Below are 57671 nucleotides of genomic sequence, written 5' to 3'. Positions count from 1 at the left end.
TTGTCCGTCCTGTTGCCCGTCGCCCGTGTGACGTGCGGACAAGTGACAACGGTCGTTACTGCTTGCCGGTACTGCCGAAGCCGCCAGCGCCGCGATCGCTTTCCGGGAATTCGTCGACGATATTGAACTCCGCTTGCACGACGGGCACGATCACCAGTTGTGCCAGACGCTCGAACGGGTTCAGCACGAACGGTTCGTTGCCGCGATTCCACGTCGAGACCATCAACTGGCCCTGATAGTCCGAATCGATCAGGCCGACCAGATTGCCCAGCACGATGCCGTGTTTATGGCCGAGACCGGAGCGCGGCAGAATCAGGGCGGCGTAGCCCGGATCCGCCAGATGGACGGCCAGCCCCGTCGGCACAAGCACGGTCTGGCCCGGGGCGATGGTCATGGGTGCGTCAAGGCACGCACGCAAATCGAGGCCGGCGCTGCCTGGCGTGGCGTAGGCGGGCAACTGCGAGCGCAGGCGTTCGTCGAGGATCTTGACGTCGAGTTTCATGGCGTATGGCGGTGAGTTAAGGCGAGTGAGTCAAAAAATTTCGAGGCGCGGGCGGCGCACATCGTCAGGTCCGATCAGTCATCGGCACGCAGCGAAAACGCCTGCGCCAGCAGTTCGTGCGAACGTAGACGAGCGCGATAGCTGCCGGCGACCGTCAGCACGGTGATCTCGTCGGCCTCGAACTGCTCCTGCAATTCAAGCACACGCTCGGTCACGCGCTCCGGGGTGCCGATGATACTACGCGGCTTCTCCCGGGCGATCACGGACAGTTCCCGCTCCCGGTATTGCAGCTTGGCCTGCGCGCCCTGATCGAGGCTGGGGATCGGTTCGTTCATGCCGTACGCCATCTGCACGCGCCGCAAATCCACGCCCGCTTCCAGCGCCTGCGCTTGCGCATCCGTATCCGCGCAGATGATGAACAACGCGACCGAGCAGTAGGGCTTGTCGAGCTGGCCCGGCGTGAAGCGCTCGCGATAGGCTTGTGTCACGCGATGGCCGTAATGCGCGTTGATGAAGTGCGCGAAGCAGTAGCGCAGGCCGAGTTGTGCGGCGAGCAATCCGCCGAACTCGCTGGAGCCGAGTACCCACAACTCGGGGCGCGTTTCTACGGCCGGTTGCAAGAGCACGCCACGGTATGGGTGATCGTCGGCCAGCGTGTCGCCGAAGAGTCCCGCCAGTTCGGCGACTTGTTGCGGGAAGTGTTCGCCTGCGTCGTACGGACCCTTGGCGACGGCGCGTGCGGTGCGCATGTCGCCGCCCGGCGCGCGACCGACCCCGAGGTCGATGCGATTCGGAAACAGGGCTTCGAGCATCAGAAATTGCTCGGCCAGTTTGAACGGGCTGTAGTAGGGCAGCATCACGCCGCCCGAGCCCACGCGCAGACGCTTCGTCACGCTCGCCAGCCGGGCGATCATGACTTCCGGCGCGGGGTTGGCCACGCCGCGTAGTCCGTGGTGCTCTGCGCACCAGTAGCGCGTGTAGCCGAGATCGTCGGCGGCTTGCGCCAGTTCGACGGTGGCGGCGATAGCGTCGGCCACACTGTGGCCGTGAATGACCGGTGTCTGGTCGAGCACCGACAGTTTGAGACGTGCAGCGGGTTGCGTCATGAGTGGGTCGCTCCCGATCAGTGACCGCTGCCAGCGGACGAATCCGCCGGGGCGATACCAGGGCCTGCGTGCGGCAGGCGCGCAATCATCAGAATCGCGACGATGCCGCCAATGGCACCGCAAAGGAAGATCGAGGCGTAGCCGAAGAAGTTGGCAACGAGACCGGCCATCGGTCCGATCAAACCGAGCGCGAGATCGAAGAACGCCGAGTATGCGGCCAGCGCCGCGCCCCGGTTCTGCGGCGGCACCGAACGTAATGCCTCCACCCCGAGTGCCGGAAACACCAGCGAGAAGCCAATCCCGGTGAGCGCTGCGCCCGCGAGCGCCATATGCGGATTGACCGCGCCCCACAGCAGGAACTGACCGATGGCGCTGAAGACGAGCGAGCACATGGCGACGCGGCGCCCGCCGAAACGGTCGACTGTGTGCGAGAGCAGAATCCGCATCGCAATGAACGTGCCGCTGTAGAGCGTGAGTGCGAACGCTGCGCCCGACCAGCCGTGGCTCGCGTAAAACAGGGTGATGAAGGCGGCGATGACGGCGTAGCCGATGCTGCCGAGCGTCATCGCGAGACCCGGACGCCACACGAGCCCGACCACCTTGAAAAACGGCAGGCGGGTACCGCCGACCGGTGCTGCGGCGGGCAGATGCAGTGCAATGGCGAACGCCACGGCAGGCAGGCCGATGTTGACCAGCGACACGACGGTGAAGCCCGCCGCTTGCAGCAAATACGCACCAAATGGTGCCCCCACGGCGAGCGCGGTGTACATCGACACGCCTTGCCACGAAATCGCTTTGCTCGCGTGCGCGGCGCCGAGCAGGCCGATGCCCCACGACATGCCGCCCGTGAGCAGCAGGCTTTCGCCGAAGCCGAGCACGACGCGTCCCGCGAGCAGCACGCCCAGCGCCAGCGAAGGGGTCGGCATCATCGACGCGACGAGGTACAGCACACCGGCTGCCGCGCAGCCGCACAGGCCGGTCAGCACGGCGTTGCGCGGACCGCGCGTGTCGACGGTGCGTCCGGCATAGGAGCGCAGCAGGAGGGTGACGACCGACTGGATGCCGATCGTCACGCCGACCACGAACGAGCCGAAGCCCAGCGTTTCGTGGACGTACACCGGCAGCACGGGCAGCGGCATGCCGATGGTCATGAAACCGAAGAACATGATCGCGGCGAGCATGCTCAGTGTCCCGTAGACACTGACGTGTGGCCGCGCGGGGGTAGGAGGTTGTGTCATTTGATTGTTATCGTGTGCGATGGCCCGCAGGGCCGGGTACCGATCGCGGCGGGTCGTGGGGCGCGTAATGTCACTGCCGGTCGCCGCCGCGCCTGTCAGTCTGTCAGCGTCGCCGGACAACGACAATGACAGACGGACTGGCTGTAGGGGTATTAGGGCGGGCGGCACCGCCGCAGCGGGTGGCGGCGAGCGAGCGGATCGTCACGGCCGTCAGCGCATTCCGCCCATTCCGCCCATTCCACCCATTCCACCCATTGAGCCCCTCAGCCGGGCGTGCGCGACGGTAGCCGTGCGGCGATTTCGATGATCAGGCTGCGGGCGAGCGCCTGCTTGTCGGCGCGCGGCAAACGCTTCTGTCCCGCTTCGTCGAAGAGAATGACTTCGTTGTCGTCCTGCCCGAACGTGGCCGGGCCGAGATTGCCCACGAGCAACGGCACCTGTTTGCGCTGACGCTTTTGTGCACCGTGCTTTTCGAGATCGCCCGACTCGGCCGCGAAGCCTACGCAAAACGGCGGCTTCGGCAGTTGCGCCACGGCGGCGAGAATATCCGGGTTCTGCACGAATTCGAGCGTCGGGACGTCGGCGTCGCCCGTCTTCTTGATCTTGTCGTGCGCGACGTCGCGCACGCGCCAGTCGGCCACGGCGGCCACCGCGATGAAGATGTCGTTACGCGAGACGTCGGCCATCACGGCGTCGTACATCTGTTGCGCGGTCTGGACGTTGCTGCGCGTCACGCCGTAGGGCGTCGCCAGCGAAGTCGGTCCGGCGACCAGATGCACATCCGCACCGGCCTGTGCGGCCGCGCGTGCGAGAGCGAAACCCATCTTGCCGCTGGAGCGATTCGTGAGTCCGCGCACCGGATCGATCGGCTCGAAGGTCGGGCCCGCGGTGATGAGCACGCGACGTCCCGCCAGGCGTTTCGGCTGGAAGAAGCCAGCGAGTGCTTCGTACAGGTCTTCCGGTTCGAGCATGCGCCCGTCGCCGATTTCGCCGCAGGCCTGATCACCGCTGCCCGGGCCAAGAATCGCGATGCCATCGCCGCGCAGCGTCGCTGCGTTGCGTTGCGTGGCCGGATTGGCCCACATCTGACGGTTCATCGCAGGCGCGACCAGTAGCGGGCAATCGCGCGCCACACACAATGTCGAGAGCAGATCGTCGGCCATGCCGTGTGCGAGCTTGGCGAGGAAGTCGGTCGAGGCGGGGGCGATGAGAATGGCGTCGGCCTCACGCGAGAGGTCGATGTGCGCCATGTTGTTGTCGATGCGGTTGTCCCATTGACTGGTGAACACCGGGCGGCCCGAGAGCGCCTGCATCGTGAGCGGGGTGATGAATTGTGTGGCGGCCTCGGTCATCACGACCTGCACCGTGGCACCGGCCTTGATGAGCAGCCGCGTGAGTTCTGCCGACTTGTAGCAGGCGATGCCGCCCGTCAGGCCGAGCACGATGGTCTTGCCAGCCAGTTCACCACGTTCCATAGGAAATGCCTCCTCCAAAGTGCCGCGCGGCGCCTCCAGGGCGCCGCGACGGTGTTTGCTGCCGACCGGTCCGTCGCACCGGCTGCACGCCGTGGACGCATCGTGCCGCAGATCGCTGCGGCCCCGTTGTGCTGCGCTACTTGCCGCGCCGCACGCGTCGCAACTCGTCGATCACCAGCAGCACCGCACCAACGCAAATGGCCGAGTCGGCCACGTTGAACGCGGGCCAATGCCAGCCACCGACGTGAAAGTCCAGAAAGTCGATCACATGGCCGTAGACCACCCGATCGATCACATTGCCCAGCGCGCCACCGAGAATCAGCGACAGCGACAGGCAGAACATCTTCTGACCGTTATGACGCTTGAGCAACACCACGATGACCGTCGCCGCCACGATGCCGAGCAGCGTGAAGAACCAGCGTTGCCAGCCGCCGGCGGCCGCCAGGAAGTTGAACGCTGCGCCCTTGTTGTACACCAGCACGAGATTGAAGAACGAGGTCAGCGGGCGGAATTCGCCGTACTGGAACGTCTTCAGAATCGTGAGCTTGGTGACCTGATCGATCAGGATCGCGATGACCGCGATGCCCAGCCAGGGCGCCAGTCCGAGGGACGCACCGCTGCGGGCGCTGCTGCCACCACCACGCTTCGCGCCCGTGCGGGCGCCTGCTTTGCTTGCCATTATGCCGCGCTCCGGTGTTCGCCGCTGCCGAAGAGATTCGACACGCAACGTCCGCAAAGGGTGGGGTGAGCAGCGTCTGTGCCGACGTCTTCACGATAGTGCCAGCAGCGCTCGCACTTCTGATGCGTCGACGGCGTGACGACCACGCCTTCCTCGGCTTCCGATGCGACTTGCGAGACCTTCGCGGCCGACGTGATCAGCACGAAACGCAGGTCGTCGCCAAGGCTGGCCAGCACGTCGTATTTGCGACCCGCGACGCGTACGTCCACTTCGGCTTGCAGCGACGAGCCGATCTGCTCGGCGGCGCGCGCTTCTTCGAGCGCCTTGGTGACGTCGCCGCGCACCGTGCGCAGCAGATGCCACTTCTCGAGCAGACGCGAGCCTTCCGCGACTTCCGGATAGGCGTAGTACGTCTCGGTGAAGATCGTGTCGTTGCCCGGCTGGAACACCTGCCACGCTTCTTCCGCCGTGAACGACAGGAACGGCGCCATGAGCTTCAGCAGGCCGTGCGTGATGTGATACAGCGCGTTCTGCGCGGCGCGGCGTGCCGGGGCGTCCGGCGCGCTGGTGTACAGACGATCCTTGAGGATGTCGAGGTAGAAGCCGCCGAGGTCTTCGGAGCAGAACGTCTGGAGCTTGGATACGACCGGGTGGAACTCGTAACGGTCGTAGTGGCCGAGCACTTCGGTTTGCAGCGATTGCGCCAGCGCCACGGCGTAACGGTCGATTTCCAGCCATTGATCCGCCGGCATCGCGTGCTTCGCGTGGTCGTAGTCGGCCAGGTTCGAGAGCAGGAAGCGCAGCGTGTTACGGATGCGGCGATAGCCTTCCGTCACGCGCTTAAGGATCTCGTCCGAGATAGACAACTCGCCCGAGTAGTCGGTCGAGGCCACCCACAGTCGGATGATTTCAGCGCCAAGCTTGTCGGCAACTTCCTGCGGCACGATGGTGTTGCCGATCGACTTCGACATCTTGCGGCCCTGACCGTCGACGGTGAAGCCGTGCGTGAGCAGCGCCTTGTAGGGCGGACGGCCGTCGAGCATCGACGCGGTCAGCAGCGACGAATGGAACCAGCCGCGATGCTGGTCCGAGCCTTCGAGATACAGATCGGCCGGGAAGCCCAGCTCATGCGCATGCGAGCCACGCAGCACGTGCCAGTGCGTGGTGCCCGAGTCGAACCACACGTCGAGCGTGTCGCGGTTCTTCACGTAATCCTTGGCCTCGTCGCCGAGCAGCTCGACCGGGTCGAGCGTCTGCCAGGCTTCGATGCCTTCGGTTTCCACGCGCTTGGCCACGGCTTCGAGCAGTTCCGGGGTGCGCGGGTGCAGGGCACCGGTTTCCTTGTGCACGAAGAACGCCATCGGCACGCCCCATTGGCGCTGACGCGAGAGCGTCCAGTCCGGGCGGTGCGCGATCATGTTGTGCAGGCGTTGCTTACCCCACGACGGGAAGAACTCCGTCGCTTCGATACCGGCGAGCGCGATCTCGCGCAGCGTCTGGCCGTTGCCCGGTGCGCCGTCGACCGGCTTCACGTCCATGCCCGCAAACCACTGATTCGTCGCGCGATAGATGATCGGCGACTTGTGACGCCAGCAGTGCATGTAGCTGTGCGTGTACTTGAACGAATGGAACAGCGTGCCCGCGTCGCGCAGCGCGTCGACGATCTGCGGGTTGGCGTCCCAGATCGACTGACCGCCGAACAGCGGCAGGCTGTCCTGATAGCGGCCGTCGCCCAGCACCGGCATGCGGATGTCGGCGTCCACCATGCCGTGCGCCTTGCACGACACGAAGTCTTCCACACCGTAGGCCGGGGCCGAGTGGACGATACCGGTGCCGGTATCGGTCGTCACGTAGTCGCCGAGGTAGACCGGCGAGGTGCGGTCGTAACCGTTGTCGGCGGTGGCGAGCGGGTGACGGAAGCGGATCAGCGAGAGCGCCTCGCCCAGGGTGCGCGCGACGATCTCGCCGTGCAGGCCGTACGTCTTCAGGCATTCCTCGACGCGATCGGTCGCCAGGATCAGCAGGCCGCGTTCGGTCGAAACGAGGGCGTACTCGACTTCCGGATGAACGTTGAGCGCCTGGTTCGACGGGATGGTCCACGGGGTCGTCGTCCAGATGACGATGTAGCCCTCTTCGCGCGGCAGCTTCGGCAGACCGAAGGCCTTGGCGACCTTTTCCGGTTCGGCGAAGCCGAAGCCCACGTCGATGGCCAGATCGGTCTTGTCCTTGTACTCGACTTCCGCTTCGGCCAGCGCCGAGCCGCAGTCGAAGCACCAGTTCACCGGCTTCAGACCGCGATACACATAGCCGTTCTGCAGGATCTGCGCGAGCGCACGAAGCTCACCGGCTTCGTTCGCGAAGTTCATGGTCTTGTACGGATTGTCCCAGTCGCCGAGCACGCCCAGACGCTCGAAGTCCGCCTTCTGGCGCTCGATCTGCACCGCAGCGTAGGCGCGCGCCTTTTCCTGCACTTCGCGCACCGGCAGGTGCTTGCCGAACTGCTTTTCGATCTGGATTTCGATGGGCATGCCGTGGCAGTCCCAGCCCGGCACGTAGGCGGCGTCGAAGCCCGCAAGGCTGCGCGCCTTGACGATCATGTCCTTGAGGATCTTGTTGACCGCGTGGCCGATGTGGATGTCGCCGTTCGCATACGGCGGGCCGTCGTGCAGGATGAACTTCGGACGGCCTTTGCTGGCTGCGCGGATCTTGTCGTAGATCTTCTTTTCCTGCCATTGCTTGACCCACAGCGGCTCGCGCTTGGGCAGGTCGCCACGCATCGGGAACGGCGTGTCCAGCAGGTTGACGGGGTATTTGCTCGGGGCTTTCTTTTCGCTCATGGATGCAACGCTATCGAATTTTGGGTATCGGGTGTGGGGCGCGCGCGCCGGTGACGTTGCCGGAGCCTTGTCGACCTTGTGGGCCACGAAGGGCGGCGTCCGGGCAGGTGCCAGAGACGGCTGCGGGCCGCGCGCGAGGCGCTGGGCGCCGACGCACGCGGGCGAAGATCAACTAATTCGGTCGGTCGCCGTGGTGGCGAAGTCGCGTCGTGCGCTCGGGCCATTGGCGTCGAGCGCATGGGCGAAATAGGCACGGGCTTCGCGCGTGTCCTGCGCGATGGCCGCCTCGAGTTCGGCCAGTCCGTCGAATTTCGCTTCGTCACGCAGTTTCTGCAAAAATTCCACGCGCACCAGCTTGCCGTAGCAATCGCCCACGAAGTCGAGCAGATGCACTTCAAGCAGTACGCGACCGGAATCGTCCACGGTCGGGCGCAGGCCCAGGCTCGCCACGGCGGGTAGCGGTTTGTCCGCCAGACCGTGCACCTGAACGACGAAGATGCCCGAGAGGGCCGGGTGCTTGTGCGCGATGCGCAGATTGAGCGTCGGGAAGCCCAGCTTGCGGCCGAGCTTCATGCCGTGCACGACGTGACCGGTGATCGCATACGGACGGCCGAGCAGCGCGTGGGCGCGCTCGAAGTTGCCGTCGGCAAGCGCCGCACGCACTTCCGAGCTGGAAATGCGCACGCCGTCATGGGCGATGGTCGGCATCTGCTCGACGACGAAGTCGAAGCGGCGGCCAGCGTCGCGCAAATATTCGATGTCGCCTGCGCGCTTCGCGCCGAAGCGGAAATCGTCGCCCACGAGCAGCCAGCGCGTGTGCAGGCCGTCGACGATGATGTTGCGCACGAAGTCTTCGGGCGACTGTCCGGCGAAATGGGCGTTGAAGTGCTCCACCACGAGACGGTCGACGCCGTGCGAGCGCAGCGCTTCGAACTTGTCGCGCAAATTGGAGATGCGGGCAGGCGCCCGGTCGGGCGTGAAGTATTCGCGGGGATGCGGCTCGAACGTCATCACGCACACCGGCAAGCCGCGCGCAGCCGCCGCCGCGCGCACGCGCGCGAGCAGTGCCTGGTGGCCCAGATGCACGCCGTCGAAATTGCCGATCGTCAGCACGCAGGGCGCTTTGCTTTGCGCGTTGGGTAAACCCCGGAAGACTCGCACGATAAAAAGCGTCTACAGGACGTTGAATGATGAAATAGCCGCGCGGCGTGCTGGAAGGGGCTGGCGGCCTGTCGCGTCCGGGGACAACCGGTCGACACAGGGCGCGCTAGCCGACATTGCGGCGCCGCAGAACGTTGAATTATAAACGCTTCGAGGCCATCGCGGCGTGCATCGCGCTGTCTGGTGCGCCGCGCCAATGATAAAATCCGGCGATGAAGAACATTGTCATCCTGATTTCCGGACGAGGCAGCAACATGCAGGCCATCGTCCGGGCCTGTACCGCAGAAGGCTGGCCGGCCCGCGTGGCCGCCATCATCGCCAATCGCCCCGACGCCGAAGGCCTGGCATTTGCCCAGGAAAACGGTATCCCCACGGCCGTGGTCCCGAGCCGCGGCAAGACCCGCGAAGATTTCGACGCCGAACTGGCCGCCGAGATCGACCGCCACCAGCCCGATCTGGTCGTGCTCGCCGGGTTCATGCGTATTCTCACGCCGGCATTCACCGGCCGCTACGCCGGACGCCTCATCAACATCCATCCGTCGCTGTTGCCCGCGTTCCCGGGGCTGCAAACGCACGCCCGCGCGCTGGAAGCCGGCTGCAAGATCGTCGGCGCAACGGTACATTTCGTGACGGCCGAGCTGGACCACGGTCCGTACGTGCTGCAAACCGCCTTGCCCGTGCGCGACGGCGACACGCCCGAGACACTGGCAGAGCGCATTCTGCCCCTGGAGCACATCATTTACCCGCGCGCCGTGCGCTGGTTCGTGGAGGATCGTCTGGTCATCGCGGATGGCCGCGTGACCTTGACCCCGCGTGCCGACGGCACCCCCGATTCGCAAGATTCGCAATGGCTTTTTGGTGAGGACGCATGAGCACCCGCCCGACCCAGCGCCGCGATGGCGCCAAACAATCCGGTCACCGCTCCGGCGGTCGTTCCCCCGATAACCGTCAGTCGTCCAAGGGCGGCAATGGGGGTAATGGCGAGCGCCAGGAGCGCTACGTTCGTCCCGACAAGTACGACCGCACGCGCTACGAGCGCCGTCCCGACGCCCCGGTCGGTGGCACCGGCATGCGTGGCGAGCGTCTGCCTCCTGCGCTTTTCGAACACACGCAGCGCCTGCTGGGCAGCGTACTGACGTTCACCGGCCCGGCCGACACGCTGGTCAGCACGTACTTTCGCGCCAACGACAAGCTCGGCCACCGCGAGCGCGGTGTGCTGGCTGAGACGGTCTTCGCCATCCTGCGCCGCAAGCTCGAATTCGGTCAGCACGCCGTGAGCGGCACGGGCTCGCAGGAGCGCCGTCTGGCGCTGCTCGGTCTGGCCTTCACGCGCGGCATCGCGTCGGTCGAACTGGTCGCGACACCCGAAGAAGCGACGTGGCTTGAACACGTCGGTCAGATCGATCCGGCCAGCCTTGCGCCGCGAGTGCGTACTAACTTGCCGGCGTGGCTGTACGACCGTCTGGCCGCGCGTTTCGATGCCACCGAACTGGAAGCGCTTGCCGCAGCACTGAACCAGCCAGCCCCACTCGACTGCCGTGTGAACCTGATCAAGGCGACCCGCGACGAGGTATTGGCCGGGCTGCGCGAGAGCGGCTTCTCGGCCGAGCCGACGCCGATGGCACCCAACGGCATTCGTCTGGCGGGCAAGCCGGCGTTGCAGAAACACCCGCTGTTCATGTCCGGCGCAATCGAAGTGCAGGACGAAGGCAGTCAGCTGCTGTGCCAACTGGTCGCACCGCGCCGTGGCGAGATGATCGTCGACTTCTGCGCAGGGGCGGGCGGCAAGACGCTCGCCATCGGCGCGGCCATGCGCTCGACCGGGCGTCTGTATGCCTTCGACGTGTCGGAGAAGCGCCTGGCCAAGCTCAAGCCGCGTCTGGCGCGCAGCGGCCTGTCGAACGTCTATCCGGTGATGATCGATAGCGAGAACGACAGCAAGATCAAGCGTCTGGCGGGCAAGATCGACCGCGTGCTGGTCGACGCGCCATGCAGCGGGCTTGGCACGCTGCGTCGCAATCCGGATCTGAAATGGCGTCAGTCGCCGCAGTCGGTCGAAGAACTCACGCAAAAGCAGACGTCCATCCTCGCGAGCGCCGCGCGCCTCGTGAAGCCGGGCGGCCGCCTCGTGTATGCAACGTGCAGCGTGCTGACCGAAGAGAACGGTGCGATTGCCGAGGGGTTCCTCGCTGCGCATCCGGACTTCGTGCTGTTGCCCGCGAACGAATTGCTGGCGGCGCAGAAAATCGGACTCGACACGGGCAAGTATCTCGAATTGCTGCCGCACCGCCACGCGACCGACGGCTTTTTCGCCGCTGTGTTCGAGCGTCGTCCGGCGGCCAAAGCTTCAGTCGTGACGTCAGCTAATATCGACGAATAACAAGAAGAGATAGAAGGATATGGCGATGCAGGAAAGTCCGGCTTTCGCAAGGTTGGTGCGGGATGTCGTTCGCGACTTCGGCGATCCGCAGATCATCTGGCAGATCGTCGCGCTCGTGGGCGCGCTCGCCGTCGCCCTCGTGTTGCGTCGCTGGATGATCGGACGTCTCGACCGCCATTTCGAGCGCGTCGCACCTGCACGCCGCGCGGGCTCGTCGAGCCTGCGCCGCTCGTTCTTCCCGATGTTCGGCTGGATGTGCGTGGCGCTCACGCGCGTGGTGCTTCAGCAATACACGCACGTCTCGCTGCTGATGCTCGCGGAAGTCCCCCTGTTCGGCACCGCGCTGATCTATCTCGCGTTCTACTTCGCCCGCAGGCTGTTCGCCTCGTCGCCCCACGCCTCGGGGCTGCTCAAGGTGTTCGAGCGCGTATTCACCACGCTCGCCTGGTTCTCGATGCTCGCCTACGTGCTGGGCGTGCACGACGACATCCTCAAGTGGCTCGCCAGTGTGAAGTTCGCTGTCGGCTCAAGCCATCTGACGTTGCTCTCGATCCTGTCGGGCCTGCTCTGGATCGGCGTGACGCTGGTGCTGGCGATGTGGGTCGGCTCGCTGATCGAAGACCGGATCATGCGCACGACCACGCTCGACGGCAACCTGAAGGTGGTGCTCTCGCGTGTGGTCAAGGGGCTGCTGACGCTGATCGCCGTGCTCGCGACGCTGTCGTTCGTCGGCATCGACATCACCGTGCTGGGCGTGTTCGGCGGTGCGCTTGGCGTGGGGTTGGGATTCGGCTTGCAGAAGATCGCTTCGAACCTCGTGTCGGGCTTCATCATCCTGCTGGACCGGTCCGTGCGCATCGGCGATCTGATTACGGTGTCGACGTATCACGGCACCGTCTCGCAAATCAACACTCGGTACTCGGTCGTGCGCGGGCTGGACGGCGTCGAAGCGCTGGTGCCCAACGAGCAACTGGTGACGAACGTCGTCCAGAACCATTCGTTTACCGAGACCCGTGGCCGCGCCAAAGTGAACGTGCAGGTCGCCTATAGCGCTGACGTCGAGCTGGCGATGTCGCTCATGCTCAAGGCCGCCGAAGACATCCCCCGCGTGCTGACGGATCCGCCGCCCTCGGCGCTGTTGCTGAACTTCGGTGCCGATGGGATGGATCTGGAAATGGGATTCTGGGTGCAGGATCCGGCGCAGGGCAGCGGCGCGATCCGTTCCACCATCAATTTGCGGATTTGGCGCACATTTCGCGAGCATGGTATTGAAATTCCGTATGCCCAGCGCGAAATACGTATCCTGAACGACTGGGCGGACGGGATTCCTGCGCAAGCCCCCCATCTGCCGGTCGATGGCCCCGTTTTGCCGGAAGGGGCACGCGAATTGCCGGATTCGGCCAATGCGCCGCCCAAAAAGCCCGTGCCACAGGCGGATGACGCTGGAAAGACGGCCCGATAGACCTTTTTCCCTAAGCCGAAGGGTTGACCTGCGACAAAATGCGTGGCTGCTAGGCGACACACGGGCAACGGTCCGTCGGGTAAAATGCGTCCCAAACCATAAAACCAGACGTTCACTGGCACGTTTACCGCCCATATCGCACCGGCATCGCAACTTGCCGACCTCCAGCGAATCGAAGCGTCAAGCGAGCGCAAGAACGAGACCTGACGCGACGGCCTATGTCCACATCGGCCGCTTCGGCCCGACAAGACAAGACAAGACACGGCACATTTCGATGCTTTGCCGTGACGCCTACCGTATTGATTAGTTTGGAGTGATATTTTGCTGGATAGTCTCCTTGGATTTCTCTCGACCGGCCTGCTCGACTGGAGTGGCTGGAAGATCTTCTTCTACACGTTGGCCGTCACCCATGTGACGATCGCCGGTGTGACCATCTATCTGCATCGTTGCCAGGCGCACCGCGCGCTCGACGTGCATCCGATCGTCGCCCATTTCTTCCGTTTCTGGCTGTGGATGACCACGGGCATGATCACGAGCGAGTGGGCCGCGATTCACCGCAAGCACCACGCCAAGTGCGAAACGCCGGAAGACCCGCACAGCCCGCAAACGCGCGGCCTGTGGAAGGTGCTGGCCGAAGGCGCCGAACTCTATCGCGCCGAAGCGAAGAACGAAGAAACGCTGCGCAAGTTCAGCCACGGCACACCGAACGACTGGATCGAGAACAACGTCTACAAGCGTTACCCGATTCTGGGCATCAGCATGATGATGATCATCAACATCGCGCTGTTCGGCGCCCTCGGTCTGACCGTGTGGGCGGTGCAGATGGTGTGGATCCCGTTCTGGGCCGCTGGCGTGATCAATGGTCTGGGCCACTACTGGGGCTACCGCAACTTCAATTGCGCCGACGCGTCGACGAACCTGCTGCCGTGGGGCATCATCATCGGCGGCGAAGAGCTGCACAACAACCACCACACATACGCCACGTCGGCCAAGCTGTCGAACAAGTGGTACGAGTTCGACATCGGCTGGCTGTACATCCGTACGCTGTCGTTCGTGGGTCTGGCCAAGGTGAAGAAGGTCGCGCCGACGCCGAAGCTCGCGAAGATCAAGGCGGCATGCGACGACGATACGTTGCAGGCCGTGCTCTCGAACCGGTACGAAGTGATGGCGCGTTACGCGAAGACCTTCCAGCGTGCCTACGGCGAAGAGCTGGCGCGCTTCAAGGACAAGCGTCAGCATGGCGAATACCAGTTGTTCCGCGGCGCGCGCAAGTGGCTGCATCACGACGAAGCATCGCTGCAAGAGCCGCAGAAGCAACAACTGGGCGAGATCTTCGCGCACAGCAACGCCGTGAAGACGTACTACGAACTGCGTCGCGAACTGGCCGGTATCTGGGACCGTTCGAACGCATCGCGTGAGCAGTTGCTGGGTCAGTTGCAGAGCTGGTGCCACCGCGCCGAGCAGAGCGGCATTCATGCATTGCAGGAATTCGCGACGCGTCTGCGCCGCTACGCGTGAACGGGTTCAGCCGGAAATCTGTTTTTGACGCATAATCGAAACCCCGCCACGGCGGGGTTTTGTCATTCCCGGCCCCCCTCGGGCCACGCGAAAATGAATGCCTCACTTAAATCCGTAGAATTCGAGCGCCCCGCATCGAGTGGCGCCACGTGCGTAGCCCACGCCTGGGCACGCGTCCCGGAGGCGCCGTCGCAGGAGGAACGCGCGGCGCTCAAGGCCAGGATCAAGCGTTTGCTCGTCGAACGCGACGCCGTACTGGTCGCGCACTATTACGTCGATTCCGATCTGCAGGACCTCGCCGAAGAGACCGGTGGCTGCGTGGCCGATTCGCTCGAAATGGCGCGTTTCGGCCGGAATCACGCCGCCAAGACGCTTGTGGTGGCCGGCGTGCGATTCATGGGCGAGACGTCGAAGATTCTGAGTCCCGAAAAACGCATTTTGATGCCCGATCTCGACGCGACCTGCTCGCTCGATCTGGGTTGTCCGGCCGACGAGTTCGCCGCATTCTGCGATGCGCATCCGGATCGCACGGTCGTCGTCTACGCGAACACGAGCGCAGCCGTGAAGGCGCGGGCCGACTGGATGGTGACGTCGTCCATCGGCCTGGAAATCGTGGCGCATCTGCACGCGCAGGGTAAGAAGATTCTCTGGGCGCCGGACCGCCATCTGGGCAGCTACGTTCAGAAGCAGACGGGTGCCGACATGTTGTTGTGGCAGGGCGCTTGTCTCGTGCATGACGAATTCAAGGGCACCGAACTCGAACTGCTGCGCCGCGAACACCCGAACGCCAAGGTGCTGGTGCACCCGGAGTCGCCTGCGGCGGTGGTTGCGCTGGCGGACGTAGTCGGATCGACCTCGCAAATGATCGCGGCGGCGCAGACCATGGACGCCACTGAGTTTATCGTGGCCACCGACAACGGCATTCTCCACAAGATGCGCGCCGCGGCGCCGGGCAAGCACTTTATCGAAGCGCCGACGGCGGGCAACAGCGCCACGTGCAAGAGCTGCGCGCACTGCCCGTGGATGGCGATGAACAGCCTGCAAAATCTGGCCGACGTGCTGGAGACCGGAGCGAACGAAATTCACGTCGATCCGGAAATCGGCCGCCGCGCCCATACCTGTATCGACCGCATGTTGACGTTCGCTGAAGCGCGCAAACAGAACGTGCGCGCCAGCGGTGATTTCGCGCGCGATGGCGCACTCTTTTCCGGTGTAGGCCCCGCATAATGACGCAATCGAAAACGTTGAGCACTGCCGAGGCACTTTCTCCTGAATTCGCCATATTCGGCGAGCCGATCGAAGTGGCGTTGGCGCGCAATGTGCGCGACGCGCTGGACGAAGACATCGGCAGCGGCGACCTGACGGGTCTGCTGGTGCCGCCGGACGAAATGGCGCATGCGCGCATCATCGTGCGCGAGTCGGCCGTGCTTTGCGGTGTGCGCTGGTTTGAGCGCTGCATGCAGAGCGTGGACGCGTCCGTGCGCGTGCAATGGCATTTCCGCGAAGGCGAGCGCATGGCGCCTGATTCGGTGGTGTGCGACATCCAGGGTCCGGCGCGCGCGTTGCTCACGGGTGAACGCACGTCGATGAACTTCCTTCAGATGCTCTCCGGCGTGGCGACCTCCGTGCGCCGGTTTGCGGGTATCGTGGAAGGCACCAAGGCGCGTGTCCTCGACACGCGCAAGACGTTGCCCGGCCTGCGTCTCGCGCAGAAGTTTGCGGTGCTCGTCGGCGGTGGGTCGAATCAACGTCTCGCGCTCTACGACGGCATTCTCATCAAGGAGAATCACATCGCGGCCGCTGGCGGCATTCGTCAGGTGCTCGCGAATGCAGATCGTCTGGCTGGCGGCGCGTCCGTCCAGATCGAAGTGGAGTCGCTGGAAGAACTGGCGACGGCGCTTGAATGTGGCGCCACGTCGATCCTGCTCGATAACTTCACGCTGGAAATGATGCGTGAAGCGGCCCGTATCTCGGATGGACGTGCTGTGCTGGAAGCCTCGGGCGGCGTTAACCTTGAAACGGTGCGCGCGATTGCGGAGACGGGCGTCGACCGTATTTCCGTCGGCGGGCTGACGAAGGATGTCCGTGCGACCGACTTCTCCATGCGGATTCTGGAGACGGTGGGGTAAGTGTTTCGATGCGAATGGCCGTGCTGAAATAGCGCGCAGAGCAACAAGGCCGCAGGTTTTGCCCTGCGGCCTTGTTGTTTGCCTGCTCGCGAACGAACGCCTGCCTTACCGCTTGCGGCGCGGCAGCGGTGGTGAAATCACCGTCGGCAGCGCCTTCGGCAGCGTATCGGGAAAGTCGCGCGAGAAGTGCAGGCCTCGACTTTCGCGACGCGACAACGCGCTATCGACGATCAGCGACGCGACGTCGACCAGATTCCGTAGCTCAAGCAAATCCCGGCTGACGCGGAAATTCGCGTAGTACTCGGCGATCTCCTCGCGCAGCAGGGCGATGCGATGCTGCGCACGCTCCAGTCGTTTGGTCGTACGCACGATGCCGACGTAGTTCCACATCATGCGGCGCAACTCATCCCAGTTGTGGGCGACGACGACTTCTTCGTCCGCATCCGAGACGCGGCTTTCGTCCCACGCGGGCGCGTCGGTGCTGAGCGGATGTTGGGTCTCGTCCCGTTGGATATCTTCTGCCGCCGCCTTCCCGAGCACAATGCACTCCAGCAGCGAATTGCTGGCAAGCCGGTTCGCACCGTGCAGGCCCGTGTATGTCGCTTCGCCGACGGCATAAAGCCCCGGCAGATCGGTGCGGCCGCGCATGTCGGTCACCACCCCTCCGCAGGTGTAGTGCGCTGCGGGTACGACCGGAATCGGCTGCTTCGTGATGTCGATGCCCAGCTCAGCGCAGCGTGCCAGAATCGTAGGGAAATGCTCGCGCAGGAACTCGGCGCTTTGGTGACTAATGTCGAGATACACGCAATCGAGGCCGTGTTTTTTCATCTCGAAGTCGATGGCGCGGGCGACGATGTCACGCGGCGCCAGTTCGGCGCGCGGGTCGTGTTGCGGCATGAAACGGGTGCCGTCGGGCAGCACCAGGCGGCCGCCTTCGCCACGCACGGCTTCCGAGATCAGGAACGACTTGGCGTACGGGTGATAGAGGCACGTCGGGTGGAACTGGATGAACTCCATGTTCGCGATGCGGCAACCCGCGCGCGAGGCCATGGCGATGCCGTCGCCGGTCGCCGTATCGGGGTTCGTCGTGTAGAGATAGACCTTGCCCGCGCCGCCGGTGGCGAGCACCGTATGCCGGGCCGTCATGGCATGCACCTCGCCGGTGCCGAGATCCTGAACGTACAACCCCTGACAGTGACGGCCAGTTGTGGGCGCGTCGTCGGCATGATCGGAGGTGATCAGATCGATGGCGAAATGATGCTCGAAGAGGGTGATGTTCGGATGCTTGCGCACGCGCTCGGTGAGTGTCGCGATGACGGCGTGCCCGGTAGCGTCGGCGGCGTGGATGATACGTCGATGGCTATGTCCGCCTTCGCGCGTCAGGTGAAAGCCGAGTTCGGCTTCAGCGTCGCGGGTAAAAGGCACGCCCTGGTCGATGAGCCATTCGATGGCTTCGCGGCTGTGTTCGACGATGAATCGCGTGGCGGCTTCGTCGCAGAGTCCTGCGCTGGCGATCAGTGTGTCGGAAACATGCTCGTCGACGCTGTCGGTCGAATCCAGTACGGCGGCGATGCCACCCTGTGCCCAATCGCTCGCACCTTCGGGCATTGGACGTTTGGCGACGAGCGCCACGCGGCAGGTATTGGCCAGATGCAGGGCGACGGACTGGCCGGCGAGCCCGCTGCCGACGATGACGACATCGAAATTCATGATACGCGCGGAGTCTGGGATCGACGCAGCGACACTGACGCGATCCTCATAATGAGAGAGGAGCCAGTATAGCGAGTCAATACGCGCGTGGCACATGACCCTATGCGCACATCGGGGAAATTGCGCTGGGAAAGACTACGCATAGCGTAGCGGTGCAGTTTTCGGGACGCCCAAACGAAAATACCCCTCCAGAGGCGGGGTATTGAACGCAGTAGCAAGCTACCGCGATGAAACCTGTTGATCTTATTTGATCTTGGTTTCTTTGTATTCGACGTGCTTACGAGCGACCGGGTCGAACTTGCTGATAGCCATCTTTTCCGGATGGGTACGCTTGTTCTTGGTGGTCGTGTAGAAATGACCCGTACCTGCGGTCGATTCCAGTTTGATCTTGTCGCGAGCGCCTTTTGCCATGATGAGCTCCTAAACTTAGATGGCGTTACGCGAACGCAGGTCCGCGAGAACGGCATCGATGCCGACCTTATCGATCAGGCGCAGGCCGGCGTTCGAAAGACGCAGACGCACAAAGCGGTTTTCGCTCTCAACCCAGAACCGGCGATTTTGCAAGTTCGGGAGGAAACGACGCTTGGTTTTGTTGTTGGCGTGGGAAACGTTGTTGCCGACCATCGGCGCTTTCCCGGTCACTTGACATACGCGTGCCATGAAGCACTCCTAACCCAGAATTCTGTGTAAAAAAAGGTGAGTCGAAAAGACAGACCGCGATAATACCACAAAAATCCCAGACAAATCAATCGCTTTAGTCGATGTAGGACGTGAGTCCCTGGCGGGAAACGTCTGTCGGAGATTCGGGGAAGGGACGGAGTATAGCGTAAGCCGGGCCCGAATGCGACCCGCTTGCCAAATTTGTGTGCAGGGTGTTGTTCTCGTCACAGTTCACCGCCCTCGGCCATTGAGTAGACGGTGTCTCCCGCGACGATGAAATGATCGAGCAGACGGATCTCCAGCAGCGCCAGCGCATCCCCCAACTGGCGCGTGAGCGCCAGATCGGCCGCGCTTGGCGTCGGAATGCCGGACGGGTGATTGTGGGCCACGATGATGGCCGCCGCATGAAGGTCCAGCGCCGCACGCACGATTTCCCTCGGATACGCGCATGTCTGGGTGAGTGTGCCTTCGAACATGATGCGCGTGCCGACCAGCCGGTGTGCGGCGTCCAGAAACAGGCAGACGAAGCGCTCGCGAGACATATCTTGCAACGTGAGCCGCAGATAGTCGCGCACACGGGTGGGCGAATCGAGCAGGCAGCCCGATTGCATCCCCTCGCGCAACATGCGGCGCGCCACTTCGAGGGCCGCTTGAAATTGAAGCGATTTCGCCTGACCTAGCCCCGGTATCTGACGCAGCGTCTCGAATGGGGTGGCAAGCAGGCGGGCAAGTGAGCCGGTGCGGGTCAGCAACTCGCGCCCGAGTTCGACGGCGTTGCGGCCTTGCGAACCGGTGCGCAGCAGGATGGCGAGCAATTCGGCGTCGGACAGGGCATTCGGGCCGTGGGCCAGCATTTTTTCACGGGGGCGCTCAGCGAGCGGCCAGTGGGCGATGGACATGACGACTCCAGGATCGGGGACCGATGATCGGACACGGCCACGCGCATGATCGCGGGTGTCACTGATGACAGGGGAAAAGACAAACCGGGAAGCCGCCACGGGAAAATTTCGGGGCGGCTTTGATGGGGAGCCGGACGCGCAACGCGTCGTCGCTTACAATAATAGCTTGACCTTGCTGTGAGACCCCCATGAGTTCTGTTGCAACCCCCGTGGTTCAAGACAATTCCTATCTGACGCTTCACTACCGGATCGGCGCGCCCGACGGCGCGGACATTGTCAACACTTTCGAAGGCACCCCTGCAACGATGCAGCTGGGCGGCGGCCAGATGGCGCCGACGCTGGAGCAGGCGATGCTGGGCATGAGAGTGGGGGAGCGATGCCGCGTCGAACTGGCGCCGGAGCAGGCCTTTGGCCCGCGCAATCCGGATCTGCTGCAACGCGTCTCGATGAAGACGTTGCAGGAGAATAGCAACTTCGGGGAAGAATATAGTGTTGGCGATCTGGTCGAGTTCAACGCGCCGAGCGGTGGCCGCTATGCGGGCATCCTGCGCGAACTGGGCGACGGCTGGGCATTGTTCGACTTCAACCATCCGCTGGCCGGCCAGCCGATTGTGTTCGAAGTCCAGATTATCGGCATTCTGTAGGAATCGAAATGAGCGCCACCCAAGTCGTAGCACCGACGCTGTCGGATGCAGAAATCCTGCTGGCTCAGCCGCGCGGCTTTTGCGCGGGGGTCGACCGCGCGATCGAGATTGTCGAGCGCGCCCTGGCGATGTACGGCGCACCGATTTACGTGCGCCACGAAATCGTGCACAACGTGTATGTCGTCGAGAGTCTTCGCAAGAAGGGCGCGATCTTCATCGAAGAATTGTCCGACGTGCCTTCGGGCAACACGCTGATCTTCAGCGCGCACGGCGTCTCGCAAGCGGTGCGTGCCGAGGCGGAAGCGCGCGGCCTGCGCATCTTCGATGCGACTTGCCCGCTGGTGACGAAGGTTCACGTCGAAGTTGCCAAGATGCGCGGACAAGGTCTGGAAATCATCATGATCGGCCACAAGGGGCACCCCGAAGTGGAAGGCACGATGGGCCAGTCGGGCGAGGGCATGTTCCTCGTCGAGACGATCGAAGATGTGCTTGCGCTGCAAGTGGCGGACGAAAGCAAGCTGGCTTTCGTGACGCAGACGACGTTGTCGGTCGACGACGCCGCTGAAGTCATCAACGCGCTCAAGAAGCGCTTCCCGCTGATTACCGAGCCGAAGAAGCAGGACATCTGCTACGCCACGCAGAACCGTCAGGACGCCGTGAAGTTCATGGCGCCGCAGTGCGACGTGGTTGTGGTCGTCGGCAGCCCGAACAGTTCCAATTCGAACCGTCTGCGTGAAGTGGCCGAGAAGATGGGCGTGCCGGCCTACATGGTGGACTCGCCGGATCAGCTCAAGCCGGAGTGGTTCGACGGCAAGCGCCGCATCGGCGTGACGGCCGGTGCGTCGGCACCCGAGGTGCTGGCGCAGTCGATCGTGTCGCGTCTGCGCGAACTGGGCGTCAATCAGGTCAAGGTGCTCGACGGCGTGGAAGAGAACATCGCGTTCCCGCTGCCCAAGGGCTTGACCCAAATGGCGAGCTAAGCAGCACGCCGGGTTGGGTGGCTGCGCCCGCAGCGCACTGACCCACCCAGCAACAAGACTCACGGCCGGCGCTCACGCCGCATGGTCGATAAACCGGGTGCCGTACCTCGCGGCCCCGGTTTTTTTACGCCTGTCCCGCGCACGGCGTGTCCTGCCCTACGCCCCTGCTGCCCCCCGCATCCCAGCCGTTACCGGTCGCATCAGGCCCCCTGACGTTGCCGATCGATGTTCGGCCATTCGCCTGCCGATGACCGCAAAAAACCATTGCGGCGTTTTTGCATCATGCTAACAAATCTCGCAGAACTTCCGCACGTCCGAAATTGGAAGTTTTAACGTCTCGTCAGCCAAAACCGAATGACGTTATTGATTATTCAACGGATATGGAATTAAAGAAAATAAAAGATTTCCGGATTTCCGGAATCTAATTATTTATATGCCTGCTTAATTAGAAAGAACCCTCCAAATCAAATGGGCATGCTAATTGCTTATTAGATTGGTACGGCATCCGGGCCCTTGAATGGTGCACCGGTTGCACCATAAGGCCGCCCGGGGAGTCGCGCGCGGGCGCGTAAAACCATTCACAAATTCGGGGTTGCGCTTTTGAAAAGATAGGGTTGCACAAGTCGGTATAAAACCTTAGCCCTCCATTATGGAAAACCCTGTGGCTATGGGCGTCGCAGCCGCAAGGAATGGAGTTACAATGCGCGCGTTTCGCATACGAAACATCGATTTGGCGTTATTAAATCGCCGACAATCTGGAGATAATCACATGCAACTCAAGTTCGCGAAGGTACTGCCCGTAGTCGCCGCAGTGACGCTGCTGGTGGCTTGCGGCAAGAAAGAAGAAAAGCAGGCCGATTCGGGTGCCGCTTCTGCACCTGCCGCGACGACTGCCGCCAGCGGGGGCGGCGATGCGGTTGTCATTAAGATCGGTCACGTTGCACCGTTGACGGGCCAAATTGCTCACTTGGGCAAAGATAACGAAAATGGTGCACGCCTGGCCATTGAAGAGGCCAACAAGGCGGGCCTGACCATCGATGGCAAGCCGGTCAAGCTTGAGCTGGTGGCAGAAGACGACGCGGCCGACCCGAAGACGGCAACGCAGGTTGCTCAGAAGCTCGTCGACGAGAAGGTTGTCGCCGTGGTGGGCCACTTGAATTCGGGTACGACGATCCCGGCCTCGAAGATCTACAGCGATGCGGGCATCGTGCAGATTTCGCCGTCGGCGACCAATCCGGCTTACACGCTGCAGGGTTTCAAGACGACCTACCGCGTGGTCGCCACCGACGCGCAGCAGGGTCCGGCACTGGCCAACTACGCGACCAAGTCGCTTAACGCCAAGTCGGTCGCCATCGTCGACGACGCTACGGCGTACGGCAAGGGTCTGGCCGACGAGTTCGAGAAGACCGCCAAGGCCAACGGCCTGAAGGTGCTCTCGCACGATGCAACCAACGACAAGGCCACGGACTTCCGCGCCATTCTGACCAAGATCAAGGGTGAGAAGCCGGACATCATCATGTACGGCGGTATGGATGCCACCGGCGGCCCGTTCGCCAAGCAATCGAAGGAACTGGGTATTGGCGCCAAGGTGCTGGCCGGTGACGGCGTGTGTACCGACAAGGTGGCCGAACTCGCTGGCGACGCCATCGACAACATCGTCTGCTCGGAAGCAGGTATGGCGCTGTCGAAGATGGAAGGCGGTGCGGACTTCTCGAAGCGTTACGAAGACCGCTTCAAGCAGCCGATCCAGATCTACGCCCCGTTCACGTATGACGCTGTGAACGTGATCGTCGACGCGATGAAGCGAGCCAACTCGGCAGACCCGGCCAAGATCCTGGCGGCGATGCCGGCCACGGACTACAAGGGTGTCATCGGTCACATCGCCTTCGACAGCAAGGGCGACATGAAGGAGCCGGTGATCACGCTCTACAACTACAAGGATAAGAAGAAGAGCGTGCTCGACGTGGTGAAAATGTAAGTCCCGGGCGCTCGCGCCATGAAACGGCACCGCTGCCTACCCGTTCGGTGCCGTATCACTATCTGCGGAAAGACGCCGTGCCTGCATGACGGGCACGGCTCTCCTCCTGACACAGGATTACGCCTCATAACCCGCAGTTCTCTCGGCCCCCTCGCGCGCCTTATCGGGCAAGCGTGTCGAGAGCCCGTTTCCGGGACAAGGAGTTAGCTTCATGGATATTTTTATCCAACAAATCTTGAACGGCCTCGTGCTTGGTAGCGTCTACGCGATCATTGCACTGGGCTATACGATGGTCTACGGCATTCTGGGCATCATCAACTTCGCCCACGCCGACGTGATGATGATCGGCGCGATGGTCGCGCTGTCCACCATCAACCTGCTTTTGAAGATCGCGCCGGACATGAACCCGGCGCTCATGCTGGCGATTGCCACGCTCGTGTGTATGCCCGTGTGTGCGATAGCCAACTTCGTGATCGAGCGTGTGGCCTACCGGCCGTTGCGTAATGCGCCGCGCCTGGCCCCTCTGATCACCGCCATCGGCGTCTCGCTGCTGCTCCAGACGATCGCCATGCTGATCTGGTCGCGTAACCCCCTCTCGTTCCCGCAACTGTTGCCCACCGACGCCATGAACGTGATCCCGCCGCGCGGCGATCATCCCGGCGCTGTGACCAACGGCACCGGCATCGTGATCGTCGTCGTGGCGTTCCTCGTCATGTTCGGCCTCACGCAGCTCGTGAACCGCACCAAGCTGGGGCGTGCGATGCGTGCGACGGCGGAAAACCGCAACGTCGCCGGTCTCATGGGCGTGAACCCGAACTTCGTGATCTCCGCGACGTTCGCCCTCGGTGGCGCACTCGCCGCGCTCGCGGGCGTGATGATGGCCTCGAACTACGGCAATGCTCACTTCTACATGGGCTTCATTCCCGGCATGAAAGCCTTTACCGCCGCAGTGCTTGGCGGGATCGGCAACTTGCAGGGGGCGATGGTCGGCGGCGTGCTGCTCGGCCTGATCGAAGCATTGGGCGCGGGCTACATCGGCGATCTGACCGGTGGCGTGTTCGGGAGTAACTATCAGGACGTCTTCGCGTTTGTCGTGCTGATTGTGGTGCTGGTGTTCCGTCCGAGCGGTCTGCTCGGCGAGCGCGTGGCCGATCGTGCATAAACGGGGAGGATCGACATCATGAATCAACCCGTGCAAACGTCGCCGGTGACGCAGATTTCTGCGGCCGCTGCGACCCGCAAGGCCTATCGCGGCCTCGCGTTCTTCCTGATCGCCGCCATTCTCGCGCCCGTGCTCGTCGGCTACGCCGGCGGCAACTACTGGGTGCGGGTGCTCGACTTCGCGCTGCTCTACATCATGCTCGCGCTGGGCCTGAACATCGTGGTGGGCTTCGCTGGCCTGCTCGATCTGGGTTACATCGCGTTCTATGCCGTGGGGGCGTACGTCACGGCCTTCCTCAGTTCTCCTCACCTCTCCACGCAGTTCGAGTGGATCGGCGCGATGTTCCCCGGCGGGCTGCATGTGCCCGTGTGGTTCACGATTCCGATCGGCGCTGCGGTTGCGGCGATCTTCGGCATCTTGCTCGGTGCGCCGACGTTGCGTCTGCGCGGTGACTATCTGGCCATCGTGACGCTGGGGTTCGGGGAGATCATCCGTATCTTCATGAACAACCTCGACCGGCCGATCAACATCACCAACGGCCCGAAGGGGATCACCGGCATCCAGCCTGCGTCGTTGTTCGGCTTCGACTTCTCGAAGGCGCACAACTTCTTCGGGTTGCAGGTCAGCTCGGTGTACATGTACTACTACCTGTTCGTGTTCCTCGCGTTGCTGATCGCCTTCATCTGCGTGCGCTTGCAGCACTCGCGCATCGGACGCGCCTGGGTGGCCATTCGTGAAGACGAAATCGCCGCCAAGGCGATGGGCATCAACACGCGAAACATCAAGCTGCTCGCGTTCGCGATGGGTGCGTCGTTCGGTGGTGTGGCAGGTGGCATGTTCTCCGCGTTCCAGGGCTTCGTCTCGCCCGAGTCGTTCACTTTCTGGGAGTCGATCGTCGTGCTCTCGATGGTGGTGCTCGGCGGCATGGGCCACATTCCGGGCGTGATTCTGGGCGGTGTGCTGCTCTCGGCGTTCCCCGAGATCCTGCGCTCGACCATGGGCCCGTTGCAGATGAAGTTGTTCGGTAGCGTCATCGTCGATCCCGAAGTGATCCGGCAGTTGCTGTACGGTCTGGCCATGATTCTGATCATGCTGTACCGTCCGGCCGGCCTGTGGCCGTCGCCGCGTCCGGAAGAGCGGACTCTGTAAGTCGAGGGAGATGACCTGAATATGAGCGAACAAATTCTTCTGTCCGTCAAGGGCGTGAACAAGCGCTTCGGCGGTCTGCGGGCCCTCACCGACGTGGGCCTGGAGATCAAGCCGGGGCAGATCTACGGGCTGATCGGCCCGAACGGCGCCGGCAAGACCACGTTCTTCAACGTGATCACCGGTCTCTACACCCCGGACTCCGGCGAATTCAAGCTCGACGGCTCGGCCTACAAGCCGACCGCCGTGCACGAAGTTGCCAAGGCCGGTATCGCGCGTACGTTTCAAAACATTCGTCTGTTTGGCGGCATGACCGTCATCGAGAACGTGATGGTCGGCCGTCACGTGCGCACGAAGATGGGCGTGATCGGCGCCATCGTCCGGTACCCGGGCGCGAAGGCCGAAGAGCGCGCCATCCGCGATCGTGCGATGGAGTTGCTCGAATACGTGGGCGTGGCGAAGTACGCCAACTACACGGCGGCGAACCTCTCGTACGGCCACCAGCGTCGTCTGGAAATCGCGCGTGCGTTGGCCACCGATCCGAAGCTGCTGGCGCTGGACGAACCGGCCGCTGGCATGAACGCCACGGAAAAGGTCGAGCTGCGCGGTTTGCTCGACAAGATCCGAAGCGACGGCCGCACGATTTTGCTCATCGAGCACGACGTGAAGCTGGTGATGGGGTTGTGCAACCGCATGACGGTGCTCGATTACGGCAAGGTGATTGCCGAAGGTTTGCCGCAGGATGTGCAAAAGAATCCGGCGGTGATTGAAGCGTATCTGGGTTCGGGAGGCCATTGATGAGCGCAATGTTGACGATCAAGGGCCTGAAAGTCGCTTACGGCGGGATCAAGGCGGTCAAGGGCATCGACCTGAACATTCAGCCGGGCGAACTGGTCACGCTCATCGGCGCGAATGGGGCAGGCAAGACGACCACCATGAAGGCGATCACGGGCTTGTTGCCGTGGGCCGATGGCGACATCGAGTATCTGGGCAAGTCGATTCGCGGTGTGAAGGCGTTCGGTCTGCTCAAGCAGGGGTTGGCGATGGTGCCGGAAGGTCGCGGCATCTTCACGCGCATGACGATCCTCGAGAACATGCAGATGGGCGCGTATCTGCGCAACGACAGCGCGGGCATCAAGCAGGACATCGACAAGATGTTCGGTATCTTCCCGCGTCTGAAGGAGCGCCGCGATCAGCTCGCGGGCACGCTCTCGGGTGGCGAGCAGCAGATGCTTGCGATGGCGCGTGCGCTGATGAGCCAGCCCAAGTTGTTGCTGCTCGACGAGCCGTCGATGGGCCTCTCGCCGATCATGGTCGAGAAGATCTTCGAGGTGGTGCGTACGGTCTCGGGCGAAGGCGTGACGGTGCTGCTCGTGGAGCAGAACGCGCGTCTGGCGCTGCAAGCGGCGCACCGTGGCTATGTGATGGACAGTGGCCTCGTCACCATGACCGGCGACGCGAAGGACATGCTCGACGATCCGAAGGTGCGCGCGGCGTATCTGGGGGAGTGAGTGTCGAACTCGCGTGACCGTCAGACGGTCGGTGCATAAGCAAAGGGCGCCGAAGGCAACTTCCGGCGCCCTTTGTGTTTTCACGGCATCCGAAGACTGTGCGACGTAGCGCTCACTGCGCCATCGCTGCCAGCGGCAGCCGTTTGCCGAGGCTTACGACATCGTCGGCGGCGTAGCCGTGAGCGTTGTAGAACGCGAGCGCTTCGCGCGACTGCGTGAGCACTTGCAGATTGAGCTTGAGACAGCCACGCGCGGCCAGCGCGATCTCGGCGTGATGCAGCAACGCGCTTGCGACACCGCGACGTCGCAAAGCATGCGCGACGGCCAGCGAATAGACCCAGCCGCGATGGCCGTCGTAACCGGCCATGACGGTGCCGACAATCTTGCGTTCGCGCACGGCGACGAAGAACAGGTCGTCCTGCATGGCCACTTTGTTGGCGATCGAGCGACGCGGTTCACGATGCGGCTTGTCGGCGCGGTTGTACTCTGGAAACGTCTCGCGCCAGAGCGCGATGACAGCGTCGGTATCCGCGTCGTCGAACGTGCGGATATGGATATCGGCGGGCATGCGGTTCATGGCGCTTCCTGTTGGCCGGTGTAGATGTCGGGGCGGTGAATCTGCATCATCTTGTTCTCGGCGCCGAGCGGCTCGAAGCCATACCGGGAATAGAGACTGGCGGCATCGGTCGTGGCGAGCAGAAAGCGGCGCAGTCCTTGCAGTGCCGGATGCGCGAGCACATCCTCGCACAGGCGCTTGCCGACCCCCAGACCGCGCATGGACGGATCGACGAACACGTCGGCCAGATAGGCGAACGTGGCGTGGTCGGTGATGACACGGGCGAAGCCGACCTGACGCGCCGCGCCGCCCTCGACCTGCGTTGCATACGCGCCGAAGCAAAGCGAGTGCGTGATCGCACGCATGAGCGTGTTGCGCGGAATGCCTTGCGCCCAAGCCGTTTGCGTCGACAGGGCATTGTGGACGAAGCCGATGTCGAGCCGTGCCGGATCGGCCGAAATTTCGACGATGGCGTCAGCGGGCGGTGTCGGGTGGCCCTGGCTCATGTCGTTCATCGATGGAGTCTCCATTGAGGTGTCGTTCTGACGCGCCCGGATGACATCCGGGCGAGTGTCGTCATGCGATCGCCGCGTTCAGGCGTGCTTTGCGAGCAGCGTGTCGAGCATCGACAGCATCTGATCGATCTCTTCGCGGCTCACGTTCAGTGCGGGCATGAAGCGCAGCAGGTTCGGACGCGCCGAGTTGAGCAGCAGCCCGTCCGGTGTCATGTCGCGCGCGGCTTCGACCAGCTGCGGGCCGATGTCGCGACCGAGCAGCAACGCGCGGAGCAGACCCGCACCGCGTTCTCCCTGACCGCCGTAGCGCGACGACAGATGCTGCAATCCGGCGCTCAGGTAATCCGCCTGTGCGCGAACGAATTCGAGAAAGCCCGGCGAGCTGACCGTGCGCATCACGGCGAGGCCGACGGCGCACATCAGCGGGTTGCCGTTGTACGTGCCGCCCTGATCGCCTGGCTGGAAGACGGCAAACGCGTCGCCGCACAGCATGGCGGCCAGCGGCACGCCGCCCCCGATGCCTTTGCCGAGCGTCATGATGTCCGGCACGATGCCCGACTGCTGATACTGGAAGAGGGTGCCGGTGCGTCCGCAGCCGGTTTGCACTTCGTCCACGATCAGCAGGAGGCCGCGCGCCGTCGTCAATTCGCGCAGCGCCTTCATGAATTCGGGCGTTGCGGGCACGACACCGGCTTCGCCCTGAATCGGCTCGAGCATCACGGCCACCGTCTCCGGTCCGATGAGGGCTTCGACCGACGCGATGTCGTTTAGCTCGGCCTTCGGAAAGCCGGGCACCTGCGGTGCGAAGATCGTATCCCAGCCGGGCTTGCCGCTTGCGGACATGGTGGCGAGCGTACGACCGTGGAAAGCGTTCTTGAACGTGATGATTTCGAAGCGGGCCTTACCCGCGCTGTTCGGGTGCAGCTGGCCCCACTTGCGGGCGAGCTTGATGGCGCTTTCGTTGGCTTCCGCGCCGCTATTGGCGAAGAAGACCTTGCCAAGTCCGGAGAGATTGGCGAGCAGGTCGGCCAGCTCGATCATCGGCAGGTTGTAGTAGGCGGGGCTGGGGTTGAGCAGCAACGAGCCTTGCGTGGCGAGGGCGTCGCGCATGACCGGGTGGCAGTGGCCGAGGCTGTTCACGGCCCAGCCCTGAATGAAGTCGAGATATCGCTTGCCTTCGTGGTCGTACAGCCAGCCGCCCTTGCCGTGCGTGAACACGATTTCGGGGCGCGTAGTGATCGGCAGCAGCGCCTGCGTAGGCAGATCGGCGAACCTGGCGTGGCGAGCCGCCTTGGGCGAGTGCGACGGCTGAGTGTCGGGCGACTGGGCGGACGGTTGAGCAAGCGACATGACGGTCTCCGAAGGAAGGTGAGAAGAGACTTGGGGGAATAAAAAAAGCCACGGGGGGTGCCCGTGGCTTCGCTGTGCTTGAGAACTTGCGTGTTATCGCAGTCGATAGCGTGCGCCGCGGCATCCCGGTTGGGGCAGCGTACGGCGACGTCGGATCGAGGCGATGGCAATCAGGTTCATGTCGGCAAGCATAAGGGCGTGACGCGGCGCTTGTCAAAGGGAATGCATGCGGTGTGGTTTGCGTGCATCTTTTGCGCGTCCCTTCGATGGCAGCCAGCCGTCACGGCCATGCGGATCACAAGGTCATTGCCCGCCGCCGGGGTTATCGGCTTCGGTGGTGAAGGCGTCGGCGAAGAAGGCGTCTTCCGGCAACCGGTGATGAGCGACGAAGTCGCGACGGGCCGATTCGACCATCACGGGCGCACCGCAGGCGTAGACCTCGTAGCCGGACAAATCCGGCAGGTCTTCGGCCACGGCACGGTGCACAAAACCCGTGCGACCTTCCCATGCGTCTTCGGGGGCGGCGTCGGAGAGGACCGGCACGAACTTGAAGCCGGGGATCTCACGTGCCCATTGCTCGGCCAGTTCGCGCAAGTAGATGTCCTTGAGCTGGCGGGCGCCCCAGTAGAGCGTCATTGGGCGATCGAGGCCCTTATGCGCGGCGTGTTCGACGATGGCCTTAATCGGTGCGAAGCCGGTGCCCGAGGCGAGCAGCACGATCGGCTTCTCGGAGTCTTCCCGCAGGAAAAACGTGCCGAGCGGGCCTTCGAAGCGCAGGATCTCGCGCTCCTTCATGTGGTTGAACGCATGGTCGGTGAAGACGCCGCCGGGCATGTGGCGCAGATGCAGTTCGAGGAAGCCTTCTTCGTGGGGCGCGGTGGCCATCGAATAACTGCGGCGCTTGCCGTCCTTCAGGATGAATTCGATGTATTGACCGGCGAGGTACTGGAATCGCTCGTTGGCGGGGAGTTGGAGGCGCATGACGATGACGTCGTCGGCGCGGCGCTCCAGCGCGTTCACCCGGCACGGCAGGCGCTTGACCGGGATGTCGCCGATGCCCTTGACCTCGCGCGACTCGATGATGAGATCGCCTTTCGTGTGGGCGCAGCAGAGCAGGGCGAAGCCACGGGTTTCCTCGTCCTTCGACAGGGCCGAGCTGGCGTGTGCGCCGTGTTCGACGGTGCCTTCGACCAGTTTGGCCTTACACGAGCCGCAACCGCCGTTTTTGCAACCGTAGGGCAGGCCGATGCCCTGGCGCAGCGCGGCGGAGAGGACGGCCTCGCCATCTTCGACCTGGAACTCGCGCCCGCTCGGCACGAGGGTAACGTTGTAAGCCATACTACAATCCGAAAAATGAAAAAACCGTCCAAACCTCTCGGTCGTCCGCGCCTGCTGGTCGTGGGCTGCGGCGACGTCGGCATGCGCGCACTGCCGGCTCTCGTAGAACGTTTTCGTGTCTTCGCCGTGACGTCCAGCGACGCGCGCCATGCGGCGTTGCGTGCGGCGGGCGCGGTGCCCGTCGTTGCCAATCTGGATGACGCTGCAAGCTTGCAACGCGTGGGCCGTCTGGCCTCACGGGTGTTGCATCTGGCACCGCCTGCCGGGGTCGCGGGCAGCGGCACGCAGGATCTGCGCACACGCCGTTTGCGCGCTGCGCTGAACCGGCCGTCGAAACCCAATATTGTACCCGAGGGGGGGCTTCACGCCCTGTCAGGTCTGGCTCACCTCGCCCGCGCGCCGCGCCGGATTCTCGTCTACGCGAGCACCAGTGGCGTCTACGGCGACTGTGGCGGCGCGTGGGTGGACGAGACCCGCACGCCCGCGCCGCGTTCGCCTCGTGGGCAGCGCCGTGTCGATGCCGAGCGGGCGGTGCGCACGCTGGGCCGTCCGTCCTTCCACGGCCGTCATCCGCGCCGTGTGTTGACGACCGGGGCTGCGCGCGCGCGTGCGGCGTCGGTATCCGGTACGAAGGCGTCGTGGCGTCGGACGGTGCACGCACGTGTGTCGTGGCGGGCGTCTGTCGTGCGGATTCCGGGGATCTATGCGGCCGAGCGTCTGCCGCTGGCGCGTTTGCAGAAGGGCACGCCCGCGTTGGTGGCATCGGACGACGTCTTCACCAACCATATCCACGCCGACGATCTCGCGGCGATTCTGATTCGCGCGATGTGGCGTGGCAAGGCGCAGCGGGTCGTGCATGCGAGCGACGACACCGAGTGGCGCATGGGCGAGTACTTCGACCGGGTTGCGGATGCGCTGGGATTGCCCCGAGCGCCGCGTGTTTCTCGTGACGAGGCACGTCAGGTACTGGAGCCGACGTTGCTCTCCTTCATGTCCGAGTCGCGACGCCTCGCCAACAAGCGGCTCAAGCGCGAACTCGGTTACTCGCTGAAATATCCCGATGTGGCGGCGCTGCTGTCGACGATGACGCCGCTCGCGTCGCCTGAGCCGACACCATCGTCGGCATCCGCGTTGCCTGCCGACATCCCCTCGACCGGCGCGACCGCCTGACGACGAACGTCACGCGGTCGCCTCAGCCATCGTTCCCCAGCGTCCCGCCAAGCGCTTTAACGAGTGAGAGCGTTGCGTCGATCTGCGCGAGCCGGGACTGTGCGGCGTTGCGGCGGGCCTGACGCGCGAGGCGTTGGGCGTCGAGCCACGATTGCAGGTCGATGTCGCCTGCGCGATAGCGCGCCTCCGAGAGTTCTGCGGCTCGCTGGGCGAGGGCGGCGGCGCTGGCGAGCGAGGTGTATTGCGACGTCGTTCGCTCGCGTGCCGAGAGGGCGTCTTCGACCTCCACGAGCGCTGTGAGCAACGTGTTACGAAAGGTGGCGACCGACTGCTCGTAGTCATTGCGTGCGAGCGCGGTCGTGAAGCGTGCCGTTTGCACCTGAAGGAACGGCATCGCAATCGAAGCGGCGAGCGTACCCACGGGATTGGCGAACAGACGCGAGAGCGACTCGCTGGTGGTTTGCGCGGTCCCGGTGAGCGTGAGGGAGGGATAGAACGACAGACGCGCGGCGTCGACATCTGCCAGGCGTGCGCGAACGCGCGTCTCGGCGGCGGCGAGGTCGGGGCGCTGCGCGAGGAGCGAGGCAGGCAACCCCGGCGCGACCTCGGGCAACTGCGCGACAACGAGCGAATCGCGCTCGGTGAAGCGCGTCTGTGCGGGACGTCCGAGCGCGTTCGCCAGCGAGTGCCGGGCGATGTCGCGCAACCGTTCCCATTCTGCGAGTGCGCCTGCGAGCGCGTCGCGATCTTGCAGTGCCTGCACGGGATCGAGGGCCGACACCGAACCGGCGCGTCGACGCGCCGCAACCAGCGCGACGGCGCGCTCGGCTGCGGCGAGGTCTTCCGTCGCACTGCGCACATTCTCGTTCAGATAGGCGACGCGCCAATAGAGCGAGGCGACCTGACTCGAGAGCGAGAGGGCGGCGGCGCGGCGCTCCCATGCGCTGGCGGCGGCTTGCCAACTGGCGGCGTCGCGTTGCGCCGCGAGCTTGTTCCAGAGATCGACTTCGTAGCTGATGCCGACGCTTGCGCCGGAGGTCGTCTGCGTCTGGCCGTTCATACGCTGTGCGGCCTGTCCGCCGTCGAGCGCGCGCGCCTTCGAGCCAGTGATATTGGCGGCGAATTGCGGCCAGCGATTGGCGTTGGTCAGTCCGGCCTGGAGCGCGTCGCGATCCGATTGCAGGGCTTTGAGGGCGAGTGCGGGGTTGGCCGCGAGCGCCTGAGCAATGAGCGAGTCGAGTTGAGGGTCGCGAAACGCGCGCCACCATGGCGCAATCTCCGCGTCGGCTGCCGTACTCGTACCGGCCTCTTGCGCTGCACCTGACGCGGTACCGTCGATGGGCGTGCGGAATTGCGACGGAATGGGCAACGTCGGGCGTTCATAGTCTGTGCGGGTCAGGCTGCAAGCGCTGAGCATCATGCAGACGGCGACGGCCGCCAGCGATGGCGCGATGCCCGGGCGCGGCCGGAGAAATCCTGAAAGGCAATTCATCGAATTTGTCAAAAAGGCCCCCGCGCGCGACACCGAATCGCGCGCGGGGTATAAAAGCCATCCCGAGCCTGAGGGGGGAATGCAACGGGACGGCGGGGGCAATCATTCACGGGCTAGTGCGTCCACCGGATCGAGGCGTGCGGCGCTGCGTGCCGGGAGCCAGCCGCTGAGCATGCCGATGGCGCACGCGCATGCTACGGCGGCCGCGAACGTAGTCGTGGAAAAGACCACCGAGACCTGTGGCACGAACGTCGCGACCAGCCAGCCGATGGCGTAAGACAGCACGACGCCGACTGCGCCGCCCATCAGACAGACGAGCACGGCTTCGATGAGGAACTGCCGGAGGATGTCCTGACGGCGTGCACCGATCGCGCGCCGGATGCCGATCTCACGGGTGCGTTCCGTCACCGAGACCAGCATGATGTTCATCACGCCGATACCGCCGACCACGAGCGAGATGAGGGCGACGAACGAGAGCAGCAACGTGAGCATCTGGCTCGTGCGCGAAATCGACTTCACGATCGTGTCCATGTTGAACGTGAAGAAATCCTTCTTGCCGTGGGCGCGTGTGAGCAGGCGAATGATCCCGGCTTCGGCGGCGGCGGGCGGGTGCCCGTCGAGAATGCGGACCGTGATCGATTCCAGATGTTGCTGACCGGCGAGTCGGCTCGCGACCGTCGTCCAGGGAACATAGACATTCAGTGAGCGGCTGACAAACATCGACGCGCGGTCGCGCACGACACCGATCACGCGCAGCGGCAGCGAACCTGCGAGCACGATTTGCCCGATGGGATCGCCGCCGTTCGGCAACAGCTTGCGCAGCGTGTTCTCACCGAGCAGGGCGACTTGTGCCTGGCGTTCCACTTCACTGGCGTCGAAGCTGCGACCACGGGCGAGCTTCAGACCGTTGGCGCGCATGAAGTCGGCGCTTTCGCCGTGGACTTGCGCGTCAGTATCGATGCGACCGAAGCGCATGCGGGCCGTGCGCGGGCCGACTTGCGCCGTCACGCTGTCCGTATAGGGCTGTGCGGCGAGCAGATCGGCGTCGCGGGGCAGGAGCGTACGAATCTCTGCGGCCTTATCGTCGTTGAAGTCCTTGCCGCGCAGCACCGTGATCGTATTCGGGGCGATGTTGCCGATATCGTTGAGCACGCGGCGTTTCGTCCCTTCACCGATGGCCGACAGAGAGACCACCGACGTAATGCCGATGATGATGCCGAGCATCGTGAGGCCGGTGCGCAGACGGTGAGAGGCGAGTGCGTGCCATGCCATCGACAGGCTTTCCGCGAACGTCGGCCAGCCACTCATCCAGCGCGTCGGCGAATTGCCGCGCGACATTACCGGCGCATCGGCGACTCGCGAATGCGCAGAACTTTCGGGACCGGAAGACATATCGCGCGCGTCGTTCGTCACCGAAATTTCGACAGGATGGGGCGTGTCGTTTAGCCGGTCGCACTTGATGCGTCCGTCGGCAATTTCGATCACGCGTTGCGCCCATGCGGCGACGTTCGGATCGTGCGTGACGAGGATGATCGTGTGCCCGCGCGCGTGGAGTTCGCGCAGGATGTGCATCACTTCCAGCCCGCTGTGACTGTCGAGTGCGCCGGTCGGTTCGTCGGCGAGGATGATGTCGCCGCCGTTCATGAGGGCGCGGGCAATACTGACGCGCTGTTGCTGCCCGCCGGACATCTGCGAGGGGCGGTGTGAGAGATGCTTGCCGAGCCCGAGACGTTCGAGCAGTGCGGCGGAGCGCGACGACCGTTCCGAGCGTGGGATACCGGCGTAGACGGCGGGCACTTCCACATTGCCTTGGGCAGAGAGATGGCCCATCAGGTGATAGCGCTGGAAGATGAAACCGAAGTATTCGCGGCGCAGTTGTGGGAGCGCGTCGTCCGAGAGCGAGGCGACATCGCGCCCGTCGATTTCGTAGCGCCCGTGGGTGGCTCGGTCGAGGCAGCCGAGCACGTTCATGAGTGTCGACTTACCGGAGCCGGACGGGCCCATGATCGCGACCATTTCGCCGCGCTCGATGACGAGATCGACATCACGCAGGACCGTGACGGCGCCGTCACCCTCGCCGAAAGCGCGAGAGATGCCGCAGAGCCGCAGGAGCGGGGCGGGGGTCTTCGTCACAGCAGCGTTCCTGCGTCATTGCTACCCGCGGGCGGCGCGTCGGTCGGATCGGCGGTCACGACGCGGTCGCCCTCAGTGAGTCCGTCGAGGGCTTGTGCGGTGAGGCGGTTGTCGAGTCCGACCTTCACCCAGCGCGGGTGGGCGACGCCCTTGGCATCGAGCACACGCACGCGATAGCGGCCGTCGGCGCGTTTCTCACCGAGGGCGACGGAAGGAAACGTCAGCGCATTCGAGATACGGGCACTCACGATGGACACTTGCGCCGTCATATCCGGACGGAGGACACCGGCTGGATTGGGCACATCGAAGAGGGCATTAAAGAAGATCGCGTTATTAATCTTTTCAGGCGAGGGTTGAATGACGCGGAGCTTGCCTTCGTAGCGTTTGTCGGGCGCGCCGAGGATCGTGAAGTAGACGGGAAGACCTGCGCGGATGCGCACGACGTCGGCTTCGGAGACCTGAGCGCGGATCGTCATCATGGAGAGATCGGCGACCTTGAGGATCGTCGGGATTTGGTAGATGGCGGTCACCGTCTGTCCTTCTTGAGTGGTGATGGCGGTGACCGTACCGTTAATGGGAGCGGTAATACGCGTATAGGACAGATTCGTGCGTGCCTTATCGACCTTGACCTTTTGCTGACTGATCTGGGAGTCGAGCGAGGCGAGTTCGGCCGAGAGGGCATCGGCTTCGGTGCGGGCTTTCTCGAGGTCACGGGGCGAAGTGGCGTCGTCGTGGGCGAGTTGTCGTTGACGGGCGAGTTCGCGGGTGGTTTGGGCGTGGCGAATGGCTTTGGCGCGTCGGTCGGCGGTGAGGGTGGTGAGACCGGCGTTGGCTTCGCGCAGATCGTTATCGCTGGACGTCGGATCGATTTCAGCGAGCAGTTGCCCTTTCGAAACCGAGTCTCCGAGCGCCACCTTGAGGGCGCGAAGTTGTCCGTTGGCTTGCGAACCGACTTCGACTTGTTTGATGGGTTGGAGGACGCCGGTGGCGAGGACGGCGTCTTCGAGATCGGCGCGGGCGACCTTAGCGAAGAGATAGGTGGGCGGCGTGGGTCGGGGCCATTGCCATGCGGCGAGGGTTGCGAACAGGACGACGACGACTGCGCCGATCTTGCGACGTCGGGTAAAGCGAAAAGAGGAGAGGCGAGAAAAGAGGCGCGTCATCGATGGAAGGAAATGGCGAAACCCGTCGCGGGGCGGAGCGAACGTGAGGGGATGCTAACCAAAGGAAAGGGGACAAACTGTTTTCAGTTGTTGGGACTTTGTGAACAGAGATAACGGGAGAGAAAAAACAAGCAAAAGCGATCAAAGGAGAAAAAAAGCAACAAAGGAGGGGGAGGAGAAACAAGGCAAAGCGATGCAGGTGAAGCGTAGAGATGCGCTGGCCGCCTCCGAGGTAGGTGGTGAGAGAAGAGGGACCGGAAGAGTGTGGGCGACGACACGGCCGTCCCGCAGCAGTTGCGGAGCACGTGCGGGGCGGGTGTGGCGTCGCGATGGCGCTGGAGAAGAGCGGTGTCGACGGGACCGGTGGCTTTGAGAAAGGAAGCGGGCGGTGTCGGTTGAGGCACTGGGTGCATTGAGGGAGACGGACCGGGGCGCCTTTCTGCAGCGAGTTGGGTTTATGTCTGAGCGGCGGAAAGGGGCTCCGGTCCGTCAGGGGGAGGTGTAAGGCGGGGGAGGGGCGAGGAAAATGTGGAGAGTAGGAAACGGGGGTGTTGCGGGCTGTGGTTTTGGTGTGGACAAGGGTGTGAGGGACTTGAGTGCCTTATCCCGTAAGGGGCAGAGGGGATTTCAAGGGCGCTGAGAGCGTGGTGGCGGAGCGTCTGCACAGTGTGAAGATTGCGGGCTGTCGTTGGCGTTTGGCGGCGATGCCGGGGGAGCGATGGAAGGTGGATACAACGAATCGGGATCGCCAAATTGGCTATAATTTCGCCCTAAATCGCTCAACATCGACGAAATCTCGATTTTCGAGCCTTTGGTGTCGCCATTGGGCCGTGAAATGATCTCAGTCCGCCTTACCAATCCTTTCTGAAATAAGGATTGGACGCCATTCTGTTGGATGCTTCGGTCAACGCTTCACTGGACGGGCGCGCAAACTGCGGTGTATCTCGTCAAGCAGGGGTACAAAGCATGGCCATTACCATTGGTTCACCGGACGCAGCGGTACATCGTGCCTGGCGTTTGCCGGGACAAGGGGCGGCTTCGACGGTCGGCACACATCGTGCGGCGTCGGGAGCAGATCGATATGCCAACGCGCTGCGGGCGCTCTCCAGCACGCCGGAGCCCGTGTCCGTCACGCAGGACGATGCAGTGAAACTGTCGCAAAACGCGACGGCACCGCGCGCAACCTAATTTACCGAGAAATATTCATGAGTCTGCATGTTCTTCTGGTCGACGACGATCCTGTCGTTCGCGACCTGTTGCGCGAATTGCTGCACGCCAATGGCATGCAGGTCTCGGTGCTTCACAACGGCGCGTCGTTGTTGCGCCGGTTGGAACTCGAACGGCCGTCCGTCATTTTGCTCGACATCATGATGCCGGAGCGCGACGGCCTGCGTGCATTGCAGGACTTGCGTGCGGCGGGCGAGGATATCCCCGTCATCATGTTGTCGGCGCGTGGTGGCCCGCTCGATCGCGCGCTGGGTCTTGAGTTGGGTGCCGACGATTACCTTGCGAAGCCGTTCGATCCGCGCGAGTTGCTGGCACGTATTCACGCGGTGCTGCGCCGCCGTGGCCCGGTGGCCGCCAGTGCGCCGGACGCTCGTGCACCGTACCGATTCGGCCCGTTCGAGCTGGATTACACGCTGCGCACCCTCCAGCGCGAGGGCGAGCGCCTGCCGCTGCGCGATACCGAATTCGCCATGCTCAAGGCGTTCACCCAGCATCCCATGCAGGTGCTGCCGCGCGTCAAACTGCACGCCATGCTGTATGGCGATGGCATCGCCTTCCGTGACCGTAGCCTCGATGTGCCCGTGTGGCGTCTGCGCCGTCTCATCGAAGCCGATCCGTCGGAGCCGCGCTACATCCAGACCATTCGCGGCAAAGGCTACGTATTCGTGCCGGGCGGCGAACTGACCGAGGGTGCGACGTCCGACGCGCGCGAGCGCTCAGACGGAATGGGCGATGCAGGTGGGATCGGCGGCGTCGGCAGTGTCGGCAGTGTCGGCGACGGCGGTATGTCGCTCGCGACCACGGCATCGGCAGGCAAGCGCACTGTGCGCGGCTGGCGGGAGTCCGCTGCGTGAATTTGCGTTGGTTGCTGCGCGACTCACTGTTTGCGCGCATGGCGTGGCTGGGCATTGCCGTCTTGCTGGTGATGCATCTCGTGTGGAGCGCGCTGGTGTTCTACCAGCGTCCGCGCCAGCAAGTCGACGGCTTCGCCCGAGGCTTGCTGGTGGCCATACAAAGCGTCGATCAAAGTGCTGTCGATCCTGGCAGTCTCGCGCCACCGCATGGCGTGCGTCGTGTTCCTGTGGCGCAAACGCCGAGTTTCACCAACGAAGTGAGCGATGAGCGCGGCACGCGTCTTCGTCACGAACTGCTCTCGCGTCTGCCGCCAGGTACCCAACTCCATATCGTCGACGCACGCAAACGCAGCAATATCTGGGTGCTGCTGCCGCAACGCGACGAGTGGATCGTCATCGGACTCGATCTTCCGCCGATGCCACCGTTCGTGCGCGAGACCGTCGGTATTCTCATCGGTGCCGTGCTGCTCGCGCTGCTCGTTGCATGGCAGATGCAGCGCCCCATTGCCCGGCTCGCACATGCGGCCCGGGTGATCGCGCGCGGACGGCGTCCCGCATTGTTGCCCGAGCAAGGGCCGCACGAGCTGCGCGACCTCACCCATGCGTTCAACGAGATGGCCAAGCGGCTGGCCGAAGCCGAAGACAATCAGGCCATCATGCTCGCAGGCATCGCCCATGATCTGAAATCGCCGCTCACGCGTCTTCGCTTGCGCGCCGACCTCATCGACAGCGAGCATTCACGCGATGGCTTCGTGCGCGATATCGCGTCCATCGACCACATCGTTCAGCAATTTCTCGCCTATGCGAGAGACGAAGCCGATACCAGCCCGTTGATCGGCGTCGATGCGTTCCTGCGAGAACAATTTCCGGCAGACGAAGAAACCCCCGATTCCGACGCCGTCACCCTCGCTGTCAAGCGAACCGGCGAAGCCACCGACGACGCCTCGCTATTCGTCAGCAACTTGCGCGCCGGGCCCGAATTCATGCTGCCGCGCACGCTGCTCGACCGGGTGATGTCGAACCTCGTCGACAACGCGCTGGAGCACGGTGAGCCGACCGTTCGGCTGGCGACGTGGCGCGACGAGGCGACCGGATACATCGAAGTCAGCGACTGCGGCAAGGGCATCCCGGACGATCAGGTGGCGCTCGCGATGCGTCCGTTCGTGCGGCTCGACGCCTCGCGAGGCGGCGAAGGCCACTGCGGACTCGGACTGTCGCTCGTCGGGCGGCTCGTGGAAGGACTGGGGGGGGCCGTACGTCTCGACCGATCGCCCGGCGGCGGATTGCGTGTGACGCTCAAACTGCCGATGCTCAGTAAATCTCCGGCACGATGATCTCCGAGGGCACCGGGTGACGCATATAGCTCTCGCTGCGGGCGCGCTCGGGTAGCACTACCTGCGAGCGCTCCACGTCGTGATACGGCACCTGGTTGAGCAGGTGATGAATGCAGTTCAGACGGGCGCGCTTCTTGTCGTCGGCCTGCACCACCCACCACGGCGCTTCCGGAATGTGCGTGCGCTCGAGCATCACTTCCTTCGCGACCGTGTACTTCTCCCAGCGCGTGCGGCTCTCCAGATCCATCGGGCTCAACTTCCACTGCTTGAGCGGATCCTGAATGCGGGCCATGAAGCGCGCTTCCTGCTCTTCGTCCGAAATCGAGAACCAGTATTTGACGATCTGGATGCCGCTGCGCACCAGCATTTTCTCGAACTCCGGCACCGAGCGGAAAAACTCCTGGTACTCGTTCTCCGTGCAAAAGCCCATCACATGCTCGACACCGGCGCGGTTGTACCAGCTACGGTCGAACAGCACGATCTCGCCGGCGGCCGGCAGATGCTGGACATAGCGCTGGAAATACCACTGCGTGCGTTCGCGATCGTTAGGTGCAGGCAGTGCAGCCACACGGCACACGCGAGGATTCAGGCGCTGCGTGATGCGCTTGATCGCGCCGCCCTTGCCGGCGGCATCGCGGCCCTCGAAGATCACCACGAGACGGTGACGGCTGCGAATCACCCAGTCCTGCAACTTTACCAACTCGCCCTGAAGGCGGAACAGCTCACGGAAATAGTGCAGACGGTCGTCGCGCGCCTGCGCGCTCAGATCGTTCAGACCGGGCAGACGCAGATCGTCGATTTCCATCTCGATCTCTTCGTCGTAACTGTCGATCAGGTCATCTTGGAGACGACGCGTAAGCATTGCGTCGTGGTCGGCGTCGGAATCGAATTTAGTCATGGCGACGATCTCTTACGGCCAGCAAACACAAAAGGCACCCCGTACTGCCCGGGTGACGGCGGACGGACAAAATGCGCGCCCGATCATGCGTTCCAGTATGCGACGATTTTATGACACCAGCATGGCGTTGACGAATGCTACGTGACGTAGTTCCCGCGCGTGCCCCGCCCGGCGGTGCCGCCACCTTATTCCGTGGGATTCGCGAGCATGCCGAAATTGTCACAAAAACGAAATATGAGATTGTCATGATGGCAAGTCCCACCGTACTGCGGTGCGGTTCACGTCCGTCCCCCACGCCTCGTCAAAGATACCGCGCGCATGTTCGCCGAATTAGCTCACAATGCATATGGCTGCGATCAGGCGGGTCTGATCTATGGCTATCGTTTCACCGATGGCGCGCCCCCGCAACCGGTGGATTCGACCGAGGCGCTGGCGTGGCTGGCGAGGGGCGAGCGCGCCGACGGCTTCCTCTGGCTGCATTTCAACTTCGCGCACGCCGCGTGCGAGAAGTGGCTCAAGCAGCAGATGCACCTGCCCGAAGAGTTCTACGAAAGCCTGAGCGAAGGGTCGCGCTCCACGCGCATCGAACATTCCGACGATTGGCTGCTGGCCGTCATCAACGACGTGATTTTCGCGTTCGACATCGCGCAGTCCGAGATCTCGACGCTGCGTGTGGCGGCCAACGCCCGCCTGCTCGTGACCGGACGCGTGAAACCGTTGCGCTCCATCGACAAGCTACGCGCGTCCGTCAAACGGGGTGACGCCTTCCGCTCGCCGCTCGCCTTGCTCGTGCACCTGCTGCGCGATCAGGCGGACGTGCTTGAGCGCATCGTGCGCGAGACGAGCCGCCGCGTGGACACCGTCGAAGACCGCCTGTTGCAACAGCGCATTGAGAGCAACCGAGCCGACCTCGGGTCGTTGCGGCGGGTGCTCGTGCGCCTGCAACGTCTGCTCGCACCGGAGCCGGCGGCGCTCTTTCGTCTGCTGAGTCGCCCGCCGATTTGGGGCCATGCCGACGACGTTCAGGAATTCCGTCAGGCGACGGAAGAGTTCGCCGTCGTCCTCAATGACTTGTCGGCGTTGCTCGAGCGCATCAAGTTGCTTCAGGAAGAAATTGCGGCAATGGTCAGCGAGCGCACCGACCGCACCATTTACACGCTGACGGTCGTGACCGTACTCGCATTGCCCATCAACATCGTGGCGGGCTTTTTCGGGATGAACGTCGGCGGCATTCCGCTCGCGGATCATCCGCATGGCTTCTGGGTGCTGGTGTTTATCGTCGCGACGGGCACTGCGGCCGCTGGCTGGTGGGCGTTCCGGCGGCGGCCGGACTGAGGTCCGGACCGCCACGGCCCAAGGGGAGTCGGTTAAACGTGCGGGGCTATCCGCGCTTGCGCGTCAGTGCCAGAACTTCATCAGCAGCGTTGCGATCACCACCATCCCGGCACCGCCGATACGCGTGGAAATCTGCGCGAACGGCATCAGTCCCATGCGATTGGACGACGACAGAATCGCCACGTCGCCCGTGCCGCCCAGACCGCTATGACAGGCGGTGACGATGGCCGACTCGACCGGGAACATCTTCAGCCACATGCCGACGAAGAATCCCGAGACGACCATCGCGATCACCGTCGAAGCGCAGATCACGAAATAGGCCGTCGAGAACGCACCGACGAGTTTGTCCCACGACACGAACAACGTCCCGAGCCCGACCAGAATCGCGAACGTCAGGTTCGTCGACATGAACTTGTACATCTGATACGCGCCGGTCTCCATGCTTTGCGGAATCAGGCGCGACACCTTCAGCACCGCTGCTGCGACGATCATCAGCACCGGCCCCGGAATGCCGGTCACGGGCGCGAGCAATGCGCCGAGAATGAACAGCGTGCACGCGAGCAGCAAACCGTGTCCCATCAGACGCAGATCCAGCGCGTGTTCTACGTTCTGCCCTTCGAGCAGCACGCGATCTTCGCCGCTGCGCACGAGCATGCCGTTGCCGTTGTATTGCGGACGCTTCTCACCGAAGCGCTTGAGCAGCCCCGCCGAAAGAATCGCCACGACATTGCCGATGAGCGCAGCGGGGACCATCGTCGCGATCAGATGCCCCTGTGTCTCGCCCGTGATCTCCGAATAGCCGATCGACAACGGCAGAATGCCCTCGCCGATACCGCCACCGAGAATCGGCATGACGATGAAGAAGAACGTGTGACGCGGGCTGAAGCCGAACGGCACCCCAGCGAGGCATCCGGCAGCAATCGCGGCGAGTGTGCCGATCAGCAGCGGCACGAACATCTTCAGAAAGCCCTGAATCAGGATTTTCCGATTCATGCCGAGCATGCTGCCCGCCACCAGACACGCGATGTAGAGATATTGCAGGTTCGCCGTCTTCATCGTGACGGTGATCGCCTTGAAGATCGCGTCGTCCATCAGCCCGTTGCCGAGCAATGCGGCAGGTACGAACAGACAGAGAATCGCGGGGCCGCCGATGTGCTTGAAGACCGGAATCCCGCCACCGATCTCGCCGAGCAACATGCCTGCGATCATCAGCACCGCGAAGCCGCCGATCATGTCGGCGGGCAGGCGTCCGGTGACAGCCGCAAGACCGGTGATGACGGCAATGGCGACGAACATCGGCAGCGGTGCGCCGCCGATGGTGAATTTCGACATCAGAGAGGGGGCGGCGAGCGGCGTCGCGCTCGCCTGAGTGGCCTGGCTTTTCATGGTGTCTCCTGAAAGGATGGAATACCTGTCCGGTGAGGGCGCTTGCGGTACCGGCTGACGGCCGTGCGCCTCTTCTCACTCAGGCGGTACGTTGTTGTCTGGGCAGATCGATTTGCATCCAGGGGAATTCGGTGCGATGGCGGGCTTCGAATGTGGCGATGGCGTCGCTGTCCTTGAGCGTCATGCCGATCATGTCGAGACCCTCCACGAACATGCGCTTCTGACGCGGCGGCAGATCGAACGCGAACGACTCGCCGCTTGCCGTCACCACACACTGGCGCTCGACGTCGATAGTCAAAGCGTTTTGCGCGGGATCGCTCACGGTCTCGGTCAGCTTCGCGATCGCTTCCGGAGCCAGCACGATCAGCAACAGACGGTTGTTCTGCGCGTTGAAGTAGAAGATCTCGCCGAAGCTCGGTGCGATGACCGCTTCGATCCCCGATTGCTGCAACTCCCACACCGCGTGCTCACGGCTCGACCCGCAACCGAAGTTGGCCCCGGCCACCAGAATGCGTGCGTCGCGATACGCCGCACGGTTCAGCACGAACGTGTCGTCGGGTGTGCCGTCGGCATTCGTGCGCAGGTCGTACAGCACGCCGCGCGCGAGGCCGGACTTGTCGATGCCCAGCAGAAATTGCTTGGGCATGATCTGGTCCGTATCCAGATTGTTCAGCGGCAGCGGGGCGGCCGTGCCAGCTACGATCGTGTGCTCAGCCATGAGCGGTCTCCTTGCGAATATCGACGATGCGCCCGGCGATGGCGGCGGCGGCGGCCATGGCGGGGCTCATCAGATGCGTGCGTGCGCCGCGTCCCTGACGTCCCTCGAAATTGCGGTTGGTGGTCGATGCGCATCGCTGACCGGGCTTGAGAATGTCGTCGTTCATGGCGAGGCACATCGAGCAGCCCGGTTGACGCCATTCGAAACCGGCGTCTTTGAGCGCATCGGCAATGCCTTCACGCTCGGCCTGATCGCGTACGCGGCCCGACCCCGGCACGACCATCGCCCGTACGCCGTCGGCCACCTTGTGACCTCGCACGATCTCCGCAATCGCGCGCAGGTCTTCGATACGTGCGTTGGTGCAGGACCCGATGAAGACATGATCGATGGGCAAGCCATCGAGCGACTGACCGGCGTCGAGCCCCATGTAGCCCAGCGCTTTCGACGCGTTGTGGCGCTCGACTTCGTCTTCCGACAGCGAAGGAATGCGTGCGTTGATCGCAATGGCCTGATCGGGGCTCGTGCCCCACGTCACGAAGGGCGCGACGTCGGCGGCATCGAAACGGTGCGTGATATCGAAAGTGGCATCCTCGTCGGAGCGCAGCGCGAGCCAACGGGTTTTGGCGTCGTCCAGCGCGTCGCCGGACAGATCGCGAATGTGATCGCCGACGTATTGCAGCGTGGTGGCGTCGGGGGCGATGAGCGCGCCGCGCGCGCCCGCCTCGACGGTCATGTTGCACAACGTCATGCGGGCTTCGGCAGACAGTGCTTCGATGGCCGCGCCCGTGTACTCGACGACGAAACCGCGTGCGCCTTGCGCCCCGATACGGGCAATGATGTACAGCACGAGGTCTTTTGACGTGGTGCCGCCTGCCAGCGTGCCGTCGACGTGGATGCGCATGTCGCGTGCCACACGGTAAATGAGCGTTTGGGTCGCCAGCACGTGTTCGACTTCCGACGTGCCGATGCCGAAACCCAGCGCTCCGAGTGCCCCGTAGGTGGTCGTGTGGCTGTCGCCGCAAAGCACCACCATGCCGGGGCGGATCAACCCCAGTTCCGGGGCCACGACGTGTTCGATGCCTTGCTCCGGGTCCGTCACGTCGAACAGATGAATGCCGTGCTTCTGGCAGTTGCGGGTGAAGTTCGCGGCCTGATGGGCGGCCGCGTCGATCACGATGGTGCGCTTGCCGACCGGCACCGGGTGCGTGGGAATGACGTGATCTACGATCCCCATCTGCTTCTCCGGGCAGCGCACCGGCAGGCCCTTCTCGGCCAGTCCCGCGAAGGCTTGCGGGCTCGTGTACTCGTTCATGATGTGCAGGTCGGCATAGAGCGCGACGTGCTGCGCATCGACGTCGAAGGCCGTATGGCTTCGCACGATCTTTTGGTAAAGCGTTTGTCCCATGAGGTACTCCACGAAGGGGGCGGTCGTCGTTTTGCTGTGTCTCGCAACCTTGCGTGCAGTCTAATTCGTTCATAGAATCGCAAAATGCATATTCGCTTAACCTATTTTTAAGTTGAATTTAATAATGGATGCCATTGCCGATCTGGAATTCTTCGCCCGTCTGGTGACGTTAGGCAGCCTGTCGGCGCTGGCGCGCGACCTTGGCGTGACGCCCCCGGCAATCAGCGCGCGGCTGAGCCAGTTGGAGCGACGGCTGGGCGTCAAGCTGCTGAACCGCACTACCCGCCGACTGGCGATGACGCACGAGGGCGAGCTGTATCTCGGCACCGGCTCGAAGATCATCGAACAGGTGCAGGAGCTTGAGCGCATGGTGTCGAGCAGTCGCGACTTGCCGCGCGGTCTGCTGAAGGTGAACGCGACGTTCGGCTTTGGACGCCGCCATGTCGTGCCCGCGCTATCCGAATTTCGCGAGCAGTATCCCGAGGTCGAAGTGCAGCTCGATCTGACAGACCGACCGATGAATCTGGCCGAGTTCGCGTTCGACGTCGGTATTCGCTTCGGCGAACTGCCCGACCAGCGCGTGGTGGGTCGACGCATCGCGGCGAACCGGCGTCTGGTGTGCGCGTCCCCGAAATACCTGGCGCGCCACGGCGTGCCGAAGGTGCCCGACGATCTGCGCAATCATCTGTGCATCGTGCTGCGCGAGAACGACACCGCATACGGCACGTGGCATTTCACCAAGGGCAAGCGGCACGAACTGGTAAAGGTGCACGGGGCGATGAGCAGCAACGACGGCGAGGCGACGCTGCGCTGGGCGCTCGACGGGCACGGTGTGCTCGTGAGGTCTGAATGGGATGTGCAATCCGCACTGGCGTCGAATGCACTGACGCAATTGCTGAGCGACTGGGCGTTACCGGCCGCGGATATCTACGCAATCTATCCGGAGCGGCTCAATCTCTCGGCCAAGGTACGGCTCTTTGTCGAGTTTATGGAGCGCTATCTGGCACGTGAATTGAATCGGGATGTCGGCGGCACCGCGCACTGAATTAAAAATATTCGCGTATCGCACGTGCATGACCTCAGCACGCTGCGCGAGGGCGGTGAAGTGTTGCGGCGGCTCGCTAGCACCGATGTGCTGACGGGCATCGCGAATCGCGCGAGCTTCTATCGCGACGCGGAAGTGGCGTCGACTCGGTTGCGACGAGGGGCAGGGCTACCTGTTCGGGGTGCCCATGCCTGCGGTCGAATTCGGGGCGATGTTCGACGTGGGACGTCAGTTGCATCAAGCGTAAGCGCGACGCGACGCGACGCTGCGCCGCTTACCCCGACGGGTGTGGCGGCGCAGGCATTTCACTTTATTGCGTCACTTCCTAACTTCGCTTCTTTCGGCGGCTGAATCATCTTCCAGCCGTTGCCTGCCGGATCGCGGAAACCGGCATCGACGCTGCCGTAGCGGTCCACCGGCTCTTGCGTAAATTCCACGCCTTTCTCCTTGAGTCGCGCGTAGTGCGCGCGGCAGTCGGCCACGTAGAGCACGAGCGGCGGCATGGCGCCCTTGGCGACCATGGCACGCAGCGTCTACGCGGTGGCGTCGTCGTGAATCGGTGCACCGGGCGCAAACAGGCCGAGCTGGAACGTGGGCTGATCGGGATGCTGCACGGTCAGCCAGCGGTACGGGCCGTTGCGCACATCGGTGTGAACGCGAAAACCGAGCTTGTCGACATAGAACGCGAGCGCTTCGTCCTGATCGTCGACATACAGCCCCACCACGCCAATTCCTTCGTTCATAAGACCTCCTCGTTGGTTGATGGAGGGACTTTACCGCCGGCCATGCGGCGGCGCTTCTCCAAAACTGCGATGTTGAGATCGGGCCGCTGTGCCGCCTTCAGGACGCAGCCCGGCACCTGAGCCGGTGGCGCGCCACTGGCCCGTACCTGCTCGCGAAATTCGCCGGGACTCTGTCCTGTGATGTCGCGAAAGATCCGTCCGAAGGTGCCGATGCTCTCCCAGCCAGTCGCAAAGGCGATTTCCGTGATGTTGAAGTCGGTGTCGCGCAGGAGCGTACTGGCCTGTTCGATGCGCCGGGTTAGCAAATAGCGATGCGGGGGGAGTCCGAAGGCCTGTTTGAACGAACGGGAGAAGTGCGCCTCGGACGTGCCGCTGACCTCCGCGAGTCGCTTGACGGGCCACGCCTCGTGCGAGGCGGCATCCATGCGGTCCCTGGCGCGCAGCAAGCGGCGAAGCAGTGCAGGCGACTGCATAGAGGCGAGCGCAGGCGGCTCGGTGGACGTGGCGCTTGTCGGAGTGGTGGCGGGGCTGCGTGCTTTGGCGGGCATGAGGGCTGACGGCGCAGGGAAGGGTGTGGGTAGTTTAGGCCCAACCCACGTCATGCCGTTCAGGCAGCCGCTAACGTGAAGCAGTGATCAATACGCGCATGTTCGTGAAATCGATCTTTGCGCAGATAAGGCTCGATTTTACGAACACGAAGCGTCCGGTGTTCGACGCATCCCGGGCACCCTATCCACCGCCGACAATACCGCTTCCGGTGTAATCGACGTCGTGCATTCGAACGCACGTTCTGTGCCTTTGTGGCGCGGGCAGAAGTGGAAGTCGTCGTGGTTGTAGCGGATGGCGGGGTCGTGCCAGCAGCCCGTGCAGACGGCGGGGTTGATCACGCGGTACGGGGTCGCGAACTCGTTGTGCGGCAGGGTAAAGCCGGAGATGAGGACCGTCGGTGTGTCCATCGTCCACGCCAGCCACGACAGGCCGCTCGACAAGCCGACGAAGGCGCTCGCGTGCATCAGCCAGCGCGCGCGTTCGGTCAGCGGCAGGTCGCCCGTCGCATCGATGGCCCCCTCGGGGATCGATTGCCAGAAATCGTTCTTGCCGTAGCGCGGTTTCTGATCGACGCACACCACCTGAAAGCCACGCTCACGCAAGCCTGCAACGACGGTGTCCCATCCCCCTGGCCGATTCCAGTACTTGCACTGCGCCGTGCTTTGCACGGCGATGCAGACATAGGGCTCGGCCATCGGACGTGACACGTCCGGCAGCGCTGTCTTCGCCCGTGCTTCCGAGTCGTCGACGCCGAGAATGTGTGCGGCCGTACGGTGCAGTCCCGTCTCGCGAAAGTCGCGGGGTTGCTGGGTGAACTCCTTATCGTCGAAGAACAGACCGACGTTGTAGGTCGCGTAGTACTTGCGCCGCTCCACCTTCTCCTGAGCAACGAATTCGACGTCGGGATGCGCGTCGCGGAACAGCGCGGCCACCGCTGGCGTGACCACGCACGCCAGCCGACAGCCATGCACGTCCTTGAAACGCAGGGCGTACGGAATCCATCCCAACACATCGCCCAGGGCCGCCAGCGGAATCTGGATCAGCACATCCTGATCGCGCAGGTCGAAGCGATGCTCGAAGACCACCACGTCGTTCAGCCAGATCGTGATGCCATATGGCACGTAGTACTTCGCGGGGCTGCGCACCACGCCCGACGACAGCGAGACTTCCGTGAGCGTGCTGTCGTCGCGCAAATCGCTGATGCGCACGCGCCACGGCAGTGGCTGACCGAAGTCGGGGATGACCACGCGCGCGCCGTCGTTGAAGTCGAAGCGCAGCCCGGCAGGACCGACCTGCGTGGGTAGCAGCGCCGGGGCCAGAAAGATCTGCTGCGCAGACGCGACGAATGGGGTGACGGGGGGCGAGACAAGCGGCGTCCCGGCCGATGCAGGGGCGGCCGATGTCGCGGTGTTCTGAATGGGGAGGGGGACGGCGTCGTTCATGAGCCACACAATACGACGGACACAAATCTGGCAATCGTGCGGGAAACGAGCTGAAAAGGCCTCATTTCCCGAAATTCGCCGGTTTTGACGGCAAAGGGACTTTCAGCGCCTTTCGGGGGACATGTCGGCAAGGTATTCGCGCGACGTCAGGTCCGGCACAGACGCGCGAAGCGCAGAACGCTCAGGACGTCCCCGCCATCAACTGATACTGGGCGCGCAGCGCCTGCGTAAAGCGCCGGTGCGTCTCGCGCGGGTTCTCGCGGCGGGTGAACATGGCCACCGGCGGCAGCGTCCACGTGAGCGACCAGGGCACGATGGCCACGCCCGCGATACGCACCAGTTCCTCGGCGATATCGGCGGGTAGTAACGACACGGCGCGCTCGCTGCTGGCCAGCAATTCGCCCGTCAACCGGGACGAAAAGCTCTCCACCACAGGCACGGGCGGCACCACCCCGGCATGCAGGAACAGGTCGGAGAGCTGGTCGCGCATCGGCGTATTCGGCGCGCCCATGACCCAGTCGAGTTCCGCCAGTTGCGCCCACACCGGGGCGCTGCGCCCCAGCCGGGCCGCCAGACGACGGCTCGCCACGACGCGCGGGGCCTGATGGTGCAGGACTTCGAACTGCACCTGCGTGACGTCGACGTTCGCCGCTGCGCGGGCGATCACCACGTCCAGCGTGTGATCGCGCAATTGCGCCATCAGCGATTCGCTGGTGCCTTCGTGCAGGGTGACGGTCAGGCGTTGGGGAATCTGGGCCAGCGTCTGCTGGATGGCGGCGCAGAGGATCTTGCCGGAGATGTACGGGATCACGCCGACCTGAAGGCGGGCCGCATGCCCGGCCATGACGGCTTCGATATCGCGGGTCAGGTGGTCGAGATCGTGGACCATCGCCTGCGCGCGGGCCAGCACGACGTCGCCAAGCGGTGTCGGCGTCATGCCGCGCGGGGTGCGGTCGAAGAGCGGGCCGCCCAGCATGCTTTCCAGCTCGGCCAGCGCGCTGGTCACGGCTGGCTGGCTCGTCGCCATATGCTCGGCCACGCGCGTGAGCGAGCCGTGCTGCTGAATCTGCAACAACAGCACGAGATGACGCATCTTGAGCCGGGTCGTCAGCCGCCGGACCACTTCCCCGGTATCGAAAGGCACCGCCACCATCTGTCCTGAACCCCTGAAACCCCCGATGTTCGGGGCTTATATCGAAAATATGATGCCCCCATAGTAATTCAGAATCGTCGCCCGCTGGCGTCTCCCTAGAATGGCCTCACCTGTACGCGCCAAGGTCGACAGCCGTCATCAGAACGGTTCGCCGCGCAAAACAGAGCGAGACACAAGTTCAGAGAACCTACGAGGACGACATTGCCATGAGCAACAGCAACGATCACCAGGCCGCCCTGGAGTATCACCAGTTCCCGACCCCGGGCAAGATCTCCGTGACGGCCAGCAAGCCGCTCGTCACCCAGCGCGATCTGGCGCTCGCCTACACCCCGGGCGTCGCTATTCCGTGTCAGGAAATCGCGGCCGACCCCTCGGCATCGTTCAAGTACACCGGCCGTGGCAACCTCGTGGGCGTGATCACCAACGGCTCCGCCGTGCTCGGTCTGGGCAACATCGGCGCGCTCGCCTCCAAGCCGGTCATGGAAGGCAAGGCCGTCCTCTTCAAGAAATTCGCTGGCATCGATGTGTTCGACATCGAAGTGACCGAGAGCGACCCCGACAAGCTGGTCGACATCATCGCCAGCCTCGAAGCCACGTTCGGCGGCATCAACCTCGAAGACATCAAGGCCCCGGAGTGCTTCACGGTCGAGCGCAAGCTGCGCGAGCGCATGAAGATCCCCGTCTTCCACGATGACCAGCACGGCACCGCCATCACCGTGAGCGCCGCGTTCATCAACGGCCTGAAGGTCGTGGGCAAGGACATCCGCGAAGTGAAGGTCGTGACCTCGGGCGCGGGTGCCGCAGCCCTCGCCTGTCTGGACCTCATGATCGACCTCGGCCTGCCTCTGGAGAACATCTGGGCGACGGATATCGACGGCGTGGTGTTCGAAGGCCGTACGGTCGGCATGGACCCGGACAAGGCGCGTTTCGCCCAGAAGACCGACAAGCGCACGCTCGCCGAAGTGATCGACGGCGCCGACGTCTTCCTCGGCCTGTCCGCCGGTGGCGTGCTCAAGCCGGAAATGCTCAAGAACATGGCCGCCCGTCCGCTGATTCTGGCGCTGGCCAACCCGACCCCGGAAATCTTCCCGGAAGACGCCCGTGCCGCCCGTGAAGACGTGGTGCTCGCGACCGGCCGTTCGGACTTCCCGAACCAGGTCAACAACGTGCTGTGCTTCCCGTACATCTTCCGCGGTGCGCTCGACGTGGGTGCCACCACCATCACGCGCAACATGGAAATCGCCGCCGTGCACGCGATTGCCGGTCTGGCGCAGGAGGAACTGAACGACTCCGTCGCCAATGCCTACGGCGCGTACGACCTGTCGTTCGGGCCGGAATACCTGATTCCGAAGCCGTTCGACTCGCGTCTGATCGTGCGCATCGCGCCGGCCGTGGCGCGCGCGGCGATGGAAGACGGCGTGGCCACGCGTCCGATCACCGACTTCGACGCCTACGCCGACCAGTTGCAGCAGTTCGTGTACCACTCGGGCGCGTTCATGAAGCCGATCTTCTCGGCCGCGAAGCAACTCGTGCGTGACGGCGGCAAGTCGCGCATCGTGTTCGCCGAAGGGGAAGAGGAGCGCGTGCTGCGCGCCGTGCAGGTGATCGTCGACGAGAAGCTGGCGCGCCCGATTCTGGTCGGTCGTCCGGAAGTGCTGCTCGCTCGCATCGAGAAGTTCGGTCTGCGTCTGCGTCTGGGCGAAGACGTCGAAGTCACCAACCCGTACTACGACGAGCGTTTCCACCAGTACTGGACCAGCTACTGGGAGCTGCGTTGTCGCGACGGCATCACCAAGGAAATGGCGCGTGTCGAGATGCGCCGCCGTCTCACGCTGATCGGCGCGATGATGGTGCGTCTGGGCGACGCCGATGGCATGATCTGCGGCACGGTCGGTGCGTATCACGACCACCTGCGCTTCGTCGATGAAGTCATCGGCAAGCAGCCGGGCGCGAACACCTACGCCGCGATGAACATCCTGCTGCTCGACAAGCGCACGGTGGCACTGGTCGACACGCACGTGAACGACGATCCGACGGCCGAACAGATCACCGAGTTCACACTGGCGGCGGCGAAGCAGATGACGCGTCTGAACCTCAACCCGAAGGTCGCGCTGCTCTCGCGCTCGAACTTCGGCTCGGGCAGTGCGGCGTCGGGCACGAAGATGCGCCGTGTGCTGGAGATGGTGACTACGCAAGCGCCGGATCTGGAGATCGACGGCGAAATGCACGGCGACTGCGCGCTCGACGAAGGTCTGCGCAGCCGTATCCTGCCGCATTCGCGTCTGAAGGGGGCCGCCAATCTGCTGGTGTGCCCGAACGTCGACTCCGGCAATATCGCCTACAACTTGCTGAAGACGGGCGCGGGCAGCAACGTCGCCGTCGGCCCGTTCCTGTTGGGCGTGGGCGCACCGGTCAACGTGCTGACGTCCAGCTCGACCGTGCGACGCATCATCAACATGACGGCCCTGACCGTCATCCAGGCCAATCGCGACTGAAGTCGACCCGACGTCGATGCTCCGGCAGTTGTTCCGGGGCGCGACGTCGATCGCGATGCGCCAGACGGCTTAGCCGTCGAGTGAGTCTTGCAAGCCCCGGCAGGGTTGGCACACGTATCGATACGATGCGCTGCCAGCCTCGCCGGGGTTTTGCTTTTGCGTGTGCCGGATCGCTTGCTCGCGGTTGCAGGGGGTTGCCCAGCAGCGTCGTGCAAAGCCAGTCGAGCGCAGTGCACATCACGAAGTAGATCAGCGCCACGAACGCGAACACCTCCGCCGGGTAGACCATGAGCCGACTGTTGACCTGTGTAGCGACGAACGACAACTCCGCCACGCCGACGATGTACGCGAGCGATGTGTCTTTCACCAGCGAAATCCACTGATTGACGAACGACGGCGTCATGATGCGCAGGGCCTGCGGCAGCACGACGTGGCGCAATGTCTGCACGCGCGTGAGGCCGAGCGACATACCGGCCTGCCATTGCGCCGTGCCCACGCCGCGAATCCCCGCGTAGACCGTGTGCGAGAGATACGCGCCGCCGATCAGCGCGAGCGCGCACGCTACCGTGGCGAGCCCGGGCACGTCGACGCCGAACAGAATCGGCAGCAGAAAGTACGTCCAGAAGATCAGCATCAGCACCGGAATGGCGCGAAAAAAACCGATCACGAACGTCAGCGCCCAGCGCGCCGGGCCGCCGAGCATCGCAAGGGCAATGCCGCCCGCCAGACCCAGGACACCGGACGCCACTGCGCTCACTGTGGCGAGCACCAGCGTGAGCGCGGCGCCGGAGAGCGGACCGTCGGGAAAGTCCCCCCAGAGCAGGTAGGGCAGGTTGTCGAAGACGGCGGAGAAATTCATGAGGACTTCCGGGAGATCGCTGGCGTCGGGCGCGGTGGGATCGGTGAGATCGGCGAGATCGGCGAGATCGGCGAGATCGGCGAGATCAACGCGAAGGGGCGGTGGCGTGACGATGTGTCGTGACCATGCTGACGGCTTCGATCAGCGCAATCGCACCGACGTAAAGCAGCGTGGCGATGCCGAACGCCTGAAACGTCTTGAACGTTTCCGTCTCGACCTGACGTGAGGCATACGAGAGTTCCGCGAGGCCGATCGCCATCGTCAGCGACGAGTTCTTCACCACGTTCATGTATTGCCCGAACAACGGTGGCATCGCGATGCGCACCGCCTGCGGCAGCACGACATGACGGAAGATCGCGAAGCGGCTCAGGCCGAGCGCGGCGGCTGCGTGCGTTTGTCCGGCAGGCACGCCTCGCAAGCCCGCGCGAATCTCTTCGCCGATGAACGCCGTTGTGTAAAGCGTGAGGCCGATGAAACCGGCGAGCGTCTCCAGCGTGGGCCAGCGAATGTCGAACAGCACGACATGCCAGACATGTGCCTGCGAGAGCCATTGCACGGCACTCGCAGGCAGCAGCGCTGCGACGCCGAAGTACCAGAAGAAGAGCTGGACGAGCAGCGGTGTGTTGCGCATGAGCGCAACGTACGCGGTCGCGGGGCGGGCGAACAACGCGCTGTGCGAGTTGCGCGCCACGGCCAGCCCGAAGCCGAGCAGCGTCGCCGTGGCGCTGGCCGCGAGAGCCAGTGCGACGGTGACGCCGAAGCCCGTGAACAGCCAGTCGAGATACTTCGGAGCGAGCCAGTCGGTCACGCCTTGTCGCCGATCTTGAACAGACGCGGCAACGGCTGGGCCGACTTCGGACCGAACCAGCGGTCGTAGATGTTGGCGGCGGTGCCGTCCTTTTCCAGATCGCGCAGCGTGTCGTTCACGAACGTCGTCAGCCGCGCCTCGCCCTTCGGTACGCCCACGCCCATGTAGTCGTTTGAAATCGTGAAGGCAGGGATCTCGTAGTTCTGCTTGTCCGGCACATTGGCGAGCAGGCCGACGAGCTTCGGCCCGTCCTGCGTGATGGCCTGCACAGTGCCCGTGCGCAGCGCGGCGAAAGCGAACGGTGTGTCGTCGAACGCGACGATGGTCGCTTTCGGGAATTTCTCACGAAGCGTAATTTCGTTTGTCGTGCCCTTGTCTGCACCGATGCGCAGCGCACTCAACTGATCCGGCGACGACAACGTGCCTTTTTTCGCGAGGAACTGCTGGCCCGAGGAGAAATAGGGAATGCTGAAATCGACCTGCTTGGCGCGCTCGTCCGTGATCGTGAAGTTGGCCAGTACGAGATCGACCTTCTTCGACGTGAGGAACGGAATCCGGTTGGCCGGGTTCGTCGGTTGCAGTTCGAGTTTCACGCCGAGCTTGTCGGCGAGTGCCTTCGCGTAATCGACGTCGAGGCCGACAATCTTGTGCGACTTCGCATCGACGTAGCCGAACGGAGGATTGCTGTCGAACGTTGCGACGCGCAGCACGCCTGCCTTCTTGATGTCGTCGAGCTTGTCGGCGTGCGCGGCGAGTGGTGCGAGGGCGGCGATGGACAGCAGTGCCGCAGCGATGGAGGAAACGACAAGACGTGTGCGTGGTTGGCGAATATTATTTTGCATGGCCTGTTGGGCTCCGATGATCAACGATCCGTTGTGTGTCCCTAAGTCGTTCGCGCGTGGGTGATGCGATAAGCGCCGATGGACAGAGAACGACTGAGACCTCGCTGCGGGTAGCAGCGAGCGGATGCCTACGATAACGGCGCACGTGCTCACGCCCAACCAACCGATTTTTCTTAGCAAAACGCCGGCGCTTATAAGCGCCGGCGTTTCGATGCCACGTCTCGAATCAGCAACGATTACCCGTGATAGCGGTCATGATCGTGATCGTGGTCGCCATGGTCGCCGTGGCCGCGATTGTCATGACGGTCCGGGCCGCCATGATCCCATCCGCCACGGTTCAGTTCCCAGCCATGCGGGCCCTGATGCCAGGCCGGTGCACGGTAGGCGTAACCCGGACGGGCACGCTCCCAGTGACCGGCGCGCCAGTCGTGACGATGGCCGTCCCAGTCCCAGAAGCCCGGGGCCCAGACGTAGCCCGCACGCGGCGGCGGCACCGGTTCATAACGCGGCGGCGGCGGTGCGCCGATGCTGATGGACACGCCCACCTGGGCGTGCGCCGGTGCGATGGCAAAGCCGCCTAGCGTGGCAGTAACGAGTGCGATGGTCAGCGTCAGTTTTTTCATTTTCGCCCCCTTGTAGCGAAGTTTGAGTACGCCTTCATCGTACGAGGGGGCGCGTCGGTTACGAAGCTAATAGTCGTAAGAAAATGTTGAAATTGTTTCGATCCATCCCGCGAAAAGCCGCGTAAACATTCACTTCGGCGACGTTGGCCATCGTTCGGCTTTCGGTCGACGCCTGGTCAACTGTGTCAGCGAATACTCACAACGACGGCGCACGCTGATGCCGGTACTCCTGCGTGCGACCGCCATAGCCATACGCCGCAGCACGCGCGTCGATCACCTGGATGTACGAGCATTCGTGCACGTTGCCAAGCAAGCCGGACAGCGATTCGAATACCTGTGCAATGAACCGCGCCTTTTCGGCTTTCGTATTCGTTTCGTCCGTCACGCTGATATCCAGATGGAAAGCGTTCTTGCCTTGCTCCGAAAGTGGCGTGCCGCCGATGAACCAACGTTCGTGCGGAATGTAATCGACGCTCACGGCGATGACTTCCGGTGCCTTGTGCAAGATGTCGACAGTCAGTTGCGAGACGATGCGAACGGCATTGCGCGAGAGCGTGTCGTCGGGTGTGCCGGAGAGTTGGAGGACGATGTGCGGCATGGTGAAGCTCCTTGAGAGTGAGAGTCGGTGCAGTGACAACGACTTCAGTCTAGGGAGATATTTGACATCGGAAAAGCGGGAATGTACGATTTCATCCATCGGTTTCTCAAATGGATGAGGTCATGGCTCCCGGATTCGATTTTGACCAGTTGCGTACCTTTGTGGCCGTTGCCGAGGCGGGCAGTCTGTCGGCTGCAGCACCCCGCGTGTTTCTGTCGCAATCCTCGGTCAGTGAGCAGATGCGCAAGCTCGAAGAGCGTATCGGCGTGACGTTGTTCACGCGCGGCAAGCAGGGCGTGGCGACGACGCCGGCCGGCGAGCGGCTGCTCGGGCACGCGAGGCTTCTGCTCGCGCAGTCGGAAAGCGCCTGGCATGACGTGCGTGGTTTTTCGCTCTCGGGAGAGTTGCGGCTAGCGATCACCGACTACTTCCGTCCTGGCGATGTGGCGCGCATGCTCCGGCA

At 63.5% G+C, this 57671-nt stretch carries 49 protein-coding genes and 3 pseudogenes (1 of these 52 only partly in view); 21 read left to right on the top strand and 31 right to left on the bottom strand.

Annotated features, from left to right (window positions below):
- Nucleotides 1-55: 55 nt before the first annotated feature.
- From dut to MB84_RS19410, 7 genes are all read right to left on the bottom strand, one after another.
- Nucleotides 56-502, bottom strand: coding sequence for a dUTP diphosphatase (gene dut / locus MB84_RS19440; RefSeq protein ID WP_046292953.1), 447 nt, complete (start codon nt 500-502; stop codon nt 56-58).
- 74 nt (nt 503-576) lie between these two features.
- A complete protein-coding gene (locus MB84_RS19435) occupies nt 577-1608 on the bottom strand; it encodes an LLM class flavin-dependent oxidoreductase (RefSeq protein ID WP_046292952.1) in 1032 nt (343 codons plus the stop codon).
- A gap of 17 nt (nt 1609-1625) precedes the next feature.
- Entirely contained in the window at nt 1626-2846 is a 1221-nt protein-coding gene (locus MB84_RS19430; RefSeq protein ID WP_084010066.1) for an MFS transporter, read from the bottom strand.
- Nucleotides 2847-3109: 263 nt separating this feature from the next.
- Entirely contained in the window at nt 3110-4321 is a 1212-nt protein-coding gene (gene coaBC, locus MB84_RS19425) for a bifunctional phosphopantothenoylcysteine decarboxylase/phosphopantothenate--cysteine ligase CoaBC (protein WP_046292950.1), read from the bottom strand.
- A 136-nt stretch (nt 4322-4457) separates the two neighbouring features.
- On the bottom strand, nt 4458-5000 hold the full coding sequence (gene lspA, locus MB84_RS19420; protein ID WP_046292949.1) for a signal peptidase II: 543 nt from the start codon (nt 4998-5000) through the stop codon (nt 4458-4460).
- Nucleotides 5000-7837 carry an isoleucine--tRNA ligase gene (gene ileS / locus MB84_RS19415; RefSeq protein ID WP_046292948.1) on the bottom strand — a complete coding sequence of 946 codons (2838 nt, stop codon included), beginning with the start codon at nt 7835-7837 and terminating at the stop codon, nt 5000-5002. The genes lspA and ileS overlap by 1 nt, the downstream gene beginning before the upstream one ends.
- 168 nt (nt 7838-8005) lie before the next feature.
- The gene (locus MB84_RS19410; RefSeq protein ID WP_046292947.1) at nt 8006-8998 is read right to left on the bottom strand and encodes a bifunctional riboflavin kinase/FAD synthetase; all 993 of its coding nucleotides are present in this window, start codon (nt 8996-8998) and stop codon (nt 8006-8008) included.
- 212 nt (nt 8999-9210) lie between these two features.
- Here MB84_RS19410 and purN point away from each other — a divergent pair, with 212 nt between their 5' ends.
- The 6 genes from purN to nadC all read left to right on the top strand — a co-directional run bounded on the left by purN (nt 9211) and on the right by nadC (nt 16487).
- Complete coding sequence (gene purN, locus MB84_RS19405) at nt 9211-9870, top strand: phosphoribosylglycinamide formyltransferase (RefSeq protein ID WP_046292946.1); 660 nt, start codon at nt 9211-9213, stop codon at nt 9868-9870.
- A gap of 197 nt (nt 9871-10067) precedes the next feature.
- Complete coding sequence (locus MB84_RS19400; RefSeq protein WP_046294014.1) at nt 10068-11378, top strand: RsmB/NOP family class I SAM-dependent RNA methyltransferase; 1311 nt, start codon at nt 10068-10070, stop codon at nt 11376-11378.
- 25 nt (nt 11379-11403) lie between these two features.
- Entirely contained in the window at nt 11404-12840 is a 1437-nt protein-coding gene (locus tag MB84_RS19395) for a mechanosensitive ion channel family protein (protein WP_065225807.1), read from the top strand.
- A 321-nt stretch (nt 12841-13161) separates the two neighbouring features.
- The gene (locus tag MB84_RS19390; RefSeq protein WP_046292945.1) at nt 13162-14358 is read left to right on the top strand and encodes a DesA family fatty acid desaturase; all 1197 of its coding nucleotides are present in this window, start codon (nt 13162-13164) and stop codon (nt 14356-14358) included.
- Between the two features lie 93 nt (nt 14359-14451).
- Nucleotides 14452-15585, top strand: coding sequence for a quinolinate synthase NadA (nadA, locus tag MB84_RS19385; protein ID WP_046292944.1), 1134 nt, complete (start codon nt 14452-14454; stop codon nt 15583-15585).
- Nucleotides 15585-16487 carry a carboxylating nicotinate-nucleotide diphosphorylase gene (nadC, locus tag MB84_RS19380; protein WP_046292943.1) on the top strand — a complete coding sequence of 301 codons (903 nt, stop codon included), beginning with the start codon at nt 15585-15587 and terminating at the stop codon, nt 16485-16487. The genes nadA and nadC overlap by 1 nt, the downstream gene beginning before the upstream one ends.
- A gap of 105 nt (nt 16488-16592) precedes the next feature.
- Here nadC and nadB read toward each other — a convergent pair whose 3' ends face one another.
- The 4 genes from nadB to radC form a co-directional block, all read right to left on the bottom strand.
- On the bottom strand, nt 16593-18197 hold the full coding sequence (gene nadB / locus MB84_RS19375; protein ID WP_046292942.1) for an L-aspartate oxidase: 1605 nt from the start codon (nt 18195-18197) through the stop codon (nt 16593-16595).
- Nucleotides 18198-18440: 243 nt separating this feature from the next.
- Nucleotides 18441-18608 carry a 50S ribosomal protein L33 gene (gene rpmG, locus MB84_RS19370; protein ID WP_039400834.1) on the bottom strand — a complete coding sequence of 56 codons (168 nt, stop codon included), beginning with the start codon at nt 18606-18608 and terminating at the stop codon, nt 18441-18443.
- Between the two features lie 15 nt (nt 18609-18623).
- Nucleotides 18624-18857, bottom strand: a complete 234-nt coding sequence (rpmB, locus tag MB84_RS19365) for a 50S ribosomal protein L28 (RefSeq protein WP_039400832.1) — start codon at nt 18855-18857, stop codon at nt 18624-18626.
- 224 nt (nt 18858-19081) lie between these two features.
- Nucleotides 19082-19756: a RadC family protein gene (gene radC / locus MB84_RS19360; RefSeq protein ID WP_046292941.1), complete on the bottom strand. Its 675-nt coding sequence runs from the start codon at nt 19754-19756 to the stop codon at nt 19082-19084.
- Nucleotides 19757-19944: 188 nt separating this feature from the next.
- Between radC and MB84_RS19355 the strand changes: the two genes are divergently transcribed.
- The 7 genes from MB84_RS19355 (at nt 19945) to MB84_RS19325 (ending at nt 27177) form a co-directional block, all read left to right on the top strand.
- The gene (locus MB84_RS19355) at nt 19945-20400 is read left to right on the top strand and encodes an FKBP-type peptidyl-prolyl cis-trans isomerase (protein ID WP_046292940.1); all 456 of its coding nucleotides are present in this window, start codon (nt 19945-19947) and stop codon (nt 20398-20400) included.
- An 8-nt stretch (nt 20401-20408) separates the two neighbouring features.
- The gene (gene ispH, locus MB84_RS19350) at nt 20409-21380 is read left to right on the top strand and encodes a 4-hydroxy-3-methylbut-2-enyl diphosphate reductase (RefSeq protein ID WP_046292939.1); all 972 of its coding nucleotides are present in this window, start codon (nt 20409-20411) and stop codon (nt 21378-21380) included.
- Between the two features lie 769 nt (nt 21381-22149).
- Entirely contained in the window at nt 22150-23358 is a 1209-nt protein-coding gene (locus MB84_RS19345; RefSeq protein WP_039400822.1) for a branched-chain amino acid ABC transporter substrate-binding protein, read from the top strand.
- A gap of 211 nt (nt 23359-23569) precedes the next feature.
- Nucleotides 23570-24520: a branched-chain amino acid ABC transporter permease gene (locus tag MB84_RS19340; RefSeq protein ID WP_039400819.1), complete on the top strand. Its 951-nt coding sequence runs from the start codon at nt 23570-23572 to the stop codon at nt 24518-24520.
- Between the two features lie 18 nt (nt 24521-24538).
- Nucleotides 24539-25669 carry an ABC transporter permease subunit gene (locus tag MB84_RS19335; RefSeq protein WP_245725418.1) on the top strand — a complete coding sequence of 377 codons (1131 nt, stop codon included), beginning with the start codon at nt 24539-24541 and terminating at the stop codon, nt 25667-25669.
- Between the two features lie 21 nt (nt 25670-25690).
- A complete protein-coding gene (locus MB84_RS19330; protein WP_046292938.1) occupies nt 25691-26464 on the top strand; it encodes an ABC transporter ATP-binding protein in 774 nt (257 codons plus the stop codon).
- Nucleotides 26464-27177: an ABC transporter ATP-binding protein gene (locus MB84_RS19325; protein WP_046292937.1), complete on the top strand. Its 714-nt coding sequence runs from the start codon at nt 26464-26466 to the stop codon at nt 27175-27177. Before MB84_RS19330 ends, MB84_RS19325 begins: the two co-directional genes overlap by 1 nt.
- 112 nt (nt 27178-27289) lie before the next feature.
- Here the strand turns inward: MB84_RS19325 and MB84_RS19320 are convergent, their stop codons facing one another.
- The 4 genes from MB84_RS19320 to MB84_RS19305 all read right to left on the bottom strand — a co-directional run bounded on the left by MB84_RS19320 (nt 27290) and on the right by MB84_RS19305 (nt 30936).
- Nucleotides 27290-27754, bottom strand: coding sequence for a GNAT family acetyltransferase (locus MB84_RS19320; protein WP_211279318.1), 465 nt, complete (start codon nt 27752-27754; stop codon nt 27290-27292).
- Nucleotides 27751-28248, bottom strand: a complete 498-nt coding sequence (locus tag MB84_RS19315) for a GNAT family N-acetyltransferase (RefSeq protein ID WP_046292936.1) — start codon at nt 28246-28248, stop codon at nt 27751-27753. Before MB84_RS19315 ends, MB84_RS19320 begins: the two co-directional genes overlap by 4 nt.
- Nucleotides 28249-28326: 78 nt before the next feature.
- Complete coding sequence (locus MB84_RS19310) at nt 28327-29598, bottom strand: acetylornithine transaminase (RefSeq protein ID WP_245725417.1); 1272 nt, start codon at nt 29596-29598, stop codon at nt 28327-28329.
- Nucleotides 29599-29901: 303 nt separating this feature from the next.
- Entirely contained in the window at nt 29902-30936 is a 1035-nt protein-coding gene (locus MB84_RS19305; protein ID WP_046292935.1) for a CDP-6-deoxy-delta-3,4-glucoseen reductase, read from the bottom strand.
- A 15-nt stretch (nt 30937-30951) separates the two neighbouring features.
- Here MB84_RS19305 and MB84_RS19300 point away from each other — a divergent pair, with 15 nt between their 5' ends.
- Nucleotides 30952-32106 (top strand): Rossmann-fold NAD(P)-binding domain-containing protein, encoded by a 1155-nt coding sequence (locus MB84_RS19300; protein ID WP_065225806.1) that lies wholly within the window; start codon nt 30952-30954, stop codon nt 32104-32106.
- Between the two features lie 22 nt (nt 32107-32128).
- On the opposite strand, the gene MB84_RS19295 is transcribed toward MB84_RS19300, so the two are convergent.
- The 3 genes from MB84_RS19295 to macA all read right to left on the bottom strand — a co-directional run bounded on the left by MB84_RS19295 (nt 32129) and on the right by macA (nt 36894).
- Nucleotides 32129-33598: an efflux transporter outer membrane subunit gene (locus MB84_RS19295; protein ID WP_052652590.1), complete on the bottom strand. Its 1470-nt coding sequence runs from the start codon at nt 33596-33598 to the stop codon at nt 32129-32131.
- A gap of 102 nt (nt 33599-33700) precedes the next feature.
- Nucleotides 33701-35731: a MacB family efflux pump subunit gene (locus MB84_RS19290; protein ID WP_046292934.1), complete on the bottom strand. Its 2031-nt coding sequence runs from the start codon at nt 35729-35731 to the stop codon at nt 33701-33703.
- A complete protein-coding gene (gene macA / locus MB84_RS19285) occupies nt 35728-36894 on the bottom strand; it encodes a macrolide transporter subunit MacA (RefSeq protein ID WP_046292933.1) in 1167 nt (388 codons plus the stop codon). The genes MB84_RS19290 and macA overlap by 4 nt, the downstream gene beginning before the upstream one ends.
- A gap of 966 nt (nt 36895-37860) precedes the next feature.
- On the opposite strand from macA, the gene MB84_RS19280 reads away from it, so the two are divergent.
- The 3 genes and pseudogenes from MB84_RS19280 to MB84_RS19270 all read left to right on the top strand — a co-directional run bounded on the left by MB84_RS19280 (nt 37861) and on the right by MB84_RS19270 (nt 40309).
- Nucleotides 37861-38082, top strand: coding sequence for a hypothetical protein (locus MB84_RS19280; RefSeq protein WP_046292932.1), 222 nt, complete (start codon nt 37861-37863; stop codon nt 38080-38082).
- Between the two features lie 17 nt (nt 38083-38099).
- Nucleotides 38100-38828: pseudogene (locus tag MB84_RS19275) on the top strand (response regulator); the annotation flags it as partial.
- 143 nt (nt 38829-38971) lie between these two features.
- The gene (locus tag MB84_RS19270; RefSeq protein WP_052652588.1) at nt 38972-40309 is read left to right on the top strand and encodes an ATP-binding protein; all 1338 of its coding nucleotides are present in this window, start codon (nt 38972-38974) and stop codon (nt 40307-40309) included.
- On the opposite strand, the gene ppk2 is transcribed toward MB84_RS19270, so the two are convergent.
- Nucleotides 40287-41207 carry a polyphosphate kinase 2 gene (ppk2, locus tag MB84_RS19265; protein ID WP_046292931.1) on the bottom strand — a complete coding sequence of 307 codons (921 nt, stop codon included), beginning with the start codon at nt 41205-41207 and terminating at the stop codon, nt 40287-40289. The two genes, MB84_RS19270 and ppk2, sit on opposite strands and share 23 nt — an antisense overlap.
- Before the next feature lie 318 nt (nt 41208-41525).
- Here ppk2 and MB84_RS19260 point away from each other — a divergent pair, with 318 nt between their 5' ends.
- Nucleotides 41526-42542 carry a transporter gene (locus MB84_RS19260; RefSeq protein ID WP_046292930.1) on the top strand — a complete coding sequence of 339 codons (1017 nt, stop codon included), beginning with the start codon at nt 41526-41528 and terminating at the stop codon, nt 42540-42542.
- 63 nt (nt 42543-42605) lie between these two features.
- On the opposite strand, the gene MB84_RS19255 is transcribed toward MB84_RS19260, so the two are convergent.
- The 3 genes from MB84_RS19255 to leuC form a co-directional block, all read right to left on the bottom strand.
- A complete protein-coding gene (locus tag MB84_RS19255) occupies nt 42606-43928 on the bottom strand; it encodes a 2-hydroxycarboxylate transporter family protein (RefSeq protein ID WP_046292929.1) in 1323 nt (440 codons plus the stop codon).
- 79 nt (nt 43929-44007) lie between these two features.
- Nucleotides 44008-44646 (bottom strand): 3-isopropylmalate dehydratase small subunit, encoded by a 639-nt coding sequence (gene leuD, locus MB84_RS19250; protein ID WP_046292928.1) that lies wholly within the window; start codon nt 44644-44646, stop codon nt 44008-44010.
- On the bottom strand, nt 44639-46051 hold the full coding sequence (gene leuC, locus MB84_RS19245; protein ID WP_046292927.1) for a 3-isopropylmalate dehydratase large subunit: 1413 nt from the start codon (nt 46049-46051) through the stop codon (nt 44639-44641). Before leuC ends, leuD begins: the two co-directional genes overlap by 8 nt.
- Before the next feature lie 124 nt (nt 46052-46175).
- Here leuC and MB84_RS19240 point away from each other — a divergent pair, with 124 nt between their 5' ends.
- A complete protein-coding gene (locus MB84_RS19240; protein ID WP_046292926.1) occupies nt 46176-47096 on the top strand; it encodes a LysR family transcriptional regulator in 921 nt (306 codons plus the stop codon).
- Nucleotides 47097-47401: 305 nt separating this feature from the next.
- On the opposite strand, the pseudogene MB84_RS19235 reads toward MB84_RS19240, so the two are convergent.
- From MB84_RS19235 to MB84_RS19220, 4 genes and pseudogenes are all read right to left on the bottom strand, one after another.
- Nucleotides 47402-47839, bottom strand: a pseudogene (locus MB84_RS19235) (VOC family protein).
- Nucleotides 47836-48312, bottom strand: a complete 477-nt coding sequence (locus MB84_RS19230; RefSeq protein ID WP_046292925.1) for a helix-turn-helix transcriptional regulator — start codon at nt 48310-48312, stop codon at nt 47836-47838. Before MB84_RS19230 ends, MB84_RS19235 begins: the two are co-directional and overlap by 4 nt.
- Before the next feature lie 213 nt (nt 48313-48525).
- On the bottom strand, nt 48526-49830 hold the full coding sequence (locus MB84_RS19225) for an autotransporter strand-loop-strand O-heptosyltransferase (protein WP_046292924.1): 1305 nt from the start codon (nt 49828-49830) through the stop codon (nt 48526-48528).
- Between the two features lie 181 nt (nt 49831-50011).
- Nucleotides 50012-50974: a LysR family transcriptional regulator gene (locus tag MB84_RS19220; RefSeq protein ID WP_046294005.1), complete on the bottom strand. Its 963-nt coding sequence runs from the start codon at nt 50972-50974 to the stop codon at nt 50012-50014.
- 215 nt (nt 50975-51189) lie between these two features.
- Between MB84_RS19220 and MB84_RS19215 the strand changes: the two genes are divergently transcribed.
- Nucleotides 51190-53478 carry an NADP-dependent malic enzyme gene (locus tag MB84_RS19215; RefSeq protein ID WP_046292923.1) on the top strand — a complete coding sequence of 763 codons (2289 nt, stop codon included), beginning with the start codon at nt 51190-51192 and terminating at the stop codon, nt 53476-53478.
- Between the two features lie 127 nt (nt 53479-53605).
- Here MB84_RS19215 and MB84_RS19210 read toward each other — a convergent pair.
- The 5 genes and pseudogenes from MB84_RS19210 to MB84_RS19190 all read right to left on the bottom strand — a co-directional run.
- Nucleotides 53606-54337 (bottom strand): annotated as a pseudogene (locus MB84_RS19210) (amino acid ABC transporter permease); the annotation flags it as partial.
- 85 nt (nt 54338-54422) lie between these two features.
- Complete coding sequence (locus MB84_RS19205; RefSeq protein WP_046292922.1) at nt 54423-55145, bottom strand: amino acid ABC transporter permease; 723 nt, start codon at nt 55143-55145, stop codon at nt 54423-54425.
- Complete coding sequence (locus MB84_RS30020) at nt 55142-55987, bottom strand: ABC transporter substrate-binding protein (RefSeq protein ID WP_046292921.1); 846 nt, start codon at nt 55985-55987, stop codon at nt 55142-55144. Before MB84_RS30020 ends, MB84_RS19205 begins: the two co-directional genes overlap by 4 nt.
- Before the next feature lie 236 nt (nt 55988-56223).
- The gene (locus tag MB84_RS19195) at nt 56224-56610 is read right to left on the bottom strand and encodes a YXWGXW repeat-containing protein (protein ID WP_046292920.1); all 387 of its coding nucleotides are present in this window, start codon (nt 56608-56610) and stop codon (nt 56224-56226) included.
- 196 nt (nt 56611-56806) lie between these two features.
- Nucleotides 56807-57208, bottom strand: a complete 402-nt coding sequence (locus MB84_RS19190; protein WP_046292919.1) for a tautomerase family protein — start codon at nt 57206-57208, stop codon at nt 56807-56809.
- 122 nt (nt 57209-57330) lie between these two features.
- Here MB84_RS19190 and MB84_RS19185 point away from each other — a divergent pair, with 122 nt between their 5' ends.
- On the top strand, nt 57331-57671 hold the 5' end (the start) of the coding sequence (locus tag MB84_RS19185) for a LysR family transcriptional regulator (RefSeq protein ID WP_245725416.1). 601 nt of this gene lie beyond the right edge of the window; 341 of the gene's 942 nt are visible here — the first part of the coding sequence; it begins with the start codon at nt 57331-57333; its stop codon lies off the right edge, out of view.

The organism is Pandoraea oxalativorans, from assembly GCF_000972785.3.
GTDB classification, from domain to species: Bacteria; Pseudomonadota; Gammaproteobacteria; order Burkholderiales; family Burkholderiaceae; genus Pandoraea; species Pandoraea oxalativorans.
Note: the sequence above shows the minus strand (reverse complement) of the source record. Positions and strands in the feature narration are given on the sequence as shown.

What these genes read in the sequence shown, in the direction of transcription:
- dut (WP_046292953.1), bottom strand. Translation starts at nt 502, where the DNA reads ATGAAACTCGACGTCAAGATCCTCGACGAACGCCTGCGCTCGCAGTTG.
- MB84_RS19435 (WP_046292952.1), bottom strand. Translation starts at nt 1,608, where the DNA reads ATGACGCAACCCGCTGCACGTCTCAAACTGTCGGTGCTCGACCAGACA.
- MB84_RS19430 (WP_084010066.1), bottom strand. Translation starts at nt 2,846, where the DNA reads ATGACACAACCTCCTACCCCCGCGCGGCCACACGTCAGTGTCTACGGG.
- coaBC (WP_046292950.1), bottom strand. Translation starts at nt 4,321, where the DNA reads ATGGAACGTGGTGAACTGGCTGGCAAGACCATCGTGCTCGGCCTGACG.
- lspA (WP_046292949.1), bottom strand. Translation starts at nt 5,000, where the DNA reads ATGGCAAGCAAAGCAGGCGCCCGCACGGGCGCGAAGCGTGGTGGTGGC.
- ileS (WP_046292948.1), bottom strand. Translation starts at nt 7,837, where the DNA reads ATGAGCGAAAAGAAAGCCCCGAGCAAATACCCCGTCAACCTGCTGGAC.
- purN (WP_046292946.1), top strand. Translation starts at nt 9,211, where the DNA reads ATGAAGAACATTGTCATCCTGATTTCCGGACGAGGCAGCAACATGCAG.
- MB84_RS19400 (WP_046294014.1), top strand. Translation starts at nt 10,068, where the DNA reads ATGCGTGGCGAGCGTCTGCCTCCTGCGCTTTTCGAACACACGCAGCGC.
- MB84_RS19395 (WP_065225807.1), top strand. Translation starts at nt 11,404, where the DNA reads ATGCAGGAAAGTCCGGCTTTCGCAAGGTTGGTGCGGGATGTCGTTCGC.
- nadA (WP_046292944.1), top strand. Translation starts at nt 14,452, where the DNA reads ATGAATGCCTCACTTAAATCCGTAGAATTCGAGCGCCCCGCATCGAGT.
- nadC (WP_046292943.1), top strand. Translation starts at nt 15,585, where the DNA reads ATGACGCAATCGAAAACGTTGAGCACTGCCGAGGCACTTTCTCCTGAA.
- nadB (WP_046292942.1), bottom strand. Translation starts at nt 18,197, where the DNA reads ATGAATTTCGATGTCGTCATCGTCGGCAGCGGGCTCGCCGGCCAGTCC.
- rpmG (WP_039400834.1), bottom strand. Translation starts at nt 18,608, where the DNA reads ATGGCAAAAGGCGCTCGCGACAAGATCAAACTGGAATCGACCGCAGGT.
- rpmB (WP_039400832.1), bottom strand. Translation starts at nt 18,857, where the DNA reads ATGGCACGCGTATGTCAAGTGACCGGGAAAGCGCCGATGGTCGGCAAC.
- radC (WP_046292941.1), bottom strand. Translation starts at nt 19,756, where the DNA reads ATGTCCATCGCCCACTGGCCGCTCGCTGAGCGCCCCCGTGAAAAAATG.
- MB84_RS19355 (WP_046292940.1), top strand. Translation starts at nt 19,945, where the DNA reads ATGAGTTCTGTTGCAACCCCCGTGGTTCAAGACAATTCCTATCTGACG.
- ispH (WP_046292939.1), top strand. Translation starts at nt 20,409, where the DNA reads ATGAGCGCCACCCAAGTCGTAGCACCGACGCTGTCGGATGCAGAAATC.
- MB84_RS19345 (WP_039400822.1), top strand. Translation starts at nt 22,150, where the DNA reads ATGCAACTCAAGTTCGCGAAGGTACTGCCCGTAGTCGCCGCAGTGACG.
- MB84_RS19340 (WP_039400819.1), top strand. Translation starts at nt 23,570, where the DNA reads ATGGATATTTTTATCCAACAAATCTTGAACGGCCTCGTGCTTGGTAGC.
- MB84_RS19335 (WP_245725418.1), top strand. Translation starts at nt 24,539, where the DNA reads ATGAATCAACCCGTGCAAACGTCGCCGGTGACGCAGATTTCTGCGGCC.
- MB84_RS19330 (WP_046292938.1), top strand. Translation starts at nt 25,691, where the DNA reads ATGAGCGAACAAATTCTTCTGTCCGTCAAGGGCGTGAACAAGCGCTTC.
- MB84_RS19325 (WP_046292937.1), top strand. Translation starts at nt 26,464, where the DNA reads ATGAGCGCAATGTTGACGATCAAGGGCCTGAAAGTCGCTTACGGCGGG.
- MB84_RS19320 (WP_211279318.1), bottom strand. Translation starts at nt 27,754, where the DNA reads ATGAACCGCATGCCCGCCGATATCCATATCCGCACGTTCGACGACGCG.
- MB84_RS19315 (WP_046292936.1), bottom strand. Translation starts at nt 28,248, where the DNA reads ATGAACGACATGAGCCAGGGCCACCCGACACCGCCCGCTGACGCCATC.
- MB84_RS19310 (WP_245725417.1), bottom strand. Translation starts at nt 29,598, where the DNA reads ATGTCGCTTGCTCAACCGTCCGCCCAGTCGCCCGACACTCAGCCGTCG.
- MB84_RS19305 (WP_046292935.1), bottom strand. Translation starts at nt 30,936, where the DNA reads ATGGCTTACAACGTTACCCTCGTGCCGAGCGGGCGCGAGTTCCAGGTC.
- MB84_RS19300 (WP_065225806.1), top strand. Translation starts at nt 30,952, where the DNA reads ATGAAAAAACCGTCCAAACCTCTCGGTCGTCCGCGCCTGCTGGTCGTG.
- MB84_RS19295 (WP_052652590.1), bottom strand. Translation starts at nt 33,598, where the DNA reads ATGAATTGCCTTTCAGGATTTCTCCGGCCGCGCCCGGGCATCGCGCCA.
- macA (WP_046292933.1), bottom strand. Translation starts at nt 36,894, where the DNA reads ATGACGCGCCTCTTTTCTCGCCTCTCCTCTTTTCGCTTTACCCGACGT.
- MB84_RS19280 (WP_046292932.1), top strand. Translation starts at nt 37,861, where the DNA reads ATGGCCATTACCATTGGTTCACCGGACGCAGCGGTACATCGTGCCTGG.
- ppk2 (WP_046292931.1), bottom strand. Translation starts at nt 41,207, where the DNA reads ATGACTAAATTCGATTCCGACGCCGACCACGACGCAATGCTTACGCGT.
- MB84_RS19260 (WP_046292930.1), top strand. Translation starts at nt 41,526, where the DNA reads ATGTTCGCCGAATTAGCTCACAATGCATATGGCTGCGATCAGGCGGGT.
- MB84_RS19255 (WP_046292929.1), bottom strand. Translation starts at nt 43,928, where the DNA reads ATGAAAAGCCAGGCCACTCAGGCGAGCGCGACGCCGCTCGCCGCCCCC.
- leuD (WP_046292928.1), bottom strand. Translation starts at nt 44,646, where the DNA reads ATGGCTGAGCACACGATCGTAGCTGGCACGGCCGCCCCGCTGCCGCTG.
- leuC (WP_046292927.1), bottom strand. Translation starts at nt 46,051, where the DNA reads ATGGGACAAACGCTTTACCAAAAGATCGTGCGAAGCCATACGGCCTTC.
- MB84_RS19240 (WP_046292926.1), top strand. Translation starts at nt 46,176, where the DNA reads ATGGATGCCATTGCCGATCTGGAATTCTTCGCCCGTCTGGTGACGTTA.
- MB84_RS19230 (WP_046292925.1), bottom strand. Translation starts at nt 48,312, where the DNA reads ATGCAGTCGCCTGCACTGCTTCGCCGCTTGCTGCGCGCCAGGGACCGC.
- MB84_RS19225 (WP_046292924.1), bottom strand. Translation starts at nt 49,830, where the DNA reads ATGAACGACGCCGTCCCCCTCCCCATTCAGAACACCGCGACATCGGCC.
- MB84_RS19215 (WP_046292923.1), top strand. Translation starts at nt 51,190, where the DNA reads ATGAGCAACAGCAACGATCACCAGGCCGCCCTGGAGTATCACCAGTTC.
- MB84_RS30020 (WP_046292921.1), bottom strand. Translation starts at nt 55,987, where the DNA reads ATGCAAAATAATATTCGCCAACCACGCACACGTCTTGTCGTTTCCTCC.
- MB84_RS19195 (WP_046292920.1), bottom strand. Translation starts at nt 56,610, where the DNA reads ATGAAAAAACTGACGCTGACCATCGCACTCGTTACTGCCACGCTAGGC.
- MB84_RS19190 (WP_046292919.1), bottom strand. Translation starts at nt 57,208, where the DNA reads ATGCCGCACATCGTCCTCCAACTCTCCGGCACACCCGACGACACGCTC.